This is a genomic window from Carboxylicivirga sp. (assembly GCF_982718395.1).
In genome coordinates, this window is record NZ_CEXQWX010000030.1 from 1 (window position 1) to 46361 (window position 46361).

The 46361-nt window shown below is 37.0% G+C and carries 41 protein-coding genes; 28 read left to right on the forward strand and 13 right to left on the reverse strand.

Translation table 11 applies throughout. The features are described from left to right. From AC4MRQ_RS07810 to AC4MRQ_RS07885, 16 genes are all read left to right on the forward strand, one after another. On the forward strand, nucleotides 1-592 hold a 592-nt coding region (locus AC4MRQ_RS07810), incomplete at its 5' end, for a DegT/DnrJ/EryC1/StrS family aminotransferase (protein WP_491197103.1). A 32-nt stretch (nucleotides 593-624) separates the two neighbouring features. After that, nucleotides 625-1182: an acyltransferase gene (locus AC4MRQ_RS07815; RefSeq protein ID WP_491197104.1), complete on the forward strand. Its 558-nt coding sequence runs from the start codon at nucleotides 625-627 to the stop codon at nucleotides 1180-1182. Further along, entirely contained in the window at nucleotides 1151-2359 is a 1209-nt protein-coding gene (locus AC4MRQ_RS07820; protein WP_491197105.1) for a TDP-N-acetylfucosamine:lipid II N-acetylfucosaminyltransferase family protein, read from the forward strand. The genes AC4MRQ_RS07815 and AC4MRQ_RS07820 overlap by 32 nt, the downstream gene beginning before the upstream one ends. A gap of 79 nt (nucleotides 2360-2438) precedes the next feature. Next, nucleotides 2439-3374 carry a sugar transferase gene (locus tag AC4MRQ_RS07825; protein ID WP_491197106.1) on the forward strand — a complete coding sequence of 312 codons (936 nt, stop codon included), beginning with the start codon at nucleotides 2439-2441 and terminating at the stop codon, nucleotides 3372-3374. Continuing rightward, nucleotides 3364-4644, forward strand: a complete 1281-nt coding sequence (locus tag AC4MRQ_RS07830; protein ID WP_491197107.1) for a glycosyltransferase — start codon at nucleotides 3364-3366, stop codon at nucleotides 4642-4644. The genes AC4MRQ_RS07825 and AC4MRQ_RS07830 overlap by 11 nt, the downstream gene beginning before the upstream one ends. Continuing rightward, on the forward strand, nucleotides 4628-5389 hold the full coding sequence (locus tag AC4MRQ_RS07835; RefSeq protein WP_491197108.1) for a glycosyltransferase family 2 protein: 762 nt from the start codon (nucleotides 4628-4630) through the stop codon (nucleotides 5387-5389). Before AC4MRQ_RS07830 ends, AC4MRQ_RS07835 begins: the two co-directional genes overlap by 17 nt. Further along, on the forward strand, nucleotides 5382-6548 hold the full coding sequence (locus tag AC4MRQ_RS07840) for a polysaccharide pyruvyl transferase family protein (RefSeq protein ID WP_491197109.1): 1167 nt from the start codon (nucleotides 5382-5384) through the stop codon (nucleotides 6546-6548). The genes AC4MRQ_RS07835 and AC4MRQ_RS07840 overlap by 8 nt, the downstream gene beginning before the upstream one ends. After that, nucleotides 6536-7477 carry a hypothetical protein gene (locus tag AC4MRQ_RS07845; RefSeq protein ID WP_491197110.1) on the forward strand — a complete coding sequence of 314 codons (942 nt, stop codon included), beginning with the start codon at nucleotides 6536-6538 and terminating at the stop codon, nucleotides 7475-7477. The genes AC4MRQ_RS07840 and AC4MRQ_RS07845 overlap by 13 nt, the downstream gene beginning before the upstream one ends. 42 nt (nucleotides 7478-7519) lie before the next feature. Then, nucleotides 7520-8620, forward strand: a complete 1101-nt coding sequence (locus AC4MRQ_RS07850) for a glycosyltransferase family 4 protein (protein ID WP_491197111.1) — start codon at nucleotides 7520-7522, stop codon at nucleotides 8618-8620. A gap of 2 nt (nucleotides 8621-8622) precedes the next feature. After that, on the forward strand, nucleotides 8623-9693 hold the full coding sequence (locus AC4MRQ_RS07855; RefSeq protein WP_491197112.1) for a glycosyltransferase family 4 protein: 1071 nt from the start codon (nucleotides 8623-8625) through the stop codon (nucleotides 9691-9693). Between the two features lie 4 nt (nucleotides 9694-9697). Further along, nucleotides 9698-11014, forward strand: a complete 1317-nt coding sequence (locus AC4MRQ_RS07860) for an O-antigen ligase family protein (RefSeq protein ID WP_491197113.1) — start codon at nucleotides 9698-9700, stop codon at nucleotides 11012-11014. A gap of 3 nt (nucleotides 11015-11017) precedes the next feature. Further along, on the forward strand, nucleotides 11018-12082 hold the full coding sequence (locus AC4MRQ_RS07865; RefSeq protein WP_491197114.1) for an acyltransferase family protein: 1065 nt from the start codon (nucleotides 11018-11020) through the stop codon (nucleotides 12080-12082). After that, nucleotides 12075-13187, forward strand: coding sequence for a glycosyltransferase (locus AC4MRQ_RS07870; RefSeq protein WP_491197115.1), 1113 nt, complete (start codon nucleotides 12075-12077; stop codon nucleotides 13185-13187). The genes AC4MRQ_RS07865 and AC4MRQ_RS07870 overlap by 8 nt, the downstream gene beginning before the upstream one ends. A gap of 544 nt (nucleotides 13188-13731) precedes the next feature. After that, complete coding sequence (locus AC4MRQ_RS07875) at nucleotides 13732-13929, forward strand: hypothetical protein (protein ID WP_491197116.1); 198 nt, start codon at nucleotides 13732-13734, stop codon at nucleotides 13927-13929. Nucleotides 13930-14583: 654 nt separating this feature from the next. Further along, a complete protein-coding gene (locus tag AC4MRQ_RS07880) occupies nucleotides 14584-14925 on the forward strand; it encodes a transposase (protein WP_491197143.1) in 342 nt (113 codons plus the stop codon). A gap of 72 nt (nucleotides 14926-14997) precedes the next feature. Further along, nucleotides 14998-15300, forward strand: a complete 303-nt coding sequence (locus AC4MRQ_RS07885; protein WP_491197117.1) for a hypothetical protein — start codon at nucleotides 14998-15000, stop codon at nucleotides 15298-15300. Between the two features lie 595 nt (nucleotides 15301-15895). Here AC4MRQ_RS07885 and AC4MRQ_RS07890 read toward each other — a convergent pair. The 8 genes from AC4MRQ_RS07890 to AC4MRQ_RS07925 all read right to left on the reverse strand — a co-directional run bounded on the left by AC4MRQ_RS07890 (nucleotide 15896) and on the right by AC4MRQ_RS07925 (nucleotide 26162). Further along, nucleotides 15896-19789, reverse strand: coding sequence for a hypothetical protein (locus AC4MRQ_RS07890; protein ID WP_491197118.1), 3894 nt, complete (start codon nucleotides 19787-19789; stop codon nucleotides 15896-15898). Nucleotides 19790-19852: 63 nt separating this feature from the next. Further along, nucleotides 19853-20878, reverse strand: coding sequence for a glutaminyl-peptide cyclotransferase (locus tag AC4MRQ_RS07895; protein WP_491197119.1), 1026 nt, complete (start codon nucleotides 20876-20878; stop codon nucleotides 19853-19855). Between the two features lie 2 nt (nucleotides 20879-20880). Next, nucleotides 20881-22047, reverse strand: a complete 1167-nt coding sequence (locus AC4MRQ_RS07900) for a MalY/PatB family protein (RefSeq protein WP_491197120.1) — start codon at nucleotides 22045-22047, stop codon at nucleotides 20881-20883. Between the two features lie 72 nt (nucleotides 22048-22119). Then, nucleotides 22120-22596 carry an Ig-like domain-containing protein gene (locus tag AC4MRQ_RS07905; protein ID WP_491197121.1) on the reverse strand — a complete coding sequence of 159 codons (477 nt, stop codon included), beginning with the start codon at nucleotides 22594-22596 and terminating at the stop codon, nucleotides 22120-22122. A 189-nt stretch (nucleotides 22597-22785) separates the two neighbouring features. Continuing rightward, complete coding sequence (locus tag AC4MRQ_RS07910; RefSeq protein ID WP_491197122.1) at nucleotides 22786-23769, reverse strand: SDR family oxidoreductase; 984 nt, start codon at nucleotides 23767-23769, stop codon at nucleotides 22786-22788. A gap of 139 nt (nucleotides 23770-23908) precedes the next feature. Beyond that, on the reverse strand, nucleotides 23909-25450 hold the full coding sequence (gene rny, locus AC4MRQ_RS07915; protein WP_491197123.1) for a ribonuclease Y: 1542 nt from the start codon (nucleotides 25448-25450) through the stop codon (nucleotides 23909-23911). 103 nt (nucleotides 25451-25553) lie between these two features. Continuing rightward, nucleotides 25554-25859 (reverse strand): cell division protein ZapA, encoded by a 306-nt coding sequence (locus AC4MRQ_RS07920; RefSeq protein WP_491197124.1) that lies wholly within the window; start codon nucleotides 25857-25859, stop codon nucleotides 25554-25556. A 9-nt stretch (nucleotides 25860-25868) separates the two neighbouring features. Then, nucleotides 25869-26162, reverse strand: a complete 294-nt coding sequence (locus tag AC4MRQ_RS07925; protein WP_491197125.1) for a coiled-coil domain-containing protein — start codon at nucleotides 26160-26162, stop codon at nucleotides 25869-25871. 161 nt (nucleotides 26163-26323) lie between these two features. On the opposite strand from AC4MRQ_RS07925, the gene AC4MRQ_RS07930 reads away from it, so the two are divergent. From AC4MRQ_RS07930 to AC4MRQ_RS07960, 7 genes are all read left to right on the forward strand, one after another. Next, nucleotides 26324-28249, forward strand: coding sequence for a YgiQ family radical SAM protein (locus tag AC4MRQ_RS07930; protein ID WP_491197126.1), 1926 nt, complete (start codon nucleotides 26324-26326; stop codon nucleotides 28247-28249). Between the two features lie 38 nt (nucleotides 28250-28287). Beyond that, nucleotides 28288-29025, forward strand: coding sequence for a DUF4197 domain-containing protein (locus AC4MRQ_RS07935; RefSeq protein WP_491197127.1), 738 nt, complete (start codon nucleotides 28288-28290; stop codon nucleotides 29023-29025). Between the two features lie 87 nt (nucleotides 29026-29112). Continuing rightward, nucleotides 29113-30816, forward strand: a complete 1704-nt coding sequence (locus AC4MRQ_RS07940) for a UvrD-helicase domain-containing protein (protein WP_491197128.1) — start codon at nucleotides 29113-29115, stop codon at nucleotides 30814-30816. A 131-nt stretch (nucleotides 30817-30947) separates the two neighbouring features. After that, on the forward strand, nucleotides 30948-31805 hold the full coding sequence (locus AC4MRQ_RS07945) for an energy transducer TonB (RefSeq protein ID WP_491197129.1): 858 nt from the start codon (nucleotides 30948-30950) through the stop codon (nucleotides 31803-31805). Nucleotides 31806-31950: 145 nt separating this feature from the next. Further along, nucleotides 31951-32400, forward strand: coding sequence for a hypothetical protein (locus AC4MRQ_RS07950; RefSeq protein WP_491197130.1), 450 nt, complete (start codon nucleotides 31951-31953; stop codon nucleotides 32398-32400). Next, nucleotides 32381-33349, forward strand: coding sequence for a TRM11 family SAM-dependent methyltransferase (locus AC4MRQ_RS07955; protein ID WP_491197131.1), 969 nt, complete (start codon nucleotides 32381-32383; stop codon nucleotides 33347-33349). Before AC4MRQ_RS07950 ends, AC4MRQ_RS07955 begins: the two co-directional genes overlap by 20 nt. Nucleotides 33350-33402: 53 nt before the next feature. Then, the gene (locus tag AC4MRQ_RS07960; RefSeq protein WP_491197132.1) at nucleotides 33403-33987 is read left to right on the forward strand and encodes a hypothetical protein; all 585 of its coding nucleotides are present in this window, start codon (nucleotides 33403-33405) and stop codon (nucleotides 33985-33987) included. Between the two features lie 197 nt (nucleotides 33988-34184). On the opposite strand, the gene hrpB is transcribed toward AC4MRQ_RS07960, so the two are convergent. After that, nucleotides 34185-36671: an ATP-dependent helicase HrpB gene (hrpB, locus tag AC4MRQ_RS07965; protein ID WP_491197133.1), complete on the reverse strand. Its 2487-nt coding sequence runs from the start codon at nucleotides 36669-36671 to the stop codon at nucleotides 34185-34187. Nucleotides 36672-36757: 86 nt separating this feature from the next. On the opposite strand from hrpB, the gene AC4MRQ_RS07970 reads away from it, so the two are divergent. Then, nucleotides 36758-37651, forward strand: coding sequence for a hypothetical protein (locus AC4MRQ_RS07970; RefSeq protein WP_491197134.1), 894 nt, complete (start codon nucleotides 36758-36760; stop codon nucleotides 37649-37651). A gap of 58 nt (nucleotides 37652-37709) precedes the next feature. On the opposite strand, the gene trpB is transcribed toward AC4MRQ_RS07970, so the two are convergent. Both trpB and AC4MRQ_RS07980 read right to left on the reverse strand, forming a co-directional pair. Then, on the reverse strand, nucleotides 37710-38936 hold the full coding sequence (trpB, locus tag AC4MRQ_RS07975) for a tryptophan synthase subunit beta (RefSeq protein ID WP_491197135.1): 1227 nt from the start codon (nucleotides 38934-38936) through the stop codon (nucleotides 37710-37712). Between the two features lie 241 nt (nucleotides 38937-39177). Then, entirely contained in the window at nucleotides 39178-40578 is a 1401-nt protein-coding gene (locus AC4MRQ_RS07980) for an NfeD family protein (protein ID WP_491197136.1), read from the reverse strand. A gap of 220 nt (nucleotides 40579-40798) precedes the next feature. Between AC4MRQ_RS07980 and AC4MRQ_RS07985 the strand changes: the two genes are divergently transcribed. Beyond that, nucleotides 40799-41515: a hypothetical protein gene (locus AC4MRQ_RS07985; protein ID WP_491197137.1), complete on the forward strand. Its 717-nt coding sequence runs from the start codon at nucleotides 40799-40801 to the stop codon at nucleotides 41513-41515. Between the two features lie 47 nt (nucleotides 41516-41562). Here the strand turns inward: AC4MRQ_RS07985 and AC4MRQ_RS07990 are convergent, their stop codons facing one another. Continuing rightward, nucleotides 41563-42129, reverse strand: a complete 567-nt coding sequence (locus AC4MRQ_RS07990) for a DNA-3-methyladenine glycosylase I (protein WP_491197138.1) — start codon at nucleotides 42127-42129, stop codon at nucleotides 41563-41565. A 445-nt stretch (nucleotides 42130-42574) separates the two neighbouring features. On the opposite strand from AC4MRQ_RS07990, the gene AC4MRQ_RS07995 reads away from it, so the two are divergent. After that, nucleotides 42575-43075: a hypothetical protein gene (locus AC4MRQ_RS07995; protein WP_491197139.1), complete on the forward strand. Its 501-nt coding sequence runs from the start codon at nucleotides 42575-42577 to the stop codon at nucleotides 43073-43075. Between the two features lie 78 nt (nucleotides 43076-43153). On the opposite strand, the gene AC4MRQ_RS08000 is transcribed toward AC4MRQ_RS07995, so the two are convergent. Next, a complete protein-coding gene (locus AC4MRQ_RS08000) occupies nucleotides 43154-43966 on the reverse strand; it encodes a M48 family metallopeptidase (protein ID WP_491197140.1) in 813 nt (270 codons plus the stop codon). Nucleotides 43967-44081: 115 nt separating this feature from the next. Here AC4MRQ_RS08000 and AC4MRQ_RS08005 point away from each other — a divergent pair, with 115 nt between their 5' ends. Continuing rightward, nucleotides 44082-44957 (forward strand): DMT family transporter, encoded by an 876-nt coding sequence (locus tag AC4MRQ_RS08005; RefSeq protein WP_491197141.1) that lies wholly within the window; start codon nucleotides 44082-44084, stop codon nucleotides 44955-44957. Nucleotides 44958-45022: 65 nt separating this feature from the next. Next, nucleotides 45023-46361, forward strand: a 1339-nt coding sequence (locus AC4MRQ_RS08010; protein ID WP_491197142.1) for a DUF2867 domain-containing protein, incomplete at its 3' end; no start/stop codon positions are given.

Consider the following 46361-nt stretch of genomic DNA (forward strand, 5'->3'; position numbering starts at 1 on the left):
AAACTATGGCGACATTAGTACTTTAAGTACACATGCCACAAAATTGTTTCACACAATAGAAGGAGGGGCTGTAATAACCAAAGATTACGACCTTTTGAAACGTATGTCATACATGCGTAATTTTGGACATGATGGAGCTGATAAATTTAACGGAGTAGGAATTAATGGTAAAAACTCTGAGTTTCATGCAGCCATGGGCCTGGCTAACTTACCGCATATCGATAAAATAATTGAGAAAAGGCGTTTTGATAGCCAAAAATATGACAGCTATTTATTGCCGCTAGGTATCAAACGACCAATTATTCCCAATAATACATTTTATAACTTTAGTTACTATCCTGTTATTTTCAATACAGAGGCTGATTGTGTAAAAGTATTTGATGAATTAGCAAAGCATAAAATTTATTCACGTCGATATTTTTACCCTTCTCTTGCAGAATTGGACTATATTGAAAAACAACAAACACCAAACTGTGATAATTTGGCTTCAAGGATATTATGCCTCCCAATTTATTATGATTTAACGGTTGAAGAAATAGGCCTTATATGCAATATTATTAAGAGTGCAATTCAACACCAAACCACATATTAGATTAATCAATAATTTGTTAAATTAATATTGTCATGGGATTTTTAACTGAAGATCAACTAGCAAATTTAGGACTTAAAAGTTATGGCGATGATGTACTAATATCAGATAAAGCATCCATATACAGCCCGGAGTTAATTAGCATTGGAAACAATGTTCGTATTGATGACTTCTGTATATTATCAGGTAACATAATCTTGGGCAGTTATATACACATTTCGGCATATTCTGCGCTTTATGGTAAGTTTGGTATTGAAATGCAAGACTATACGGGGTTATCTCCGCGATGCACAATTTTTAGTGCATCAGATGACTTTACAGGCAATTATCTAATTAGTCCAATGGTTCCTGATGAGTATACGAATGTTGTTGGTGGCAAAGTTTCGATTAATAGATTCAGCCAGATTGGAGCAGGCACAACGATTCTTCCTAACGTTACCATTGGTGAGGGTGTAGCCGTTGGAGCAATGTCATTAATTAATAAAGCGTTAGTCCCCTGGACAATATATGCCGGAATACCCGTAAAGCCTATTAAGAAGCGAAGCCAAAACTTATTGAAATTTGCACAAGAAATTGAACACAAAAGGCATTAAAATACTGCACCTGACAGAAGATGAGAAGTTCACCAATCATATTATAAAGTGCTTTGAGATGGTGGCTGAGAATGAAAATCTTTACTTTATTGTTAAGAAAAAAGATGACGCCCCTTTACAACACATTAATGGCTTTAACAAGAATATAATCACCAGCACCGTTGATGGTGAAGTTTTCGAGTCTCTGAAGAACAAATTAAACGAATTCGATGCAATAGTTCTGCATAATCTGATATCTCCTTATAAGCTTAAGATATTAGAGGGAGCTTCTTCAAATATTCATTTTCATTGGATGAGTTGGGGAGGTGATTTATACATCCACCCTAAATTAAAATCCAAAATATACCATCATAGTTCGAAAAAAATTATTGCTAAAAGACAAAATGCAAATGGTATTATTGGTGAGTTTATGGAGCGCTTCTTTCCATATTTATGGGATTCATTATATTTGAAGAAGAGGAAAATTATTGGTCATCACCAATACCATTCTTTAATTCAAAAAATTACCAGTATCTCTACAGTACTGCCAAATGAAATGCCATTGATAAATAGGTATTATGGAAAAAAAATGAGATATCTGCCATATAAGTATATCATGTTTGAGCATTGCTCAAAAGATAATGATATATGTGACGGAAATAATTTCCTGATTGGCAACTCAGCTACTGCAAGCAATAATCACCTCGAAGCCTTTAATTACTTAAATGGGATTGAAAAAAATATTTGCAAGATTATTGTACCCCTTTCATATGGGGAACCTGGCTATGCAGAGGTAGTCATTAAAAGAGGAAATATGATGTTTGGAAACAAATTCAAGCCGCTTACTGATTTTATACCACTGAAGGACTACTCTCAGATGATGAAAAGTTGTGGAAATGTGGTTATGAATCATTATAGACAACAGGCAATGGGTAACATATTAGTTGCATTATGGAAAGGTGCTCGTGTTTATTTAAATAGAAAGAACCTGGCCTGGCAATTTTTTGAAGAGCATAATATCAGAGTGTTTGAAGTGAGTGATATCAAAAATTACGCATCTCTGCCAAACCATCAGACACTGGCCAACCATAATCGCCCCATCCTCGAAAAACTATATGGTGCTAAACAGGTATTAAAAGAAACAAAAGAATTGGTCGATTATCTAACAAAGACAAAATCACATGAGACGAGTATGTGAAATTTTATTATGCAACCTCTTACACGAGGTTTATTAAATTTTACCTGTTACATGCGACCATAAAATCAAATTCAAAAGAATGAACGTCAACGAAAGCCTGGCTCCCATTGCCTTATTTGTATATAATAGACCTGAACATACATTACAAACTTTACAGGCGCTGGAATACAATGACCTTGCTAAAGAGTCAATCTTATATGTTTTTTGCGATGGGCCAAAATTTGGAGCTGGTGAAAAAGAACTAAAAGCGATTCAGGAAACCAGAAACATTGTAAAATCAAAGAGTTGGTGCGGGCGAACTATTATTAAAGAATCTGAAGAAAATATGGGACTGGCTAATTCAATTATTGAGGGGGTTACAAAAACAGTTAACCAACATGGCAAGATTATAGTATTGGAAGATGATATTGTAACATCTCGAGGATTCCTCAATTATATGAATGAAGCTTTGGAGAAGTATAATAACAATATATCCTGTATGAGTATCAATGCTTATCTTCCACCCTTTAAGAATAAAGGGGATAAGGCTTTCTTTATTGAAAATGGTACTTCTACATGGGGATGGGGAACATGGAAAAGGGCTTGGAAATATTTTAATAGTGATGCCAATTACCTTTTAAGGCGACTAAAAAGTCTTCCAAGTTCTGAATTAAAAAGGTTTAACTGGCATAACAGTTACAATTATTTTAAGATGCTCAACGATTTTATAAATGGTAAGAATAATAGTTGGGGTATTAGGTGGTATACAAGTGTTTTTCTTAAAAATGGTTTTGGTTTGTTTCCACCTTATAGTTTCGTACAAAATATTGGTCATGATGGATCAGGAGAACATTGTGGAGAAACGAATCTGTTTCATCATAAGGAACTTAAACTTCATAACGTGGTACTTCCTCCTGCCATTGGTATTGCTAACAATATAAAAATGCATAATAAGTTTATTAGTTATAATAAGTCACTAAGACCAAATTTAATTAAGAGATTAGTTTTGAGGATATTAAATAAACATGGTAAATAATAAAATCACTATACTTCATTTCAATACGAATCCATCAGGTGGTGCTTATAAAGCAGCTGAAAGGCTACATGAAGCATTCTTGGAAGAGGACTTTAATAGTTATATTGTAACTAAATATCCCAACAGGCAAAAAATCCGAAATTCAATATCTTACAGAGAATCTATAGAACCAATGCTATTAGAGAGAATTGGGAATAAATTAAGATATAGGCCTAAAAATATTGCTCAACAATATTATGCACTATGGTTTAATGAGAAAAAATCAAAACTACCGAAAAAGGAATTAAGATATTATGCATCCTTTAAGCCTGATATAATAATATTAAATTGGGTAACTGCCTATTTAGCTGCTGGTGATATTCAAAAATTACAGAATTTAACTGGTGCTAAAATATTTTGGAATCTATTGGATAAAGGGCCATTAACTAGTATATGTCATTACACTTGGGATTGTCAGCAATATACATCTGTTTGTAGAAAATGTCCCATATCAAAAAATAAGAAGTTTCAAAGAATCGTTAAGACTACACATGAATATAGGCAAAGTTACTACAATAAAACTAATTTAAATATAATTGCTCCTACCTCCGAACTCTATAAACAAGCAAAAGCTAGTAGTAACTTCAAAAATAAAAATATTAATTATGTGCCTCTTTCAATAAACACAAAAGTATTTAAGTCATTATCTAAAGATAAGTCCAAAAAAGAGCTTGGCATTAGTCCTAATAAAAAGGTAATTTTCTTTGGAGTTAGCAGGCATAGCGAAGTTCGAAAAGGAATTGTGTATTTGAATAAAGCATTAAAAATATTAAAAGAAAGAATTGGGATAAAATCAATTGTTTTATTAATAGCAGGTCATGATTCAGATCAAAATATCTATGCAGAAATAGGTTATGAAGTTAAATCAATGGGTGCTATTAATTCCGATGAGATATTGAATTTGTGTTATAATGCTGCAGACATTTTTGTTTCTCCATCTATTGAGGACTCGGGTCCAATGATGATAAATGAATCTATTTGTTGTCAAACTCCGATTGTTGCGTTTAATATCGGTGTCGCTAATGATTTCATAAAAAATAGGGTAAACGGATCAATTGTTCCTCTCTACAATTGCAATAGAATGGCTGAGGAAATCAATTATCATTTGTTTCACAATAATTGTGTAAAGAGATTTTATCAAAGCGAAGAAGGAGAAAAATTAATAAAAATGCTCTCCCCTTTTTCTCAAACAGAAAAGATTATTAGTATTTATAATGCAGAAAAAGAATAAGGTATCTATAATTATCCCCACTTACAATTGTATTGATAAAGTTGACAAAACTATTAAAAGTGTCCTAAAGCAAAGTTATAAAAACTGGGAGATAATTATTGTAGACGGTCTGTCTAGCGATGGCACCTATGAATTTATAAATAAGAACTATGCGCCTTTTTGTACTGGTATTTCAGAAAGGGACAACGGAATTTATGATGCCATGAATAAGGGGGTTAAACTGGCAAAAGGTAATTGGCTGTATTTTTTAAACGCAGGTGATTATCTGGTTAATGACGATGTACTTCAGAATGTGGCTGAGTTTTTTCATACTAACTATACTCTGGTTTACGGTGGATATAAAATATACTTCCCAGGTGGTGATGCAAAGATGATTTTGCCAAGGCCTCTTTCAGATATTCCTTATGATATGCCCAGCTGTCATCAATCATTATTTTACCACTGTAGTTTATTTGAAGATACAAATTATGACACCAGTCATCCCTGGTGCGCCGATCATATTCATCTTGCTGAATTATTTCGTTCAGGGAAGTTGATTGAGAAAATAATTGATACACCAATTGCCTATTTTGAAGCGGGTGGTGAAGTGGGCAGAAACCCAATGGACTTTATTAACGACAGAATAAAAGTAGCCAAGACATTTTTACCATATCATCTCTCATTGATCTACTACTTTAAAATGATATGGTATAATATTATCAGAAAAAGAATTAAAAGGATTTTTATTCCCCGGAACAATGCCTGATTTTATATATAAGACTCGCATACCAGAATTGTTAAGATACTATATTGGAAAGCTCTTGCATACAAGGAATACTAAAAGCACCTTTGACAAAAAGGTGGCTAAAGTAGAAATTGCAGGTGCTTTACATGGTTTAAACATTGGCGACAATGCCTTAGGCAAATCAATTGGTGTTCTTTTGGAGGAAAATCAAATTGATTATTTTTATAGCAATATCTATAACATCAGCTATACTGCTAAAGCCAAGTATCTTATTGTATGTGGAGGAGCAACGGGAACCAATGATAATATTATCAACATCTACCAAAAGTATAATAGCTGTCCTGAAAATGTTGCTTTTATTGGTATGGATTGGGAAGGTGAAATTCACCACCTTCAGGATAAAGTAAAGAATTGGTTAAAAAAATGTCATTGTATTAGTTCGCGAAGTAAAGTTTGGCAAAACTACTTAGCTGATGTATTATCACAAAGCATTAGCAAATACCATTTGGATAATGTCTTTTCATGGTTACCAAACGAGAATGTTGGTGCTGTAACCGTATCAAATGGAAAAACAATTGGTATCAATATGATGAGTTTTTATATGCAATTGGATAAGTATAAAAACTTTGTCCCAGGTCACGGAAGAGCATCCTATTTAAAAGAAAATAACCCGAAACAATATGATGCCATACCGCAGCTTGGAAAATGGTATGTTGATCTGTTTAAAGATCTGATTGATAGGTATACTAAGCTTGGATATAAGGTTGTTCATATTCCATTCGCAATTGAAGATGACTTATTTGCACGAACAGTTTTAAAGGAATGTAAAGTTAAGTGTATACCATTCAAAGATTTGAACTCAACTCTATCTGTTTTAAATGGTTTGGAAATGATGATTGCATCGCGCTATCATGCGCTGGTGTTTGCCTTATCATTACAAATTCCGTGTAAGGCATTTTTGTATTGCAATAAATCGGTTGATCTTTATAATGAATTGGAACTTTCTGATGATGGCGTTTTATCCATATTTGATCTGGTTAATAAAAACCATAGTAAAATTGAGACGTTTATCAATTCTGAAACGTTTATTAATATAGAGCCATCAATCCTTCAACGAATATGGGCAGATACAAAAACTTGTATTTCAAAAAACCTTAATCTTCATCAATGGATAAAATAGGTGTTTACTTTTCAGCAAATGATGCTGTTTACGATTGGGCGGTTGCTTTTTTAAATAGTTTCAGGCAATTTAACCCAGAGCTCGAATTATTTCTTATTCCTTTTGATGATAAGTACAGTAAACTAAATAGTTTGTCATCAAAATATAACTTTAACGTTTATCTTGACACTAGTTTTACTCGTCTTGAAAAGATTGGCCTATCTCTTGAATTGGGGTATAGTAGTTATGGTCCAAACTGGTTTAGAAGATACGCTGCTTTTTGGGGACCACTGGACCACTTTATGTATATAGATGCGCGTTTTGTAATATTATCCGATTTAAAACCTTTTCTACAACTATTGGGGCAAACAGGTAATGATTTGTTGTATAACGATACTGCCATTGACCAAGTATACAATTATGGACCATTACGAACTGAACTGATAAACAATGGTAAGAGTAAAGGTTTTCTGTCAGGAGCGTGGACGTCAAAAAAAGGAACTTTTACACTTGAAGAATTTGAACAATATGGAAAAGAAGCATTAAAATATAGAAACCAGTTGAATGCCAGAAATTCTGATCAGGCTTTTATTAACTACTGTTGCGATAGGAAGTCTATTAAACTGGTCAAACAGTCTGAATTAGTTGAAGACTTCTGTCACTGCGCATGGGCTGGTCAGGGTGGACATATTTATATAGATTCAAGCCTGCAATATCGATTATGGAATTACGGTGGTTTAGATCATAAAAAACGACTTTTTTTGTTGCATTGGGCCGGATATCCTTTGTCTCCAATAATGCCTGAATCAGCGTTATTCCTTAAATTCTCTGATTATTCATTCGTTAAAAAAATAATATTCCGATTTAAAGTAGTTTTCCTTTTACCACAATTATTAATAAGAAACAGGCATATTAATCAGCTTTATCACCGGCTAAAAAAAGCTAACTAAGTACTAATTTCAGTCACAAGACAAATTGACTAAATTCAAACAATGAAAATTACATCCTATATTCACCCGCAAAGAGCTTTTCTTCCTTGTACAGGGGTTGGAAGACATATGAATAATATCCTTTATAATTTGGGGAATAAGCACGAAGTTGAATTATTAGTCGCTAGGCAGTGGATAAACTCAAAAAATGATCAACTGATTGGAAATACTCCATTAAATGAATTACCTATTCGTAGTTTCCCGTTTCCTGAAAATATCACTGAAAGAATATGGAAAACAGCTGGTTATCCCTATATGGATAAGTATGTAAAGGATGCTGATGTGGTGTATTGCCCCGAAGAAACCTATATCCCACTTAAAAACAAACCACTTGTTATTACCATTCACGACATACAGGCTTTTGAAACTAATTTAGAGTGGTCAAACTCCAGGCAACATCAGCTATTCAGGAAAAAATGGATGGTTTGGATTAAGAAAATTGTTAGAAACAAAGTTCCAATTTTTACTGTATCAACATTTAGTAAGAATAGAATGATGGAGCTTCTGAACATTCCTGACGAACAAATATTTGTAGTTGGAAATGGAGTTGAAGAAGGTTTCTTCAATACAGCTGGAAATGAAACATCACCTTTTAATTACCCGTACGTGTTCATCGTAGGAGGTTTACGCTACAAGAAAGGAGCTGACTACGTTATAAAAGTTGCACAAAAGGCACAAAAGGAAATACCTGATTTAAAATTTATAGTAGCAGGTGAGCAAGAAGTAAAATACAATAATATTGCGAAAGAGTTGAACAATATTGAACTATTGGGAATGGTGGAAGACCTGGAATTGCCAAGGCTAATGAGACATGCCAGCTCACTTCTGTTTTTATCTCTGTATGAAGGCTTTGGCATCCCTGCTATTGAAGCTATGGCTGCAGGGACGCCTGTTATTGCAAGTAATAGAGCAAGTTTACCTGAAATTGTAAACAAATATGGTGTCATCACTGATCCTTGTAATACCAATGAAATTATGGAATACATAAAAACATCAGAGGTATTACGCAAAGAGTTTGAGATACCAGGTAAAGAATATGCCCGAAATTATAGTTGGGACAAAATTTCCAATAATGTAGAATCTAATCTAAAAGAAATAATCTAAACATGATTAAAAAGAAGAAGGTAGTAATTTGCTGGACAGACATCTCGGGATATATGGCATCTTGTTGGCAAGCTATGCAAAATAGTAAGGAAATTGACCAGTTTATCATAGCCTTTCAGGCTAAAACGGAAACTGCATTTTCAAACAACCTGTTAAAGGAAGTTCCTTCCTATTTGCTGGATATTGATGAAAGGAATGACTTTAAAAAGATTTTAAATCTTGTTTTAGAACAAAAACCTGACGTTATCTATTTACCCGGATGGTTTCATAAACCATATAGAAAGTTAGCCTTCACTCAACAACTGAATTCTGTTGAGTTTATTATGGGAATGGATACACCTTATTGGGGTACTTTTCGTCAAAAACTGGCACCCTATGTTTTAAAACCCTATCTAAAGAGAATATCAAAAGTTGTTGTCAGTGGCGAACGAAGTTGGCAATACGCCAATCACCTGGGTTTTTCTTTTAGCCAGATATATAGGGGACAATATGGTATTAACCACAAGGATTTAAAAACTGTTATTGAAAGTAAAAAAGAAAAAATCTGGCCTAAACAATTTCTATTCCTGGGTAGATACACAAAAGTTAAAGCAATCGATTCATTGGTTGAGGCTTATAAATCATACCGTGAAATGTGTGGTGATGAAAAACCTTGGGAGCTTATATGCTGTGGACAAGGACCACTTAAAAAACTAATTGATGATCAGCCAGGAATAATTGATAAAGGGTTTATCCAACCTTCTGAAGTAATTAATGAAATGAAGGAAGCTGGCGTTATGGTGTTACCAAGTAAGTTTGATCCCTGGCCACTTGTTGTCTTAGAGTCATGTGCAGCTGGTTTACCCGTTATTGCAACAGAATATTGTGGATCTACTGTTGAAAACGTCAGAAACTTATATAACGGTATAGTTGTGTCTGGTGACTCTGCTGATGAACTGGCCAAAGCAATGCATGCTATACATAATATATACTACGATAAATTGCCTGATTGGGGAAAGAGAGCCTCAATGATGGTAGAAGGTTATTCTGCTGAAATGTGGGTTAAGAAATGGGAAGATATGCTTTTAAACTAGTTGCATGGGATTTGTAGGACAATTATTAGCCTTTGTATCTTCAATATATGGTATTGTATTTATAAGCTTGCTGTTATGGTTAGTTGCCAAGGTCAATAAAGACATTCGCTACCTATGGTTATTACTGGCTTTTTTGATGTATTTTTCTTCTTTAGCTAAGTTCTTTGATCAATGGACTGATGAACCACCTGCTTTAATCCCTTTTCTGCAAACCATAAGAGATAATGGCAGACCATTATCTATTTTAACCCTAATTGGCATAGTCATTAGTATCCATAAAAATAAGTATAAATTATTCAATGGATTGTATGTTAACAATGAGTCGTCAATTCAATTTCTGGTAGTTGTACAAGTAATTATTTTTCTGAAAATTTTATTAGTAGGAAATATGCTGTTTGCTATTATGGCATTTGCAACTTTCTTAGGAGTAATTTATATTGTCAGAAATGGCTTAAGTCCATTAATTCAAAACCAGGCTAGCATTGAATATGGGGTATATGCAATATTAATTGCGAATATTATATTCCTGACGACAAATTTCTATCAGGCATATATTGATATGTATCCCATTACTTTCCTGCATGGTCGTTTTTTGGGTACTACGGGAAATCCTCAACATGCCGCAGTATTACTTGCTTCGTCAATTCCTGCCTATATGTATATGATCAGTAGATATAAGATTTCATTGAGGATGGCTTTTATTTGTGTATTTTTAGGTCTTAACATTTATGCCCTAATCCTGACAGGCTCAAGAACCGGCTTATTAATGGCCTTTATTACAGTATCCTTATTCATCTATAAAGGATCTCCTTTATTAACTACACTTACTGCTTTTTGTGCCATCATTATCTTAGTATTCTATGATGAAATTAACCTCTACATTGCTTTAAATGATGAAACATCTACCGCATTTGGCAGGCTCAGTTCATTGGAAGATACTCGCTCTGCTGCCTGGAAAGGAATGTGGGAAACCTTTACATATCATCCTATTTTTGGTAAACCTGTTATTGGTGATAGAATCGGATTTGGTGAAAATTCCTGGTTAGCAACCGCTTCTTCACTGGGGCTTATAGGATTCATTCCCCTTTTCTTATTTGGTACAAGATTGATTAAATTATCAATCATTGCATTAAAGCAGTCTTTTTCAAAAAGCATCAATAATAGTGATGAATATAAAGTTGTGGCAACAGGTATTATCTCCTTAATAGCAGGTTCTTTCTTTGAAGCTTTTTTACTTGGAAACCTTTCGTTTTCCCTAATTATTTTATTGCTGTACATTACAATGCTTGAGTATTTGATAGGCAGATCCGTAACTAATTAAAGTATGATTCAAGATAACCTGTTGGGGAAAAATATAGACAAGGTGACAACTATATGTACTTTGTTGATAATATTTCTTCATAGTTATAATTACGAAGCAGCTAATAGTAATTATACCCTATCATTTATTATTCAGAATTTTATTTCAAATGGACTAACGAGAACAGCTGTTCCCATATTTTTTATTGTTTCCGGCTATTTGTATTTTAACAATAAAAACGTCTCCCATTCATTTTTCACAGGACAACTAAAAAAAAGAATACGTTCGCTTGGCATACCATTTTTAGTATGGAGTTTAGGGGGCTTTCTTTTATTTATGACAGGTAAATTTATACCTGTAACCAGTAATTATTTCAACAGTTTTAGTATTGAAAAACTTAGCCTGTATGATGTGTTTATCAAACTATTGGTATTTCCTGTACCCTACCAGCTTTGGTTTCTCCAAATATTATTGATATGTAGCATCTTAGCTCCTGTAATTTGGTTTTTAATTAATAAATTAAACCCGTATTTTTCATTAAGTGTTTTAGGCTTATTATGGTTGAAATCGGGAGGATATAACGGGCTTAGCGAGTATTTTTTTGAAGGGGTATTTTTCTATGCAATAGGTATAAGCCTTGCTTTAAACAAAACGAAAAATTATAAGATTAATTTAATTGTTTTGTTTATCGTAGGTATATTATCAGTTTCTCTTAAAACATATTTATCAATCAATGCAAGTTATACGATCTCTTATCTTTGGGGCAAGATAGCTATAATCATCTGTATTCCTTTAGTTTGGATTATATCTAATCGTATTAGTTTTGAGAATAAAATGATGTCTTTGATTAATCGATATAAGTTTTGGATTTTTCTGTCTCATGAGCCGATGTTAACTTTTAACAAGAAGTGGCTATTAGCCGTTTTGAACTCTTCAGAATTATCACACTTTATAGTGTATTTACTGGCACCGCTCTTAACTTTATGTCAAAGTCTTATTTTGGCCAATATAATAATTCGAATATTTCCAGCCGGATACAATGTATTAGTTGGAGGTAGAATACCTTTAAACAAAAATAGCTATGCCTAATAAAATCCTCATCATCTACCCCTACTTCACTCCTGCCGAAAAAGCCGGAGGCATTGTTAGTTCTCTTAGTAACATGGTTTGTAACCTTAATAATTACAGCTTTTATATCTATACCAGCTGTTATGATTTAGACGGTTCACAATTGAATGTAAAAGTCAATCAATGGGTAAAATATAGTGACACCATCCAAATTTACTATTCGAGTGCAGAAGATTATAGATCCATAAAAGCGTTGTTGGATGATATAGTACCAGATAAGGTATATATCAATGGCATCTATGGTAATAAGTTCTTTTTGAAGCCAATTATGGCTTTAAAAGGATTTAAAAATAAGGTTATCATAGCTCCGAGAGGTATGCTGCATGCCGGTGCACTAAAGGTTAAGGCCCTTAAAAAGAAACTGTATCTTACTGTCATTAAAACAAGTGGTTTATTAAAGCGCTTATATTGGCATGCTACTGATGAACAGGAAGTAAAGGATATTGGTAAACACTTCAGAAGCAGTAAGGTTATTCTGGCAAAAGATACGCCACCATTACAACCCGATTTTGCAACTTTGGAACATTCAAAGCAAAAAGGACAATTAAGACTGGTGTTTCTCTCATTAATTACCGAGAAAAAGAATTTAATGTTTCTTCTTGAATTGCTGGACAATCACCAGGATTTGAAAGTATCACTGGATATCATTGGTCCTATAAAAGATCATCCCTATTGGGAAAAGTGCCAGCCCCTCATCGAAAAGAACAAAGCTCGTGTAAAGTATGTTGGTCCGGTGGCTCCTAAAGATGTGGTCAAAGCATTGCTTCCATATGATTGCTTTATTTTGCCGACCTTAGGAGAAAACTTTGGTCATGTCATCTTTGAAGCACTAACAGCTGGTAAACCTGCTATCATTTCGCATTATACGCCCTGGAGCAATCTGTCAGCTATGCAGGCCGGTTTTAACTTAAGCCTGAATAAAGATGAATGGTTGGAGCAGCTTACTAAGTTAATTGAACTAAATAATGATGATTATCAGAAAATGGCTCAGGGGACACAATCCTATTTAAAAGATTACTTAAAGTCATATACCCCAAAAGCTGATTATCAGCTTTTGTTTGGATAAATTGTCGTATATGACGACATGAAATTGGCCTTTCGATTGTGTAAGGTCTTTTTTTGTCTTAATGCGAATGCAATGTGAAAAAAAGGCTACAATGTAAATCCTGTACCTCTCAAGGGAGCTGCCAAAATGGCTGAAAAGGATGATACAACCATGCAAATTAAAGCTATTTTGGTTCCTATCGAGAGAAAAATTCAGTAGTCAAACATGAATCATTTCCCCCGCTCTGTAACGCTTCAATTCAAAATGTTCACTCCTTCCCAAACCACTTTTTACAGGGTTTAGAAATCAAGATAAAAATGATCTGTAGGTTTCAATTTCGTTTTATCAGGCTGACAAATATTTATTTGCCAAATTGATAAACTAAAAATATTTACAAGTTGAAGACTTAAAAAAGCTTATCTGAGAATTCGTTGATTTGATAGTTTCTTGCTGTAATTCCCAATTGCCACTTTATTTTCTTAACCTGCTACCTCTAAACTCTCCCTTCTTCCGTCACCAATTGATGAAAAAAATGTCAATAGCGGACGTTCTTCAAACATTGAACATGCCCCAGCAAGGTTCAAACAGAGGTTACTCTCTCGAGCAATTGATATTGCACTTCTGGATTGGTATCTGGTGTTGGGCAAGTTGTTTTGAACACTTGGAAGTCACCCGTCAGGATGAAGAAATTAAACGGTTATTTGGTTGGAATCGGATGGCAGGCAGCAAAGCTTTTCAACGTTATTTTAATAAGTTTGACTAAGCAACTAATCAATCAGTATTCACAGGTTTGTACCAATGGTTCTTTGAAAGTTTAAAGTTCGATAATTAAACTTTGGACTTCGATTCAACCATTATGACCGGATATGGGAATCAGGAAGGTGCGAGGAAGGACTACAATCCTGGGAAGCCGGGACGAAAATCCCATCATCCCCTTATGGCCTTCGTAGCGGATTGCAGAATGATTGTCAATTTTTGGTTGCGCTCGGGTGATAGTTATACTACCAATAACTTTCTGTTTTTTTAGAGGATACTTTAACTAAAATAGCAAATAAAACGGTCGGGTTAATCAGGGCGATAGTGGTTTTTACAGTAAAGAAATCTTTGAATATCTAGAAGGTAAAACGATGAATTACATTATCGCTGCAAAGTTTTATCAACCAATTAAATGGAAACTGGCCAAACATAGCACATAATTAACCCTTGATTCCGGCCTTGAGATTGGAGAAACTACTTACTAGGCAGATGCTGGGTATGAACCTAGGAGGCTTGTCATAGTCCGTCAGGAAATAAATAAGCGCCCAAAAGCAGCAGGTAAACAATTGAAGTTATTTGAGGAAGAAAGGATTTATAAAAACTATCGATACTCTTGCTTTATTACCAATATGGATCTTCCCGTCAGGGTAATATATGACACATACCGGGAAGGGCCGATTGCGAAAACCGGATTAAGGAAGTCAAATATGACTTTGGTGCAGAAAATTTTAATGTGAATGATTTCTGGGCAACAGAAGCGGCTTTAAATTTTGTGATGATGGCTTACAATCTAATGAGCCTGTTCAGGCAAGCTGTTATGAAAGGAAAAACCCAACATTTTTTAAAAACCATCAGATATAAAACATTTGCCATCGGCACATACATAATCAAGGAAGGAAATTCAAGGATCCTGAAACTATCTCTTGCCATGCAAAGACGCAAGAGGTTTAAAGGATTATGGTGTTCTGCCAACTATCTTGAATCTCCTTTCCTGACTGTTTAATTTTTCTAATGACAATTCTGGGTTAAATATAAGTCTTGTCAACTAACATCCTATCGAATTTACAGACAAATCTTGCAACATTGCAAAGTAAAAAGTCAGACCGGCAGGCAAGCCGAATGTCGGCAATTATGCTCTTATACCGTTGATTGGACGGGCCACCCGCTTACTTTGCTAAAATTGCTTCATCCAATTATCAATCGTGGCCATTTACTTATTAACGGATCACAAGACTTAAGCAGTTTCTCCCAATTGATTGCTTCATTAGTACGAATCAAAAAGGTTAGAAAGAAGGGCTACCTGGCTGATAGCAGTGTACATACCTATTTCAAAAAATTAAATAATGGTGATATTGATCTGGAGATTTCAACTTATTAGGGTGATTAATGTTGATTTGCTAAATCGTTTGTTGTCGAATTTGGTGAGTTTGAAAAGTTTATTTGGAAATTTATTGATTTGATAATTTGTTGTTATAACTACCAGATTCATCTCTATAATTAAAATTTAAATAACAAATCGTCCCAAACTCTGAACCTAGAACTCCAAGCTTATCACTCCTCTCTATGCTCTTCTTCCCTCTCCGGTTAATCCAAATTCTGCAGGAATAATTTGAGTTCAATCCTGCCTAGTTGTCAAAGCAGTGCTTGGTTTTCAAATTCTATCAACATTTAACTTCTCTAAAGTTATTTTAATATCCCCGGAGGGGATACATATTTATAGATAAAGCTATTACAATACATACACAACTCCGGCGGAGTAGCATTTAGCAGGGTTAACATTTTTAACCGGATAACAACGATTTGATAATTGTCTTTTCTGCAATAAGTTACACCACTTTATACCTCAATCCTAAAACCTAATTATTAAACTCTAACCACTAAACTTTAAACCCTAAACTCCCACTCTCCTTTCTTCCGTCCCCCGTCTTCTGTCTCCCAACTAACCTCTCTTCTCCAACCTCTAAACTCCCAACTCACCAAACGGCACGAATAGATGTTCCCGGAAAGAATGGATTTTCAATAAAAGCTGAGTAATCGCGGTAATAATCACTTTTCAGGCCGATATAATGCTTTTCTGTATTTAACTTCTCACCTGCCTTAAACCATTGGATGGTATTGGTTTTATCCAGTACATCATTCACATAAACGGCTCCAATTCCATTGTCATAGGCCAACCTGTACATAATTTTCTGACGTCCGGTTATCAGCTTGCCAACTTTTTTAGGCAGTCGATACAGTAGTGGTGTCAACTGTTCAAACTTCAGGTGATTCATTGACAAATCAATGGTATCCAATCGGTTGCAGTCCGTCAGATCCAAATTTAACTGACGCAGGTTATTATCATTTAAAGCGAGATGTACCAGTTCAGGTGAATAGGCTGTATAACGGATAGTATCCAGTCGGTTATGACTCACATCCAATACTTGCAGGGCAACTGTATCTGCAAAAACCGGATTAAATTCCGACAAGTGATTATGACTTACATTTAATTGACTGAGGCTATCCAAGCGGCTTAAATCGACGTTAAAGCTCCTCAGCAGGTTATCCTTCATATTAATGGACTTCACTGAGGAATCTAGCACATCATTGGCCATAAATCCAGCTATCTCATTATTGGCTACATGAAAATATTCCAGAAGATTAAAAGCTTTAAAATCATTAGGCACATATCCCCGCAGATGATTATTATCCAACTCAATCGATTGCACATTACCTTCAGAATCCAGGCGAACGCCATAAAGTGCTACGAAGGACTTCGGTAGTCGTTTTCCACGTTTAATCTGGTCCCACCCCTCATTACTATACCACTTGTCGCCTTGCATTTCCTGGTAAAAATTATGCAATGCTATCACCTGCTCCTTTGGCACATCAACATTCAGGTAGGCTTTATAGGAATACATCAGGCCCGGAAGTCCCGGATGACCAATAACACATTCAATTAAACCGGAATAACGGTTGTTAATGACCAGCTGGCTGGAATTACTTTTAACCAGTTTATTATTAAAATACCAATCAATCTGTAAGCTATCAATCCGGGCAATCAACGAATAAACACTTTGCTTTGAATTAACTTTCTGCCACTTAAGTAAACTGGGTGAATATTGGTTTTCATAGGTAAACAAACGTGCATTCTGAGCAAAACTTTGGTAGGCATTGATAAGGTAGTCAGGCGACAAATGGTTTTGATGAAGGGTTATTGAATCCATTTCAACACCCATCGATAATTGAATATTAAGCTCGCTTAAGAGGTTATTATCAAGGTATAATTGCTTTAGATAAGGACTCCACTCAATGTTTAAATCCAGCGCTTTCATTTTATTATTTCGCAGGTTGATATCATTCAGAAGAGAGCAACCTTTAAAATCAAAATAAGCCTGTTCAATAATATTATTGGAAGCATCCAGCGATTCGAAAAACCAGCATTCATTCAGATCCAGTTTAAGCAGTGCAATGTTGTTATTGGCAAAATTCAGGCTTCGCAGATTAAAGCTATTGGACAAATTAGCAACGAAAAAGAACAGCTCATTATCCGAAAGATCAATCTCCGTCAGATAAAATAAATCATCAAACTCTATGTCAAACTGTATCAGACGGTTGGAATTAAGCAACAGCTGTTCCAGATTATAACACATATCCAAGTTATTATCCAGGAAACTCAAGTGATTGTGACTCAAGTTAAGATAGCGTAATTCTACCAGATTTTTAAAAGAAATGGAAATGTTGGCCAATTGGTTATTCGATAAATCCAGGTGCCTTAATTTCCGCATCTTTCCAACGCGTGTTGCAATATATTCCAACCGGTTATGACTCAAATCAAACGTATGCAAGAATTTGCAACTATCCAGATTATGGGTAAATTGTCTGAAATCGTTGTGATCCAATATCAGATAACGAAGACGCGGACAATAGTTCAGCTTACTTTCAATATAACTCAGGTAATTTTCTCCCAGATCAAGATATACTAATTGCTCATTATTACGCAGGTTATAGTTAAAACGTGAAATAAAATTGCCTCTGAGGTTCAGCTCCCGCAATTGTGGAAACAGGTAAAAGTTAATATTCGGGTGACTGAGTTTATTATAGCTTAAGTCCAGCACCTTCATACGAAAACCGTTTACCTTAAGATCAGAAAATCTTTGCAGGTTATTATGGGATAACTTAAGTACTTCCAATTTGTGGTTAGCTCTCAGATCAAGGTTAAACGTATCAATTTGGTTGTGTGATAAATCCAGTCGTTTCAGGTCACGACAATTAAATAATTTAAGTTTTACTTCATTGATCTTGTTATTATTAAGTGCCAATACCTCAAGGCGGTGTTGATTAAGCAAATCAATATCAAAATGTTGCAACAGGTTGTGTGAAAGCTCCACCTCTTTCAGGTTCGGACAATGAAATAACTTAGCATCAAACTGACTTATTTGGTTACCATTTAGCTTAAGTACCTCCAGTTTCCAATTACGTCTGAAATCAACTTGAAAATCAGTGATTTCATTATTGCTGATGTCCAGATGTTTTAATTCCGGACAAGTGCTTAAATCGTACTTAAACTCACTTAGTTCATTATAAGACAGGTCGACGCGTTTTATTGCAGTGCACCGGTTCAGTTGCACGCTAAACTCATACAAACTGTTATTCCTGAGCACCAGTGTTTCCAGGTATCTGTGATTACCCAGCCGCTGGTTAAAGACTGACAGACGATTATTTCCGAGAAAAAGCTTATTTAGTTTGGTATTATAGCGCAATGATGGTGCAAAAAATTCCAGATTGTTATTTCCAAGATTGATGATCTCAAGGTTTTTACAAGCATTGATGTTAACATCAAACTTATAGAGATTATTACCCCATAAATCAATCTCTCTTAGAGCCTTAGAATACCTCAAATCAACTTTAAAATCAGCAATACGGTTAGAGTTTAGAAGCAGTTTAAAAAGCCGGGGATTGTATTTCAACTCGCTCGTGAATTCCGTTAACTCATTAAAGGATAAATCGAGTACCTGTAACTGCCTGCACGCTTTTAACGAAGTACTAAAAGATTCTATCTTGTTGGAAGCCAGGTAAAGTCCGGTTAAACCTGTACACCCGGATAGATCAAAATCGAAATGGCGCAGTTCATTATTACTTAACGCCAGTCGTTGCAATGCGCGACAATTGCTTAAATCCGGATCAAATTCACTTATCTTATTATTCGACAGATTTAGTTCACGCAAGCCTTTAAGTTCACTAATATTGCTGTTAAAAGTTTTTAGTTGATTATGGTCGATAAAAAGAGTATGGATCCTATTTGTTTTACCAGCCTTATGCTTGTAAGTTTCGATTTGATTATAACTCAGTAATAACACCTGCAGATTTGGCAGTTGGCTATAATCAATCTCAAAACTCCTTAGTTGATTTTTAATGATATTGATTCGTCTTAATGCACTATTAGCAGCAAAAGAATGTTGAAAATCAGATAACTGGTTACCCGATAGTTCCAGTTCCTGAAGCACTTTTAATTCAGTAAAATCAACATTCAGTTTTTCCAGACTATTTTCAGTAAGGTTCAATACCTTCAGTTTATTGCCAGATCCAAACTTAAGTTGGCAATACGAGAGCCGGTTATTGGCAATACTTAATTGTTCCAGTTTGGGCAAGAACGATAAATCAGCTACCAATGTATCCTGATCCAAAGCTCCATTGATCCTTAACCTGGTAATGTGTCCATTACGGTCAAAATATACGAATCCAACATCAGGTATACTATCCTGATCTTCATCTAATTCCGGAAATATTCGCAATAACAACTCTAACTCCTTAACATCGGATTGGGCAGATACCCTGCCACTAATCATCAGAAAGAGAAGGCATATTCTGAGAGACCATCTGATCATTAAACGTAGATATTTTCCTGTTGCAAATTGTTAACAATTGTTAACAAACATAGCTTATTTATTTCATTTATCAAAGAATGGTGGGTGCCAAACAATAATATATGGCCAGTTTTTACCAGTCAGGTACACCAGTTCCTGATGAGGGTCATAGGCAATACCGTTCAATACACCTGCATTGGGATATTGCTTTCGATCAATACATGGTCCAACATCAACCTCTATCTCAACTTTTCCGGTAGTTGGATTGATTACAACTAAGCGGTCGACCCCAAGAACATTGGCCCAAATAAAACCTTTTATACATTCCAGTTCATTGAGGTATTGAACAGGTCCCCGGTGGTTATAAACCAGGCAGCTGTCTTTCTTATTATAAAGCGACGAAAGCATTAACAGTTCGTTTGTTCCGTTGGAGGCAATCAGTCTGCCAGCTTCTTGCGTTAATCCCCATCCTTCCTGTTCGTACGGTAAAACATTAGTTTCATTTAAGTCTTTGTCAAACTCATAAACCTCACCATCCTTCCACGTCAAAAGTATCAACTTCGTATCAAGCAAGGCTATTCCTTCGGCAAATATTTTCGGATTTAATGACTGTTTGCGAATTATACTTCCATTTTCCGGGTCAATAATACGTAATGAAGATTCACCAACCAGCCCCGTTGATTCATATAGGTGACCATCCCACCATAACAGTCCCTGCGTAAAAGCCATCTCATCATGTGGCAGAAACCGGTAGTTATCTACGCGAACCTGCTTCGGTTCAATATCCGAAACCATAAAGACATGTTCAAGCACACGCTTCTTTTTTCCATTAACGAAAAATGTCAGACGAACATCGTTAATGCCCGGTCGCATTTCAGAAGCTGGTAATTTAAACGACGATAACTCTGTATGATGATACACCTGTTTGCTATCGTCATTTAGCACCGAGTCGATCCTCCACTTTGCATTGGATGCTCTAAATAATAAAGTGTCATTGTGTGCCACAACCTTCCACCTGGCACTATTATTCAAGGACGGATAAGTCATATAAACACCACATCCTGACAAGCAGATCAGGCATATTACCAATGGAAGGCTGTGCTTTAACATGCTTATTTTCTTGCTTCTGTTATCTGAGTTAAAGCCCGTTGAATCAAAGCTCTTGGACTGGCCACATTGAGCCTCATAAATCCCCGGCCTTCCAAACCAAAAGTCTGACCGTCATTTAATCCTACCCTGGCTTTATTGATCAAAAATTCTTTTAGTTCTTTCTGATTTAATCCCCAGCTTCGGAAATCAATCCAGATTAAATAAGTAGCCTCCGGACGGTAAAAATGGAGTTCAGGTAAATTTTCTTTAAAGTACTCCTCCATTAAAATAATGTTCTGCTCCAGGTAATGTTTTAGTTCTTTCAGCCACTGGCGTCCTTCATTATACGCTGAAGTCAAAACAATACTACTAAACAGATGCCCCATATGCAATTGAAGGCGATTTTGGGTAGTCTTGTACCCCTTCAACAGTTCAGGATTCGCACTCACCACATAGGAGGTACTAAAACCAGCAATATTAAAGGTTTTCGAAGGTGCCATAAACGACAAGCTATTCATTGCTGCTTCTTCATCAATGGAGGCAAAAGGAATATGCTTGTGCCCGAACAACGCCAGGTCAGAGTGGATTTCATCCGCCAAAACCAAAACATTATGCCTGCTACAAATATCATGGATTTTTAGTAATTCTTCTTTAGTCCATACCCTTCCCACCGGATTATGTGGAGAGCATAAAAGAAACAGCTTGTTATTCTCTTTAGCAGCCTGCTTTTCCAGTAAATCAAAATCAATTTCGTAACGCCCATCGGAGTTAACCAGACTGTTTTTAATCACTTTGCGCCCATTATCGGCAATAACCGAATAAAACGGCGGATAAACAGGTGTGTTGATGATCACTCCATCGCCTTCGTTGGAAAAGGCCAGAATTGAAAATGCAAGAGCCGGTACGACACCTGGAGAATATTCAACCCAATCCGCCCTCACGTTCCATTGGTGTTGATACGCGCACCAGTCTACAATTGCATCCGAAAACTCACTCTTACGGATCGTATAACCATAAACCTCATGCTGAGATCGTTTCTGAATTGCCTCCTGAACTTCCGGTGGTGCGGCAAAATCCATATCTGCAACCCATAAAGGTAAAACATCATCCGTACCAAAATAGCGTTCTCTTAAATCGAGCTTATATGCATTTGTTCCTGATCGGTCAATGAGCTTATCAAAATCGTACATATTGGTCTTTTATTAATGTTTGCATCAAAAAAAAGGGCCGAAGCCCTCTAATATCTTGTAGAATTGAAGTGTCTAACCTCCAATCTTAATATCAATCGTTTCTGTTGTTACATTAGGTTCCGGTGCATTATCTGATATTACAAAAGTCAGTCGGTAAACACCACTTAAACAAGAAGGTTCAATTGACATATCAAACAATTGTGATTCATTCACATCCTTTGTCTTTACATCGTTAAATTTGATAGTGTGTACTTTATTACTTTCAGCTGGCGTCCAAGGTGTTCCAATACCTTTTAATTCAGCTGAGCCAGGAATTTCACCAACATAGTCAATTGTGATCTCACAATTATCCAGACCACGATTATCTGTAAAAGTAGCCTCAAGAGGTAAATTTCCACTTCTTTTATATGTATCTGTGGTATTTGGTGTGGTTATTTCTACAGATGGGCCTTGTGTATCTGGCCCTTCATCATCATCACTTCCACCACAGGCTGCCATTGTTATTACAAGCAAGCTCAGAGCTAAGGTTTTTGTTAATTTTTCGATCATAGGTTTAAATTTTATACAAATATAAATTTTTGCAAGAAACCCACATCATTATTCATAGAAATATATACGCAAAGACCGTTATAGTTTTGTATAAAACAAATATGGTATCTATCGCTTAATAGAAAAAGCGCGAACACACAAAATTTATCAAGCTTCCGATCAGTTTCCCTTTACTGAATATTGGCACAATCACCTAAGATGCTCCCAATACCAGCCTATCGCCTCTTGCAGTCCTTCTCTGATGTTATATTTAGGATTATAAGTTAATAACTGCTTAGCCTTATCAATAGAGGCCAGACTATGTGGAATATCTCCTTCCCGGTTTGGACCATAGTTAATTTCAACCTCTTTGATTGAATGATCAAATTCGCTTAAAAACTCCTGCAAATAAGTCACCAGCTCGTTGAGCGTAGTTCGTTGTCCATAAGCAACATTGTAAACCGTATTGATTGCTTCTGTATTATCTGTCAAAGCTGCCAATTCATTGGCTTGTAACACATTTTCAATATAGGTAAAATCCCGAGAGTAAGTTCCGTCTCCGTTTATAACAGGTGACTCTTTATTTATTAACGACTTGACAAACTTAGGTATCACGGCGGCATAGGCGCCATCAGGATCCTGTCGTCTGCCAAATACATTGAAGTATCTTAATCCTATAATTTGCATGTTATATAAGCGGGCAAATACATCGGCATATAATTCATTGACATATTTTGTGATAGCATAAGGAGACAAAGGCTTTCCAATAGCATCTTCAACCTTGGGTAGTTGTATACTATCGCCATAAGTCGAGGAACTTGCTGCATAAACAAAGCGTTGAACATCATTATCTCGGGCGGCAATTAGCATATTCAGGAATCCTGAAATATTAACTTCATTAGAAGTAGCCGGATCCTTTATTGAACGTGGTACAGAACCTAAAGCAGCCTGATGAAAAACAATGTCCACACCATCCACTGCCTTAATGCAATCGTCCATGTCCCTTATATCACCTGTGATAAGTGTAAATCGTTCATTGGAAACAAAAGCCTCAATATTCTGCTCCTTACCAGTCGAGAAATTATCAAGACATCGAACTTGGTTATTCTGTTTAAGTAATTTCTCACACAGGTTGGACCCAATAAAACCGGCGCCACCCGTCACCAATATATTCTTATTTTCTAATTGAGGCATAGTTTTAATTTTGAGTTGTAAAATTAGTAAAGCATTTTCTTTTAGTTTTGCCTTTCGGCACTATTTTTATGTTATTGGTCAAATGAGCAATAAAAAAAGCGACCAATGGTCGCTTTTCTATCTTTATAAATTATTGTTCTTACTTGGCATAACTGATCGCACGTGTTTCGCGAATCACCGTAATCTTAACCTGTCCCGGATAAGTCATCTCAGTTTGAATTTTACGGGCAATGTCATATGACAATTCTTCAGCTTCTTTGTCGGATGTTTTTTCAGCTCCTACGATCACACGTAATTCGCGACCGGCTTGAATAGCATATGTCTTCAATACGCCTGGATATGACAGTGCCAGATTTTCAAGATCTTTTAATCGCTTGATATAAGCCTCAATGATTTCCCGACGTGCACCAGGACGCGCACCTGAGATGGCATCACAGACCTGAACTATTGGTGCAATCATTGTCGTCATTTCTACTTCATCGTGGTGAGCTCCAATAGCATTACAGATATCTGGCTTTTCTTTGAACTTTTCAGCCAGCTTCATACCCAAAATAGCGTGTGGCAATTCCGGATCTTCATCCGACACCTTACCAATATCATGAAGTAAACCAGCTCTTTTGGCACGTTTGGCATTTAATCCCAATTCAGTTGCCATAATTGCACATAAGTTAGCTGTTTCACGTGAGTGTTGAAGCAGGTTTTGTCCATATGATGAACGATACTTCATTTTACCAACTAACTTGATCAACTCTGAATGTAAACCATGGATTCCCAAATCAATGGCAGTACGCTTACCTGTTTCCAGAATTTCTTCTTCAACCTGCTTACGAACTTTATTTACCACTTCCTCAATTCTGGCCGGGTGAATACGACCATCTGTCACCAACTGATGCAGTGCTAAGCGAGCAATTTCACGACGCATGGGGTCAAAAGCTGATAACACAATTGCTTCCGGTGTATCATCCACAATAATTTCCACACCTGTTGCGGCTTCTAAGGCACGAATATTACGCCCCTCACGCCCAATGATACGGCCTTTCATTTCATCAGAATCAATGTGGAAGATGGTGACTGAGTTCTCAATGGCCGTTTCAGTTGCTACACGTTGAACCGTCTGCAATACAATACGCTTTGCCTCCTTATTGGCATTTATCTTTGCATCATCCATAATGTCATTGATGTAAGACATGGCTTCAGTCTTTGCTTCAGCTTTCATGCTTTCAATCAGCATTTCCTTGGCTTCATCACCTGACATTCCTGAAATAGCCTCCAGTTGCTCTACCTGCTGTTTATGCGCTTTATTAACCTCTTCGGTTTTCTTTTCAACAATCTCCAGTTGCGCGTTCAGGTTTTCACGAATAACCTCCACCTCTTTCTTCTTGCGGTTGCTTTCTTCAATGCGTTGCGAAAGATTCGACTCTTTTTGTTTTAACTTATTTTCGGCATTTACCATTTTAGAATTACGCGAGTTGATTTCCTTCTCATGCTCGGTACGTAACTGTAAAAACTTTTCCTTCGCCTGTAAAATCTTATCCTTCTTAATTACCTCGGCTTCCGCCTCAGCTTCTCTCACAATTTTCTCGCTTCTTGTTTTCAATGCCTTGGTAATAATCAACCATGTTACCAAACCACCCAACAATAATGCTCCAATTGCGATTCCTATTACTATTGATAATTCCATATTTATCGCATTTATATATAACAAAACCGCATTATTCTATCTTATTCCTCTTAAAGAAATAAAATAAACAATGCGGGTAAATTTCTAAACTACAAATACTTATCTAAAAAACCCTATCCGTTTTTTCAGAAAGTACATTATCTAATTGCTCATTTAAATCGCGAACCATTTCAATAAATGGATCAACATCATGCCGGTTTTCCAATTCCAATAATTTAATGACGTATTGCAATGTTGCCATCGCTAAAAAATCTTGCACGTCTTTATCCGAATAACGTTGTTTATATTGTAAAACCTTTTCGTTGATTAGTTTAGCTGCTAAACGAATCCGCTCTTCATCATTACGATCAATTCGTAATGGGTAATACCTATCGGCAATATTTACACGTATCGAGAGTTTTTCGTCCATTTAACTAGCTTAACGGTTTAAAAGCGCAATACACTTATCAATTTCCCGCACAATCTGGCCAATCCGTTTTTTGGTCTCAACAGCCTCAGAGCTGCCCGTAACCAAATCTTTCGTTATTTTTAAATTGTTGAAACGTTGCTCCAGATTATTGTACTCTCTGGATGCATTTTCTAATTGACTTGTCAATTTATCTTTCTCATTTTCCAACATTTGCACCTCTGACTTTAAGCTTTGGTACTGCTGAACAAGTCTGTTTATTTTATCTTTTAACTCAACAATTAATTCGCTATTTGGATTTGTCATGGCCAAATTTTTCAATACAAAGTTAACATTGGTTTTAAAATATAAAAAAAAACCTTTAACTCTTTTGATGGTTAACCTATCATACAATTGTTTGTTTTTAACGACATGGTTATCCATTTAAAAAGCAAGATAATTAAAATTCAGCTACATTTGCTGTCCGTATGATGAAAACTGAGCGAAGGAATAGAATGGAAGATTGGCTGCCAACGTCAGCAAAGGAAGTTGAACGACGCGGTTGGGATAGTGTGGATGTAATTCTTTTTACCGGCGATGCCTATATCGACCACCCTGCGTTTGGCGCTGCAGTGGTAGGGCGTATGCTGGAAACTCACGGCATGAAAGTAGCCATCGTGCCTCAACCGAACTGGCGGGATGATTTGAGAGACTTTAAAAAACTGGGACGCCCCAATTACTTTTTCGGAGTGACAGCCGGTGCCATGGACTCCATGGTGAATCATTACACCGCCAACCGACGTCTCCGCTCTGATGATGCCTATACGCCTGATGGACGTGCAGGTCAGCGCCCCGACTATGCTTCGGCTGTTTATACCAAAATATTAAAGGACCTTTATCCGGATGTCCCGGTCTTATTAGGTGGTATAGAAGCCTCGCTCAGACGAGTGACCCACTATGACTATTGGTCAGATCAATTGAAGCAGAGCATCCTGGCTGAATCACAAGCCGATTTGATGGTATACGGTATGGGTGAACAACCCTTGCTGGAAATCATACGCTTGTTGGATCGTGGTGTGCCATTGGAAAGTTTGAAAACCATTCCACAAACGGCCTTTTTGCTTGACCATGATAGTGATTTACCCAAAAATAAAAACTGGAAGGACATTGAACTCTTCTCACACGAAGAGTGCCTGGAAGATAAAATCAAGTATGCCCGTAACTTCCGTCATATTGAGGAAGAATCAAACCGGTGGAATGCCGCTCGTATAAGCCAGGTGGTAGGCGATCAGAAAGTGGTGATAAATCCACCTTATCCACCAATGAGCACTGGCGAACTGGATGCCTCGTTTGATTTACCATATACACGGTTGCCTCACCCCCGTTATATTGCCAAAGGACCGATACCTGCCTTTGAGATGATTAAATTTTCGGTGAATATGCACCGTGGCTGTTTCGGAGGCTGTAGCTTTTGTACTATATCGGCTCATCAGGGGAAGTTTATCGCTTCCCGTTCCAAAGAAAGCATCCTGAAAGAAGTGGATGACATTACACAAATGCCTGGTTTCAAAGGTTATTTATCTGATTTAGGTGGTCCCAGTGCCAATATGTACAAGATGGAAGGCAAAAATTTGCGTATCTGTCAGCGTTGTACACGCCCTTCATGCATCCATCCTAACATTTGCACCAACCTGAATACTGATCATGGTGCCATGACCGATTTGTATAAGGAAGTCAGTGATCACCCTGCTATAAAAAAGGCTTTTGTTGGCAGTGGTGTGCGTTATGATATGCTGTATAATTCAATGGCTTCATCAGAAGAAAGGGAAAGCCACCAGGCTTATATGCAGGAATTGATTCAGCATCATGTATCGGGACGCTTAAAGGTGGCTCCGGAACACACATCGGATCAGATACTGAAAATTATGCGCAAACCTTCGTTTAAGCTCTTTCATAAGTTTAAGGCCGATTTTGATCGTATCAACAAAGAAAAGCAACTCAACCAGCAGATCATCCCATATTTTATTTCGAGTCATCCTGGAAGTGAAGAGCTGGATATGGCCAATCTGGCTTGTGAAACACATGATCTGGATTTTAAGCTTGAGCAGGTACAGGATTTTACACCAACACCCATGACGGTGGCTACAGTGATCTATTATGCGGGTGTTCACCCTTATACACTGGAGGAAACCTATACACCGAGAACTAAGAATGAAAAGCTGCAACAACGCATGTATCTTTTCTGGTATAAGAAAGAATACCAGGATAAAATTAAAGAGCGTCTGAAGAGTTTTAAGCGCTTTGATATGATTAAGAAACTTTTCCCGGACAAAGAGAGTAAAAGATCCAATGGTAGTGCCAACAAAAGCAAACGCAAAAACTTTAAAAGAAAGCCAAAATATAAAAAGAGATAAAGCCGGACATCATCCAAAACACTATGAATAGAAACACTATGAAACAAATTATCTACATTTTATCTTTAGTTGTATTAACCGCCTGTGCCGAATTGACAGCTGTTGTGGATGCTTATAATGCATCAGCACCCTTGAGTGAAAATGAAGTAGCAAGCGGGCTACGTGAAGCGCTTCGTGTGGGTACAGACTCTGCAGCTGCCCGCTTAGGTCATACCAATGGCTATTATGGTGACGAACTGGTAAAAATAATGCTCCCGGAAGAAGCAGATATAATTGTAAAAAACGCTTCTAAAATTCCTGGCGGTGATAAAGTGATAGAAGATGTGATCATGCACATTAACCGCGCAGCAGAAGATGCAGCTAAAGATGCCGGCCCGGTTTTTTGGGGTGCCATTAAACAAATGACTATTACCGATGCATTCAACATTCTTAAAGGTGAGAACAATGCTGCTACCCAATATCTGAAACAATCAACTTATGATGAGTTATTTAAATTATATAACCCAAAGATCCAGACTTCACTTGATAAGGAAATTGCAGCCGGCATCTCTCCTAACATGTCATGGGAGACGCTAACCAGCAAGTGGAATAAGATTGCTGATAATCCATTTGGACAGATGGCAGGACTTAATACGGTGAGTGTGGATTTGGATGCCTACCTGACTGAACAGGCACTAAACGGCTTATTCCTCAAGATTGCTGAAGAGGAAGCCAATATCCGCCAGGATCCTTTAGCCAGGGTGAATGATATTTTAAAGCGCGTATTTGGTAGTTAAGCGAATTATTAATGAAATTTCAACGTCTGTAAGGTTATATCTCTTGCAGGCGTTTTTTATTGTATGAAGATCATCAAGATATAGTGCATGTTAACATTAAGTGACGAACAACAAGCCATTATTAATTACGAAGGTAACCTGAAGGTAAATGCAGTTGCCGGATCTGGTAAAACAACCACAATTCTGCAGTATGCGGCTCATCGGCCCAAAGCTTCTATCCTATACCTGGCCTTTAACAAATCGGTTAAAATGGAGGCCGAGCAAAAGCTGGCACAATTAAACCTGCAAAACGTGCGGGTAGAAACAGCTCATTCTTTGGCATATAAATACCTGAGTCCATATCGTCGCTACAAAATACGTTTTGATTACAAAGCGCTTGAAATCGCTCAAATTCTTGGACTCAGCCCCAAGGGTGGCGATATGTACCATCTGAAACTTGCCAGCCACATCTACCAGTTTGTGCGTTACTTCTGCAATTCACAGGCACAAAAAGTTTTGGAGCTTAATTATCTGGAAACCATCACCAATATGGAGAGCTTGGCATTTGCTACCGAGCATTATGAAACGATCAGTCACTACACGCGGGTATTTCTGGCCAAAATGCAACGGGGCGATATTGATATTATTCATGACTTCTACCTCAAGCAGTTTCAATTGAGTAAGCCGCTCCTATCCTACGATTATATTCTGTTTGATGAAGGTCAGGATGCTTCTGGTGCGATGCTCAATACCTACCTGCAACAACCGGCTACTAAAGTGGTTATTGGCGATCAGCATCAGCAGATTTATGGCTGGCGTTTTGCCACCAATGCCCTTCAGCAGTTGGATTTTCCTGAACTACATCTGAGCCGGAGCTTTCGTTTTAACCAGGAAATTGCACGCTTATCGAGTTCTATCCTGGGCCTGAAAACTGAGCTGGGACAAATGCCCAAGGTGAAAATCCAAGGTATGGGCACTCATCGTAACATTCAATCAAGGATTACTCTGGCCCGGTCCAATAGTAAACTTGTATCCAAAGCCATTGAATTGCTGATCCAACAGAAAGATGTCAGTAAAATCTATTTCGAAGGCCAACTACAGTCTTACACTTTTTCTGAAGAAGGTGGTTCCATCTATGATGTGTTAAACTTGTATAATGGACAGCGTCATATGATTAAAGATGATTTGCTTAAAACCATGCCGTCGTTTGATCACTTAAAAGACTATCTGGAAGAGACTTCCGACACATCATTAAGAGCTTTGGTTGATTTGGTGGAAAAATACAATAAGGATATTCCTTTCTTTATAAGCAGAATTAAGGATTGCTGTGTTGACGAAACACAAAAAGATCAGGCCGAGATGATTTTCTCTACAGTACACAAGGCAAAAGGTATGGAATACGATCAGGTGTTTGTGTGCGACGACTTTATTAATGAGCAACAAATTATTGATTTGAAACCTGCTATTAAAGCTCAGGAAACTAATCCTGGCACGATTTCCGAAGAGATTAATCTCTTGTATGTAGCTGCCACACGGGTTAAATCAAAACTTCACATCCCCATCTCTTTATTGCCTGCCAGCTATCACATTAACGACCGTCAGACAGTTACAAATGAATTAAACCTGAAGGTTCGCCTCAAGCCCATTAAACAAAAACCGGCTCGTAGCAATCAATACTGGTCACACAGCGAAGAAGCTGAATTAAAACAACTCTATATCCAGGGAAAAACAGTTAAAGAAATTGCCCTGTTACTTGGCCGCAGTCAAAGTGCTATTATCAAACGGGTTGATAAGCTGGATTTATGGTTTTGATATTATAGAAAAAATACCAATATTCAAGACTTAAGATCCATGATGATTTTAAAATACGCTTTGGCTTCGCGCAATTTGGAAAATGGATAATGCTTAATTGATTAAATAAACAGAAGAAATACAAACCAAACATGGACCTAAGAAAAATATTCTTCTTGCTTCCTATTTTATTATTTTTTGTAGGAAGTGCTTCTTCACAAATTAAAGAACAAGTATTTTTTAATAGAACTTTTTGCTCAGACTCTTATTCGGATTTCTTAAAAGCAGAAGTAACAATAAAGAAAGATAAATTATCGGTTACTTATTATAGCTATAAAAAAGATTGGAAGAAAATAAAGAAGAATGTATATGAATCAATTTGTGACAGCGTCTACATTAATAAAAGTGTAGGATTTAACAGGCATACAATACCCTATAGTAATCATGTGATTTATAAAATTATAGTAAAAAAGATTGGGCCAGAACTATTTTCTTTTAAGGAATATAGTTATAACAATATTTTATTACGCGAAGGTATTTGCAAGTCCTATTTTCCGTTGGTAAAACATGAAAAAGTAATACAGTATTATCCTGATGGAAAAATTAGCAGTATAAGTGAATATGATAATAATCTATTCTTAACATCCCAAAAATGGAGGAAAGATGGCGTAAAAAGTAATAACGATGTTTATATGGAAGTGGAAATTGCTCCTAAACATAAAGAGAAATCCTTAAAAAACTATTATGCCCAACTACTTGGAAGTATTAGCTATCCAATAAACCCGGGTAGAGAGAAATTTGTTGAAGGGATTTGTATAATTGAGTTTATACTTGATAAGCATGGTGAAATTAAAGATTTACAGTTTATAGAAAACACTGATTTTCCTGTTATTGACAACCAAATTTGTAATTATATAAGAGAAAATAAGGATGGCTGGACCCCTGCGGAAATTTCAGGAAAGAAGGTTGATTACATTGTTCAATTGGTAGTTTCATTTAGCGAAAGTTAGTTGCAAATATCATGTCCTTAGGAAGATGAGTAATTACTATTGCGACATCAGGTGTGAAAGCATAATTTGAGCTGACTATTTTATATGATTCGTATCTTTGGCTTTCACCGCCAAACTCATGATGTGGCTTTTGAAATGTTTAAAAATGAAGATTTTAACAATTGTAACATTATCGACTTTTACATTAATTTGCCATGGCCAAAGTAATTGTGATAGTCTTATCTATTGGACTAATGATGAGAAGTATCAACAATATGATGCTATTGGATTCCATCATCAATTGCACATGTTCCTGGGAGAAAAGGATTTTGTCTTTCAAAAATATGATCACCATTTGGACTTGTTTTATACAATATTTGGTATTTACGAAGTTGATAGCTGCTATAATATGAGTGCGAATTATGATTGGCCAAATACGATAGAATTTTGCTTGAAAAATAAGGCTAATGAATGTATGAAACGAATAAAAGCAAATCCATTCTATTACAAAGGTATCAATTGGGAAATACACAATGATAGTATTTTCTTAGAGTGGAAAGATGATTGGTTTAAATCCAGAACTATAAAATACAAGTTTGAAGTTAAAAGAAAATAAGTATATGCCCACTCACAACTATATTTATTCCTTTAAGTACGACATCCATAACGACGAATTATGCAAGCTGGAATCAAGACAAATATTTAATCAGGAAGAAAAAAACAATTTGCTGTTTTCTAATATCAAAGTTGATCCCTCAATAAGTCCTTTTATTAAAAGCCGGTTTGAAATTATTACATCAGCAGAAGACTATTCCGCATTGTTGGAAAACATCAGGCAGGAGAACATTCATATGGATGGTTTTAAAGCTGAATACCTGGTGTTGGATGGTGATTCTACCGGATATGCCGAAAGGCTTAATAAGCTAAAAGATGTTGGCTATTGCATAGAAGGTGACCCCGATTATATTAGCCCATCAATTACTTACTCAATATGCTATTACAAAAACATTTGGTATTTCGGAGTTTTAGTAAAACATGACACCGCCTGGTTTAAACACAAGAAGAAACCTTTCTCATTTAGCAGTGCTATCAATATGGATATTGCTAAAACGCTTGTCAGTATTGCATCCAAAGGCAACAAAAGCAATAGGTTATTAGATGCTGGTTGTGGCGTTGGTACAGTCATGCTCGAAGCCTGTATTTCAGGCTTTAACATTGAGGGATGTGATATACACTGGAAGGCCTGTCAGGCAACGAGAAAAAACCTTGCCCACTATGACTATACCGCCAATGTATATCGCTCCGATATAAAGGACATCAGCAATAAGTATGATGCTGCCATTATTGATTTGCCATACAATTTATTTAGCCATTCTGATGATGATAATACTTTGCACATAATAGAGTCAGCAGCTAAAGTAGCCCCTCAAGTGGTTATTGTATCTACATCAGATATTCAAACTTTAATAGAGAAATCGGGGCTGAGAATTTCTGATTCCTGCGCTGTTGGGAAGAAAGGGAAAAAATTTGCAAGAAGTATATGGGTGTGTGAAAAGAAAGGTTAATTAAATTCTCTTAAGCACCAAGCAACAAGGCAATTAACAAACTAAGATAAATAATGAAATTTAGAATTAAAGACACAAAAACAACGATTAGAATTATTGCAATTTATCAGATAATTGGAGGTACATTAGGATTAGGTCTAATTGGTTGGTTACTCCTTCGAACCGGACAAATTAACGGACCTCTTTTATTTATCTTCTGTCTGGCATTCTTTCTTTTTGGTCTTTCAATACATTCAGGTAATTTGTTATTAAAAGAAGGAAGTTTAAAGACCGGACTAATATTTTCGTCGATATTACAAGGATTACAGATAATATCAATTGGAATTAGTAGATATACATATGAGTTCTTTTCTGGTGTAAAGACCACAATTGGTGTTGACTTCACAAATGGATTCGAGTTTAATGCAAGTGCTGCTTTTTCTACTTTTACGTTTAACCTTAACTCATCTGATATCAATTACTTCATAAAGATTAATATTCTGGCGATAATAGTTTTATCAATTCTAATTGATATTTATGAGGAACTTTATAAAAAGAAAACCATCAAAGAGACAAATGCAGCAGAACCACGAACTAATGATGATGTAGATTTGCAAAATAATGAGAACGAAAAAAGTTTCACCCGCTTGGATAATTAAAATTCCGTTATAATCCGGGGCAAATGCATTTAAGAATAAATATACCACCCCGGTTATCTCCACTATTCGCTTAGCGCATTAAAAGCGCTTAGCGAGTTTTTGTTACAAGTGAAGAGTTGGTTTGATCGTTAAGTTGTTTACCATACCTTATAATCTTCTAAGTTGAATGAATTCAGGCGGTAGCAGTTGGTCTTAAACTATTTAGTTTTTCTCCTAATGCCTCTTAAGGCCTCAGCTTCCAAAGGATTATCCGGCCAATGATGCTTAGGATACCTGGCCTTCAGTTCTTTCTTCACTTCGAAATAAGCATTATTCCAGAAGCTGGCTAAATCATTGGTAATTTGAACCGGTTTAAATCCGTGTGACATGAGGTGCATCAACACATTGACCTGTCCGTTGTTCACTTTTGGGGTCTCCAACATACCAAAAACCTCTTGGAGCCTGACGGCCAGCACAGGTGCATCGCCATTGGCCTGATAATTTAGTTTTATATTTGATCCGCTGGGAACTTTAATTCGATCAGGTGCTAACTCATCCAACAGCACCTGTAAGGAATATTCCAGATGATGCTGCAATACATTTTTCAGATCAATCTTCTTTAAATCCTCCGGCTTCTTAATGGTATTCAGGTACGGTGCCAGCCAATCCTCATTGGTAATTAATAGATTTTCTGTAGATACATCTGGCCAATTATTATCCTTATCCCATTGGTGCAATGATAAAATACGATTTTGCCACTGTATCACTTCTTTATCGAAGTTCAGCAACCAACTTCCCTCCTTTTTTATTGCTTCGGTGATTGCTTTGATCTTAAGTGCTTCATCATAATGCTGCAATGGTTTACTCTGCAAGATGATGTTGCCAATCCGAAGCTCTGTCTGAGCTTTAAAACCACCTCGTTTGGTATCCCAGCTAACCGAATTGATACTTTTAACCATCGGTGCCAAATCCTGCGGGTTCAATGGCGAAGCCAGAAATATTTTTCCCAAACCATCTCTTGCATTGACATTGGCAATAGCCAACCAGCCTTCATGGGCCAGGTCATCCTCGTGTCCGGCTACTGCAATGCTTCCGTTGGCTAGTTTAAACTGTGCATTATTACCCGGCTTGGCATGGGCAATACGTTCCGGAAAGGCGAAAACCAATAAGAGTCCCGTTTCATATGGGTCAACCGGGTTATTTTCTTCCTCAACAGACAACAAACGACGGTATTGCTCAGCCATTTTTGCTATTCGCCCAAGCTTTTTGTTCTTGAGTTCACCCAAGCGATGACGACGCAGTGCATCAATGCGTTTATTCAGATCAATACCTGCTTCTTTACCCAATGGGTCTCGCTCTTCTAACAGAGCAGCAATATCACAGGCCAAGACAGTTAAATCTTCCTCTTCTGCCATTAACAACATATGTGCCAATCGCGGATGACAAGGTAGGCGATGAATTGCTTTACCATGGGTGGTGATTCGATTATTTTCCAAAGCATCCAATTGATGCAATAAATCACTTGCCTGTGCCACGTGTCCCTTTGGTGGCGGCGTTAACCAGGTCAACTGATTGATATCATCAACACCCCACTGAGCCATCTCCAATACCAATGTTGCTAAATCAGCTTCTTCAATTTCAGGAGTTCGGTGTTCTTGTAATCGATTATGCGTAGCTTTGCTCCACATCCTGTAACATACCCCCGGACCAAGGCGTCCCGCTCGTCCGGCCCGCTGATCGGCCGAATCCAATGTTATATCAACAGTTTCGAGTCGTGACAAGCCGGAGTTCGGATTAAACTTCAAAGTTCTGCTAAAACCACAATCCACCACTACCTTAACACCTTCAATGGTTAAACTGGTTTCGGCAATGGAAGTTGCTATTATGATTTTTCGCTTACCATCACAATGTGGCATAATGGCCGCATATTGCTTATTAGGTGGCAATTGCCCGTATAAAGGATGAATGGATAATTGGGAATGACGTTTCTTTAAAATCGCTTCACATGACTTAATCTCAGCTTCTCCTGGTAGAAAAACCAGAATATCCCCGTCCTGCTCTTTTACTGCTTTACTTACCATGCGAGCAGTTAATTCCGGCAACATCATCACATCATTTTCACCTTCATGAATTATTTTAACAGGATATTGTCGTCCCTGACTAATTACTGATGGGGCGTTTAAGAGTTTAGTCAACTGCGGCATATCCAAAGTGGCTGACATTATCATCAGGCGCAAATCAGGACGCAGCACTTGTTGTGCTTCACGCGATAAAGCCAGTGCTACATCAGCAAAAAGACTTCGCTCATGAAACTCATCAAAAATGATCAATCCAACACCTTCAAGCGCATTATCACTTTGCAACATTCGTGTCAATATACCTTCTGTAACTACTTCCAATTGTGTTGCTTCACTTACACAATTATCAAAACGAATTCGGTAACCAATTCGCTGACCAGCCTTCTCTCCAATTAACTCAGCCATCCTCATAGCAATGGTGCGAGCTGCCAGTCGACGCGGCTCAAGCATAATAATCTTTTGCCCACCAAGCCATGCTTCGTCCATCAATGTTAAAGGAAGCAAGGTACTCTTCCCTGCTCCTGGTGGCGCATTAACAATGAGCGTATTACCCGTATTTAAATGGCCTTTTACATCATCAATGATCTCAGTAATTGGTAAATCTATGTTGTATGGATTGAAAGTCACTATACCGCTATTTTGATGCAAAAGTAGAGAATAAATCGGGTAAATATTTTGTACATTCACGTAAATTCTAACCAAATAATTGATTTATGATTAAATTCACGCGTGTCATCCTGATGACTATTCTATTTTCCTTTACTGCGTCGATCGGTAAAGCTCAGTCAACACAATTATTTTCACCAAGTGATTCAGTTCCTAAAATTGAACTGAGATACCTTCACCCCTTTTATAAATCTTTGGATAAACAAGGATTGCTCAGTGGTGGTTACGATATTGCATTTTCATACCCTATTAATCGTACTTGGAATGTACAAGCATCAATACCATTGCTTTTTGCTAAATATGAGTTTGAATCGTATTATTATGGATACGGAGGTGGTTATGGATACGGCTACCTGGAACCAGACGTAATTTCTAAAAAAGATAATGCAATAGGTAATATAATGATTGGAGTACAATCAAATCGTTTCTTGCAAAAGAATCGAGTGTTCAGCTTTGATCTGCAACTATTTTTACCAACCGCACCCAAAGATTACAACGATGCTGCTGATTATGCCGCCTATGCTAATGTGTATGAATTTCAAAAATACCTTTGGGATGTTACTTCAGTTGCAGTAAAAGGTACATACAGTTCTAATCCAGAATCAGGTTGGATTTACGCTATGAGCGGAGGTGTCATGTATTTAATAGGAGGTTCAAATTCTGGTCTTGATGATGACCTTTGTGTCAGTTATATGTTAGGAATGGGTTACAAAGTAAAATCATTTACTTTTGGAATTGATTATCAAGGATTAATTAATCTAACCAATGATTTTTTAAATGATTTTAGAGATCGTATGTTTGACGCAGTTAATATTGGAGCTCAATATTCATTTGGAAACTTCCAGCCATCATTATTCTATTCGGTTAATACCAGAAACGATTTGAGAGACTTTATTTCGGGTACTCTAGGCCTTAAATTGGCTTACCGCTTTGCTAAATAAACAAAAGCCTGTCATGGATTCTCTTCCTGACAGGCTTTATTCTTTTTTTAACTTTTTGCTACTCTTCTATCCCATAATCCTTACCAAACTTCTCAACCACATAGTCGATATCTTTATCGCCACGTCCCGAGAGATTTACCAAAATGGTTTGGTCTTTTGAAAGGCTTGGTGCCAGTTTAAGCGCGTATGCGACGGCGTGTGAGCTTTCCAAGGCTGGAATAATTCCTTCCAAACGTGCCAGTTGCATAAAAGCATCAATGGCTTCTTTATCAGAAATTGTTTCGTAGCTCACGCGTTTTATATCTTTTAGATATGAATGCTGGGGACCAACACCGGGATAATCCAATCCGGATGCTACTGTGTTAACAGGTGCCGGTTCGCCTTTTTCATCCTGAAGCAAATAACATTTAAAACCATGGATCATTCCAGGTTTTCCCAATGTTAGCGTAGCTGCATGATCACCGGTATTAAAGCTGGTGCCCGATGGTTCAACACCATAGATATTAACGCCTTTATCTTCAAGAAAAGCTGTAAACAATCCAATTGCATTTGAACCACCACCAACGCAAGCTATGAGGTTATCAGGTAATTTGCCGGTCATTTCCTGAAACTGCTCTTTGGCTTCCCGTCCAACTACTGCCTGGAAGTCGCGCACCATCATCGGGAAAGGATGTGGACCAACTACCGAACCAATAGCATACAATTGATTAACCGGATCTTTCAGGTAGGCTTCAAAAGCTGAATCAACAGCTTCTTTTAATGTTTTTAAGCCATGAGTAGCTGGAATTACATTAGCACCCAAAATACGCATACGCACCACGTTTGGATGTTCTTTGTAAATATCCACTTCACCCATATAGATATCACACTCTAATCCAACTAATGCAGCAGCCGTAGCCAAAGCCACACCATGCTGCCCGGCACCTGTTTCGGCAATAATCTTTTTCTTGCCCATCTTTTTGGCCAACAATGCTTCACCAAGACAATGGTTGATTTTATGTGCTCCTGTGTGATTTAAATCTTCGCGCTTAAGGTAAATTTGCGCTCCGCCCATCTTATCGGAAAGGTTTTTGGCATGAAATACCGGTGATGGGCGTCCTGTGTAGTGTTTCTGAAGGTAATATAACTCTTCTTTAAACACCGGATCATCTTTAATTTTTTCGTACGCCTCGGTAATCTCCTGCATAATAGGCTCCAGCATTGGTGGTACAAAGCGACCGCCGTACTCACCAAAAAAGCCTTCTGCGTTAGGCATCACCTCATTGGCTAATAATGATTTGTCCATTTAAATTGTTTTTAAACCTTTGATTTTTAATGATCATCAGGTTGCAGTTAATAATACTATATAAAAGAAAAGCCGCAGGTGGAATCCTACGGCTTTCTTATATTTTATTCATCAACCAACTATTCCACCTTGTTCAAAGTACAGCAATGCCACCAATAAGAATGAAATAATTGATTTGTCATTTTTCAGTAATTTAAATACAAGTATAGTTAATTAGATTGTTCATGTCAAAATCTTCAGCTTATTTTTGAAGCATGACGTATAATTGACCATGAACAAATCGGGTTACTCTTACTTTTTCTCCTTTTTCTATATAACCAGTTTCTGCCACTGCATCATATTGTTCGTCAGCAATTATAATCTTACCTGATGGACGTAATGTAGTGAAAGCAATCGCCTCCTCTCCAACTAAGTCGCCCAAAGATGCTTCAACACCAATGTACCCCATCTCCACATTTTCTTCGGTTTGCAATGCAATCCTGGCTCCAAATGTGGATGATGATAATAGTTTTTTGCTGAGATAGATAATAGCTAATAAAGAGCCAAATAAACCTGAAAGAACTATACCTAATGCCTCCAGTAATTTATTAAAACCAACGCCATCAAAATTAAACAGGTCATTATCCAGGAGACTTAAAGTTAATCCACCAACTACCAACACAATTCCTGAAACTCCGGCTACACCAAAGCCGGGTATTACAAAGACTTCGAGTCCAATGAGCACCAGTCCGATAATAAAAATAACGATCTCCCAGTTGGCAGCCAGTCCATCAATATAAAGTGGTGAGAAATACAGAACTGCGGCAATGGAAGCAGCTAACAAAGGAAAACCTACTCCTGGAGTTTGTAACTCAAAATAGATGCCTCCCATAATTACTAAAATCAGAATCCCTTGCAGTATTGGACTTGTTAAAAAGCCCTTTAATCCATCGTAAAATGAAGGTTTAAAAGTGGTTATTTCATACTCATCGATATCAAGATGTTTCAACACATCTTCAATGTTATTGGCCTGCCCTTCACAAAAACCATTGTCGATAGCTTCAAGTGTAGTAAAGGTCAGTATTTTACCAGTGTCAACAACATTTTCAATATAAATACTTTCGTCCACCATAGCTTCGGCAATGTGGGGATCACGGCGCCACACGTAAGTAGTATCTTTACCTGATACTATGGTGTCTTTACCATGTGCTTCCGCTGTTGCACGAATAGTTGACCTCATATATGACTGGTATTTATCAGGCATCTTCTCCCCGCTCTGATTCACCACTGTTGCGGCGCCAATGTTGGCACCCGGTCGCATATAAATACTGTCGCAAGCAATGGAAATTAATGCTCCTGCCGATGCAGCATTGTTATCAATAAATACGTGAACAGGAATATGACTATTCAATATTTTGGTACGAATAGAATCGGCAAATACAACCTGGCCACCATAAGTATTCATGTGTAAGAGTATAACATCTGCATCCATAGCTTCAGCCTCAGCGAATGCTTCCTGCGTATGAATCCATGATGTACTTCCAATTTCCCGGAATATTTTATAAGTATAAACTTGCGTTTTTATGCTGTAACTTTCTTCAGCAATCAACTGAAATCCAGCCAGCATAATAATTAAAAAACTAAGAGTAGCTTTACGAATCATCTTTTTACAATAATTAGGTTGCTTAAAAGTAACAGAAAAATAGTTAACAACCAGTATTTATTTTTCCTTTTAATTAATGTACTAAACAGCTGTGTGTACATTATTAAAGGTACATTGTCAATATTATGAGGCTGTCCAACTTACTCAGTTCAATTGTGTCTATATCCTGAACTTTCATTGTCGGTTATTGTTTGTAGTTTGTAATTAAAAATTCATCAGCATGTACAAAATACAATTATCGACTCTTCTTTTATTCATGTTTATATTAATGGCTTGCCAAACCAGCCAGAAGAAGGATAATAAAACGACAGCAAATTTGGCACCTGGAACACATGAAGCTACGGCCAGTGAAGTGATTCAAACGCCTTCGTATACTTATATTTTAGCTAAAGAAGATAAAATAGAAAACTGGATTGCTATTCCCAAGCGAGAGGTTGAACAAGGACAAACCTTTTTTTATGATGAGGGATTGGAAATGAAGAACTTCGAAAGCAAATCCTTAGGACGCGTTTTTGAAACAATTTATTTTGTACAAGGCATTCGGGATGTTGCGGATAAAACTAATGTTAAATCTGCCGGTAAAAAACTGAATAAAACATCGGGCATTGCCAAAAAAGACATATCAATAGAGCAGCCAGCCGGTGCGCTAAGTGTTGCACAAGTATACCAACGCAAAGCCGAACATGGAAACCAACAAATTACCATCCGAGGCGAAGTGGTTAAAGTGAATGATGGTATTTTGGGTGTTAACTGGGTACATATTCAGGATGGTTCCAGTTACGATGGTGATTTTGATTTAACGGTTACCACACTGGAAACATGCCAGGTAGGTGAAGTGGTTACTTTCGTTGGTAAAATAAGTTTAAACAAAGATTTTGGTGCCGGATATACTTACCCTGTTCTTATGGAAGAAGCGGTAAAGGTGCACAATCAGTAGGTTATATTATACCCAATAATTAAAAGGCTTCCATAATTGGAGGCCTTTTAATTGTTCACCACTGCATAACGAAAACAACTTGTCACATGGTCATTAACCATACCTGTAGCCTGCATATAGGCATAACAAATGGTGGACCCCACAAACGAAAACCCATCCTTTTTGAGCTGTTTGCTCATGCGATCAGAGATCTCTGACGTGGCTGGTATTTCCGAATCATCTTTAAATTGATTGACAATCGGCTTGTGATTAACAAATTGCCAGATGTAATGATCAAACGAACCATGCTCCTTCTGAATCTCTAAAAACACTTTGGCATTTTTAATAGCCGCATTAATTTTCATACGGTTGCGGATAATACCGGCATTTTGAAGCAACTCGGCTACCTTATCATCGTTGTAAGCAGCAATTTTAACGGCATCAAATCCATCAAAGGCTTCACGGAATGCCTCACGCTTATTAAGAATCGTTGACCAGCTTAATCCTGCCTGAAAAGCTTCGAGAATAAGAAATTCAAATAGCTTATCATCATCGTGTAATGGAGTACCCCATTCATTATCATGATAATCCATGTATAATTGAGACCCCTTACACCAATTGCATCTGTTTTGCATGTTATTTTGTTTAGAGATGTGTTAAATCAGCGATACACTTTTAGAAACTGTTTAAGTTTTATCCTTCGGTTTATTTTGGCGACTTAAGCCCTCATACCTCTGCAAAAAATCTTTAAATAGCGATGCTATTGTTCATCCGTAATTGTTTTTAATGGTATTCACGAACTTACGTTTCGCATCAATTTTGCCTTGTCTGAGAACTTAATTAGCTCTGCTGAAAGTTGTTTCATCCAAACTGACTCACAAAAACAAAATTTAAACAGTTTCTATTTCATTAAATGATGAATTTACACAATTCATAGGAAGCATCAAACAAATTGTATTCGCTATTTATACTAATACCAAATTAGTTCCTTTCCGGCTGCTGATGTAACTTTTGGAGATTATTGAAGTATTAAGTTCATAACCTGCCTGATACCTCTTTAATCGCCATTAGATCTATTGAATGAAAAGCATATTGTTGATATTAGCTTTGTTATGGTTTGCAACTACTCAGGCACGCAGTCAAAATAATGAAGTAGTATTTAATGACTATACTGGCTTCAAAGCCAATGCCATTTATGTGGAAGGGTTTATAATGAATTCATCAGACTACAATTATGGCTATCCAACACTTAATTACGAGCGATACCTGGATAAGCTTTACAGACTTTCTTTCCGTATTGGCATTTCAAGTGACTTTGATAAAACCATAAATATACCTTTCTCAATAAACTGGCTAACTGCTTCTCTTAAAAATCACCATCTTGAGTTTGGTGCAGGCACTATTATCAGTATCAATGACTATACCTATGAAGATAATAACCTGGTTGCATATGGTGTTTTTGTACCATTGATGTACCGGTATCAAAAAGCCGGAGGATTGATTATCAGAGCAGGTGCTAATATGGTATTCGGTTTGGATAAATTTGTGGCTCCATCAGTGAGCATTGGTTATAATTTTTAGTACTCTTTCATAATACCATTAACATTTCCAATGCTTAATTCAGGTAGAAAAAAAGCGCCCCAATGGACGCTCTCTAAATTATTTCTTGTAGTATTTCAATGCTTCAGGCATATATTCTTGCAAATTACGAATACGAGTATCATCTGCAGGGTGAGTACTTAGAAACTCAGGTGGTTTTTGTCCACCACCTTCAGCCATACGCTCCCAAAAAGGAACTGCTGCCTGTGGATTATACCCGGCCATTGCCATAAAAATCAAGCCCATTTTATCAGCTTCAGTTTCATGTGTCCTTGAATATGGTAACATAAAACCAACTTGCGAGCCCAAACCAAAAGCTGCCATATAAATGGCTTTGGTCTCTTCCGGCTTTTCGTTGATCGCAACCGAAAGTGCGGCACCTCCCATCTGAACACCCATCTGGTGACTCATACGTTCATTACCATGCTTGGCTACCGCATGCGCAATTTCATGCCCCATCACAACAGCTAAACCTTCCTCATTCTTTGTATATGGAAGAATACCTGTATAAAACACCACTTTACCACCTGGCATACACCAGGCATTGGGTGTATCATCTTCAACAAGATTAAATTCCCATGCGAAATCTTTAATATGACTGGCATGGCCATTATCAGTCATGTATTTTTCAACAGCTTTGGCAATACGCTGACCAACCTTCTTAACAAGTTCTGTTTGTTTTTTATCGGTTGATAATTTATTCTCATTCAGAAACTGATCATATTGGCTAAAACTCATCGCCATCATTTCTGAATCTGAAACCAGATTAAGTTGTTTTCGCCCTGTAATTGGTACAGTGGAGCATCCATAAACGATAGCCAACAGTAACATTGAGCTAATCAGAACCGGCCATTTGTTTGTCAATTTCTTCATAATCTGTTTAATAATTAATTTTCCAGGTTAATTGATGAATTACAAATTTAATGTGTCACAACGAAACAATTTCTATTTTTGTCGAATCATTCTAACTCTTTTCGAAAGCGATTTCATGAACACACTATTTAAGAACCACTTAAAGTTGCATTTTGTTGTTTTACTTTATGGTTTTACAGCGATTCTCGGAAATTTAATCTCATTACCGGCTCCACAATTGGTCTGGTACAGAATGTTTATCGCTTTTGCTGTCTTAGGTGGATTTATTTGGGTTAAAAGAATACCTGTTGCTATTGGACACCGCCAGATCCTTAAAATCATGGGTGTTGGTCTAGTAGTGGCCTTTCATTGGATTACCTTCTTCCATGCTGTTAAAATATCCAATGTATCTGTTACGCTTGGTTGTATGGCGTCCGTCACGCTTTTTGCCAGTTTTCTTGAACCTATCATATTCAAAAAAAGGATTAAGTGGATTGAAGTCTTTATCGGATTGTTGATAGTTGGTGGTTTATACATGATTTTCCAATTTGAAATGCATTATTGGCAGGGAATTATAACAGCCTTACTATCTGCATTTTTAGCAGGCTTATTTACAGTTTTAAACAAATCTTTTATTAATAAACACTATCCTGTTACAATAAGTTTTTACGAGATGATCAGTGGCTTTATCAGTATTGGTATATTTCTATTAGTGACCGATGTATTGCCATTTGATTTGTTAATGCCAACTTCCACAGATGTCTTGTATATCCTGATATTAGGAGTTGTTTGCACCGCGTATGCCTTTGTTGTAGCTGTTGATGTAATGAAAGTTTTATCGGCCTATTCGGTCGTTTTAGCAATTAATATGGAACCTGTTTACGGCATTTTACTGGCCTTTTTCATCTTTGGGAAAAGTGAATTTATGTCAATGGGGTTTTATGCCGGGACCATTGTTATACTGGCTGCTGTGTTTTTACACCCGATTCTTGAGCGCAAAATGAACAAATAAAGCTTATTGTTCATCTTTTTACACTCATTAATGAACAATTAGGCCTTCAATGAATTATAATAGGCATGAAGGTTTTACTAACAGGTGCAAATGGTTATATCGGTAAACGTTTACTCCCAGCCCTTGTGCAACAAGGGCATTATGTCTATTGTCTTGTTCGTGACCAATACCGCTTTCATGCGCCTGAATCCATTTATCCCTTTATTGAGATTATTGAAGCCGATCTTACCAAAGCTGAAACATTAAAAAAGATACCGAAAGATATTGATGTTGCTTATTATCTGGTTCATTCAATGTCGAGTGATAAAAACTATATGGACAAAGAGAAATTGTCTGCCATTAACTTCCGAAAGGCTATTGATAGTACAAATGTCCGACAGGTAATTTTTCTAAGTGGAATTATTAACGAACAAAAGCTCTCTCCTCATCTGCAATCGCGTAAAAATGTTGAATTAGAACTTGCAAAAGGTACATATAAGCTGACAACCTTAAGGGCCGGAATTATTATTGGTTCAGGTAGTGCTTCTTTTGAAATCATACGTGACTTAGTAGAAAAACTTCCCGTAATGATTGCCCCTAAATGGCTCAATACACATTGCCAGCCCATTGCAATATCTGATGTTATCCGGTTTCTGATTGCCTGTCTTGGAAATATTCAAACTTATAATGCCAGCTTTGATATCGGTGGTCCCGACATACTGACATATAAACAAATGTTGCTCGGGTATTCTCGAGTCAGAAAGCTGAAACGATATATTCATGTTGTTCCGGTAATGACTCCACGACTGTCGTCCTATTGGTTGTATTTTATCACTTCTACATCTTATAAACTGGCTACTTCTCTGGTTGACAGTATGAAAGTAGAAGTTGTTTGCAGAAATAGTTTAATTAATGAGTTGCTTGATATATCACCGATTAGTTATACTGATGCTTTAAAAGCCGCTTTTGGTGAAATCAAGGATGAACAGATTCTTTCAAGCTGGAAAGATGCACTAGTGGTCAACAATCTTGATTTTAAACTATCTGATTTTATTGAAATACCAACTTACGGGTGTTTTATAGATAAAAGATTCCAAAAGATGACTAAACCTTCTGTATGCCTTGAAAGAATATGGCGTATTGGTGGCGAAACCGGCTGGCATTTTGCCAACTGGTTATGGCAATTGCGGGGATTTATCGATCGATTATATGGTGGCGTGGGCTTAAGAAGAGGACGAACACACAGAACAAAGATCAACAATGGCGATGTCATTGATTTCTGGCGGGTTGTTTATGCCGACAAAACTGAAGGTCGCCTGCTTTTATATGCTGAAATGAGATTGCCCGGAGAAGCCTGGTTAGAGTTTAACTTATCTGAAAACGAGTTGATTCAAACAGCAACCTTTCGTCCTAGATCGGAAGAGC

What these genes read in the sequence shown, in the direction of transcription:
- AC4MRQ_RS07815 (WP_491197104.1), top strand. Translation starts at nt 625, where the DNA reads ATGGGATTTTTAACTGAAGATCAACTAGCAAATTTAGGACTTAAAAGT.
- AC4MRQ_RS07825 (WP_491197106.1), top strand. Translation starts at nt 2,439, where the DNA reads ATGAACGTCAACGAAAGCCTGGCTCCCATTGCCTTATTTGTATATAAT.
- AC4MRQ_RS07830 (WP_491197107.1), top strand. Translation starts at nt 3,364, where the DNA reads ATGGTAAATAATAAAATCACTATACTTCATTTCAATACGAATCCATCA.
- AC4MRQ_RS07835 (WP_491197108.1), top strand. Translation starts at nt 4,628, where the DNA reads ATGCAGAAAAAGAATAAGGTATCTATAATTATCCCCACTTACAATTGT.
- AC4MRQ_RS07840 (WP_491197109.1), top strand. Translation starts at nt 5,382, where the DNA reads ATGCCTGATTTTATATATAAGACTCGCATACCAGAATTGTTAAGATAC.
- AC4MRQ_RS07845 (WP_491197110.1), top strand. Translation starts at nt 6,536, where the DNA reads ATGGATAAAATAGGTGTTTACTTTTCAGCAAATGATGCTGTTTACGAT.
- AC4MRQ_RS07850 (WP_491197111.1), top strand. Translation starts at nt 7,520, where the DNA reads ATGAAAATTACATCCTATATTCACCCGCAAAGAGCTTTTCTTCCTTGT.
- AC4MRQ_RS07855 (WP_491197112.1), top strand. Translation starts at nt 8,623, where the DNA reads ATGATTAAAAAGAAGAAGGTAGTAATTTGCTGGACAGACATCTCGGGA.
- AC4MRQ_RS07860 (WP_491197113.1), top strand. Translation starts at nt 9,698, where the DNA reads ATGGGATTTGTAGGACAATTATTAGCCTTTGTATCTTCAATATATGGT.
- AC4MRQ_RS07865 (WP_491197114.1), top strand. Translation starts at nt 11,018, where the DNA reads ATGATTCAAGATAACCTGTTGGGGAAAAATATAGACAAGGTGACAACT.
- AC4MRQ_RS07870 (WP_491197115.1), top strand. Translation starts at nt 12,075, where the DNA reads ATGCCTAATAAAATCCTCATCATCTACCCCTACTTCACTCCTGCCGAA.
- AC4MRQ_RS07875 (WP_491197116.1), top strand. Translation starts at nt 13,732, where the DNA reads ATGCCCCAGCAAGGTTCAAACAGAGGTTACTCTCTCGAGCAATTGATA.
- AC4MRQ_RS07890 (WP_491197118.1), bottom strand. Translation starts at nt 19,789, where the DNA reads ATGATCAGATGGTCTCTCAGAATATGCCTTCTCTTTCTGATGATTAGT.
- AC4MRQ_RS07895 (WP_491197119.1), bottom strand. Translation starts at nt 20,878, where the DNA reads ATGTTAAAGCACAGCCTTCCATTGGTAATATGCCTGATCTGCTTGTCA.
- AC4MRQ_RS07900 (WP_491197120.1), bottom strand. Translation starts at nt 22,047, where the DNA reads ATGTACGATTTTGATAAGCTCATTGACCGATCAGGAACAAATGCATAT.
- AC4MRQ_RS07905 (WP_491197121.1), bottom strand. Translation starts at nt 22,596, where the DNA reads ATGATCGAAAAATTAACAAAAACCTTAGCTCTGAGCTTGCTTGTAATA.
- AC4MRQ_RS07910 (WP_491197122.1), bottom strand. Translation starts at nt 23,769, where the DNA reads ATGCCTCAATTAGAAAATAAGAATATATTGGTGACGGGTGGCGCCGGT.
- rny (WP_491197123.1), bottom strand. Translation starts at nt 25,450, where the DNA reads ATGGAATTATCAATAGTAATAGGAATCGCAATTGGAGCATTATTGTTG.
- AC4MRQ_RS07920 (WP_491197124.1), bottom strand. Translation starts at nt 25,859, where the DNA reads ATGGACGAAAAACTCTCGATACGTGTAAATATTGCCGATAGGTATTAC.
- AC4MRQ_RS07925 (WP_491197125.1), bottom strand. Translation starts at nt 26,162, where the DNA reads ATGACAAATCCAAATAGCGAATTAATTGTTGAGTTAAAAGATAAAATA.
- AC4MRQ_RS07930 (WP_491197126.1), top strand. Translation starts at nt 26,324, where the DNA reads ATGATGAAAACTGAGCGAAGGAATAGAATGGAAGATTGGCTGCCAACG.
- AC4MRQ_RS07935 (WP_491197127.1), top strand. Translation starts at nt 28,288, where the DNA reads ATGAAACAAATTATCTACATTTTATCTTTAGTTGTATTAACCGCCTGT.
- AC4MRQ_RS07940 (WP_491197128.1), top strand. Translation starts at nt 29,113, where the DNA reads ATGTTAACATTAAGTGACGAACAACAAGCCATTATTAATTACGAAGGT.
- AC4MRQ_RS07945 (WP_491197129.1), top strand. Translation starts at nt 30,948, where the DNA reads ATGGACCTAAGAAAAATATTCTTCTTGCTTCCTATTTTATTATTTTTT.
- AC4MRQ_RS07950 (WP_491197130.1), top strand. Translation starts at nt 31,951, where the DNA reads ATGAAGATTTTAACAATTGTAACATTATCGACTTTTACATTAATTTGC.
- AC4MRQ_RS07960 (WP_491197132.1), top strand. Translation starts at nt 33,403, where the DNA reads ATGAAATTTAGAATTAAAGACACAAAAACAACGATTAGAATTATTGCA.
- AC4MRQ_RS07970 (WP_491197134.1), top strand. Translation starts at nt 36,758, where the DNA reads ATGATTAAATTCACGCGTGTCATCCTGATGACTATTCTATTTTCCTTT.
- trpB (WP_491197135.1), bottom strand. Translation starts at nt 38,936, where the DNA reads ATGGACAAATCATTATTAGCCAATGAGGTGATGCCTAACGCAGAAGGC.
- AC4MRQ_RS07980 (WP_491197136.1), bottom strand. Translation starts at nt 40,578, where the DNA reads ATGATTCGTAAAGCTACTCTTAGTTTTTTAATTATTATGCTGGCTGGA.
- AC4MRQ_RS07985 (WP_491197137.1), top strand. Translation starts at nt 40,799, where the DNA reads ATGTACAAAATACAATTATCGACTCTTCTTTTATTCATGTTTATATTA.
- AC4MRQ_RS07990 (WP_491197138.1), bottom strand. Translation starts at nt 42,129, where the DNA reads ATGCAAAACAGATGCAATTGGTGTAAGGGGTCTCAATTATACATGGAT.
- AC4MRQ_RS07995 (WP_491197139.1), top strand. Translation starts at nt 42,575, where the DNA reads ATGAAAAGCATATTGTTGATATTAGCTTTGTTATGGTTTGCAACTACT.
- AC4MRQ_RS08000 (WP_491197140.1), bottom strand. Translation starts at nt 43,966, where the DNA reads ATGAAGAAATTGACAAACAAATGGCCGGTTCTGATTAGCTCAATGTTA.
- AC4MRQ_RS08005 (WP_491197141.1), top strand. Translation starts at nt 44,082, where the DNA reads ATGAACACACTATTTAAGAACCACTTAAAGTTGCATTTTGTTGTTTTA.